Source organism: Pantoea sp. GL120224-02 (assembly GCF_900215395.1).
Taxonomy (GTDB): Bacteria; Pseudomonadota; Gammaproteobacteria; order Enterobacterales; family Enterobacteriaceae; genus Pantoea; species Pantoea communis.
On record NZ_OBEC01000002.1, the window covers coordinates 57,672 to 114,538 of the forward strand.

Sequence of the window (56,867 nt, forward strand, 5' to 3'; positions counted from 1 at the left end):
TTTCCTGGTTAGGATGCGCCAGAAGACCCCAGACATGATTCATAAAATCACTCCTCTGATGCGACGGGCTGCCACTTCAGCGATCAGGCTGTCTCACTCAGGCAGCTTCCCTTCAAGTATAATCGGCGCGGCTGTTTTTGCGGACAGCGGCACAAAAAAAGCCGCTGGCGTATAAACTGTTACCTGAATCACTCGCGACAGGGAGGAAAATTTGCATCTCGATATCAATGGATTAATTACGCAGTACGGCTATCTGGCGTTGCTGATTGGCTGTATCGCGGAAGGGGAAACTTTTACCCTGCTGGGCGGCGTGGCGGCGCATGAAGGCCTGCTGCACTTCACCGGCGTGGTGCTGGCCGCGATGGTGGGAGGAATTATCGGCGATCAGCTGCTGTTTTGGCTGGGCCGTCGCTACGGTACGCGCATTCTGCGCCGTTTCCGTAAACATGAAGATACCATTCGTAAAGCCAATCGCCTGATTCAGAAGCGCCCGAGTCTGTTTGTGATTGGCGTGCGCTTTATGTACGGCTTCCGCATTATTGGCCCGATCATCATCGGTACCAGCCGGTTAAAACCGCTGCGCTTCTTTGTGCTCAACGTGATAGGCGCCGCGCTCTGGTCGCTGATCTTTGTCACCCTGGGTTACTTCGCCGGGGAGATCATTACTCCGTGGCTGCATAAACTCGACCAGCATCTTAAACATTTGCTGTGGCTGGTGGCGGCGATTGTGTTCGGCATCGCGCTGCGTTACGTGATTCGCCGCTGGAACCGCCGCCGGGCGGATTAGTGGTGATAACCTTTAAACTGCGGGTTGGCCAGCATAAAGCCACCGTCAACAATAAACGATTGTCCGGTGGTATAGGTCGCCCATTCCGAACACAACCACGCGACTAAACTTGCCACTTCACGCGTATCGCCGGGCCGTCCAATCGGAATTTCCGGCATACGTGTGCTGTGCGCCTGATCGTCAGTCAGATGGTTCATTGCAGTGGCAATCGCGCCCGGTGCAACCGCATTCACCAGAATGTGATGGGGCAACAAACTCAACGCCATCGATTTGGTCAGACCGCCGAGCGCATGTTTCGCCGCGGTGTAAGCGGTGGCATCCGGCAACGGAGTGTGTTCATGCACTGAAGTGATGTTAATGATGCGCCCGCCATCGCCCTGATCGACCATATGGCGGGCGGCGATCTGTCCGCAGATAAATGAACCATCCACATCGACGCTGAACGTTTTCCGCCAATCTTCAAAGGTGACGTCGAGAAAATCGGCTTTCATCATCACGCCCGCATTGTTGACCAATACGTCAATGCGACCCAGTGAATTGATGAGCTGCGCCAGTTGCTTGCCCCCTTCTTGCGGGTCGGAAAGATCCAGCTGCCGCACCTGTGCGGTTTGCCCTTTGCTTTCGACCAGTCGCGCTGTTTCCTGCGCCCCCGCTTCATCTGAGCGCCAGGTGATCCCTAACGTGTAGCCCGCTTCAGCCAGCATGACGGCACAGCTGCGGCCAATGCCGGAATCGGATGCGGTAACCACGGCCACTTTCTGTTTCCCCAGTGCCATAACATTCTCCTGCGTGATGGGTGTCCTCACAGTATAGAAGTTATCGTTCTGTGCCTCGGATCAGCCGAAAAAACCCTTTCGTCTATAGTTAACAATCAGATGCAGTCAAGGAGGCAGGATGAGCAAAATTAAACGCAGAATTGATGATCACGGCGTGATTGGGGATTTACGGACCTGTGCATTGATCGCCAATGAGGGCACCATTGATTATCTCTGCTGGCCCGAGTTAGACAGCCCATCCGTGTTTGCTGCGTTGCTGGATGGCGATGATGCCGGTCTGTTCTCACTGGCACCCGACTGGAAAAATGCGCGCCAGCAGCAGCTCTATCTGCCGGACACCAATATTTTACAGACGCGCTGGTTAGGCGATGCGGGCGTGGCGGAGATCACCGATTACATGCCGATCTGCGACCAGCCCAATAAAGTGCCGCGACTGGTACGTCGGGTCAAAATGGTGCGCGGCTCGGCCACCTTCAATTTGCTGTGCGCCCCGCGCCATGATTATGCCCGTGCTGAAACCCATACCGAACTGCGCCCCGGTGGCGTGGCCTTTCTTGCTGAAGGCCAGCCCGCGTTACGGCTGAGTGCTACGGTGGTGATGACCCGTGAAAACCACAGTGCAGTTGCCGAATTTACCCTCAAAGCCGGGGAATCTGCTGAGTTTGTATTTGGCAGCGATGACGATCCCTTCGTGGCGGAGATTGCCACTGAACAGTGCTTCAGTGACACACTGGCCTACTGGCGGCGCTGGAGCAGCCACAGTACGTATCGCGGACGCTGGCAGGAAATGGTGACGCGATCCGCACTGGCACTCAAACTACTTACCTCGAAACAGCACGGTTCGATTGCGGCTGCAGCGACCTTTGGTTTGCCGGAAGAGTTAGGCGGCGAGCGCAACTGGGATTATCGCGCCTCGTGGATTCGGGATGCCTCCTTCAGCATGTATGCGCTGATGCGGCTGGGCTATGTGGAAGAAGCGCGAGACTTTACCCATTGGGTGGGGCGTTGCGTCGAGCACAGCCATGACGACACGCCGCACCTGCAGGTGATGTATCGCCTGGACAGCGGCACCGAACTGCATGAAACCGAGTTGCTCAATCTTTCCGGCTATGCCAACTCGCGCCCGGTACGCATCGGCAATGATGCGTGGCGGCAGACCCAGCTGGATATTTACGGCGAACTGATGGATGCCATTTACCTTGCCAATAAATACGGTGAAGCCATTTCACAACGTGGCTGGCGGCATGTGTCCGACATGATTGATTATGTCTGCGGCAACTGGAACCAGCCCGATGCCGGTATCTGGGAGATGCGCGGTGAGCCGGAGCACTTTCTGCATTCGCGCCTGATGTGCTGGGTGGCGTTGGATCGCGCCCTGCGTCTCGGTCTGAAGCGTTCGTTGCCAATGCCGTATGAGCGCTGGGATCGTGTGCGCAGTGAAATTCGCGACGACATCTGGCAAAACTTCTGGAACCCGGAACTGGGCCATTTCACCGCCACACGCGGCGGCAAGTTCCTGGACGCATCCATGCTGTTGATGCCGCTGGTGCGCTTTGTCAGCTCCACCGATCCTGACTGGATCGCCACCCTTGACGCGATTAAAACCCACCTGGTGAGCGACGGTTTAGTGCGCCGCTATAACATTAGCGAAACGCCTGCCGATGCCTTAACCGGGGGTGAAGGTTCCTTTGCCGCCTGTTCCTTCTGGTATGTGGAGTGTCTGGCGCGGGCCGGGCGCGTGCATGAGGCGCATTTTGAGTTTGAAAAGCTGCTGAGCTATGCCAATCCCCAGGGATTGTACGCCGAGGAATTTACTACGCATGGCGAAGCGCTGGGGAATATGCCGCAGGCGCTGTCGCATTTGGCGTTAATCAGTGCCGCTTTTTTCCTCAATCGTAAATTGAGTAATGAAGTGACGCTGTGGCAGCCTTAAGAGAATTCACATTTTGGGCGGTACGGCAACGAGATGGGTCGGGAAATGCCCACTAATTAAGTAAAGTATCATCAGCCATTGAAAATCCTGATTCCCATCACTGCGCCTATGCACATATAATGCGCACCGGGTCATTGAGACCAAGATGGATTCGACACACTGACAAGCCTGAAACACGGCTATAACGACTTGAAAAACATGAAAAAGAGCATTCGCGCGTTCGCTTCACTTGCTTTAGTACTGGCGGCGTTCAGCCAGTCGGCATTCGCAGTAGTGTATCCGCTGCCAGCGGCTAACAGCCGTTTGATCGGCGAAAACCTTGAAATCACCGTGCCTGATGACAGCCGACTTCCGCTGGAAGCCTTCGCTGCTCAGTACCAGATGGGCCTCAGCAACATGCTGGAAGCCAATCCGGGCGTTGATGTTTATCTGCCAAAAGCGGGCACCAAAATGGTGATCCCTCAGCAGTTGATCCTGCCTGACGCCCCGCGTGAAGGCATCGTGATCAACAGCGCGGAAATGCGTCTTTACTACTACCCGAAAGGCACCAAGACCGTGGTTGTGCTGCCAATCGGTATCGGCGAACTGGGCAAAGACACGCCAGTGAACTGGACTACGACGGTTCAGCGTAAAAAAGCCGGTCCAACCTGGACGCCGACCAAAGCGATGCACGCAGAATACGCATCACGTGGCGAAAGCATTCCAGCGGTATTCCCGGCAGGTCCGGATAACCCGATGGGCCTGTATGCGCTGTATATCGGCCGCCTGTATGCAGTTCACGGTACTAACGCCAACTTCGGTATCGGTTTACGCGTGAGCCACGGCTGTGTGCGTCTGCGTGCTGACGACATCAAATGGCTGTTCGACAACGTGCCGGTTGGTACTCGCGTACAGTTTATCGATCAGCCGGTGAAAGCCACCGTTGAGCCAGATGGTTCTCGCTATGTAGAAGTGCACAACCCACTCTCTACTACCGAAGAGCAGTTCAACTCACGTGAAGTGGTGCCGATTACACTGACCGCTGCTGTGACCAAAGTGATTGCCGATGGCAGCACTAACCAGGATGCAGTGAACAACGCTATCCAGGCGCGTAACGGTATGCCAGTTAAGATCAATGGCCCGCAGGGTGAAGTGATGCCTGCGCCGGTGCCGGTACAGGAATCTTCTGACGCCACGCCGAAAGAAGAGCCGATGACTCCGCAAGGTGCCAGCGGCGTTGCACCGCAGAGTGATGTGGCTCCGGCTGCTCAGCCTGCTCCAGCGACCGGCAACAGCCTGTAATCGCTGACTCGCCATGCAGTAAAAAACCAGTCCATTGCGGCTGGTTTTTTTATGGGCGCAAAAACGTATTACCCGACTCGACTGGCCACAAGATTGTGACTTATGTGGTCGTTCTGATCTGTTACCTGTGTGCCCGGTAGTCCCTTGATGCGCGCCTGGATGCCTGGGCATCATTCCCGCCGCCGTCTCAGCGCCAGCCAGCCCGCCACCAGGGTAAACACCAGCACCACAATCACCAACAGTATGAAACCGTGCGGATTATTTGCCAGCGGAATCCCGCCCACGTTCATACCGAAAAAGCCGGCAATGATGTTAATCGGCAGCGCCAGCACGGTGATCACCGTCAGTAAAAACAGCGTGCGGTTACTCTGCTCCATCAAACTCGCGGCAATCTCTTCCTGCAACAAGCGAATGCGTTCCATCAGTCCCGCCAGGTCATTCAATGCCACGCTGAACTCTTCCGTAAAGATGCGCAATTCACTGAGCGGTTCGCGCTTAAGCCACTTTGGTGGCCGATTTAACAAACGAAATAGCGCGGCGGGTTCCGGTGCCAGCAAACGCTGCACACGCAGTAGCATACGGCGTAAATGGCCCAACTCACTGCGGTTGGTTTTAATCGCTGCACTGAGCAAACGCTCTTCAATGGCATCCACCGCCTGACTGGAGCGACGCACCACTTGCTCTAATTGCGCTTCCTGCTCACCCAGCAACCACAACAGCATCGCATCCGGCTCGGCGAACGGGAGACGATCAATTTGCTGATGCATGCGTTCAATCATTCCCACCGGGCGATAACGCGCGGTGACAATGGTGTGCGCACAGCACCAAATCCACAACGTCGCGTTCTGTGTGCTGCGCTCTTCTTTGCTGAACGTCACATCATTGAGCACCGCCAGCAGCGCATCGTTTTGATGGGCCAAACGTGTGCGCGGTGAAGCAGAATGGATCTCGTCGAAAAAATCATCATCTACACTAAAGTGGTCCTGAACCCAGCGTTCGGCACGCGCATGATTCAGGTTGATGTGTAGCCAAAGAAAATAGGATTCCGGCAAATCTTGCTGTGCAAGCTGTGCAGCTTCACGGGCATTGAGCCGCTGTGGCGCCGCTTCCGGCGTGAACAGATAGCCATGAATAAGACCGGCCACTTCATTATTGAAGTCCGGTAACGAGGCAAACGGCAAGACAGGCTGGAGCATGGCAGCGTGATGATCCCGAAGCGGTCAGATCCACATACTGCGACAGCCGTGTTACAGCAAGATGACAGAGCGTGATCGCGATCATCATTCTGTCATACAAACCACGTATCACACTGCGGGTAACGGGTGCCATTCGAGCACCGTCAATCCACACCGGGGTGTGTTATGGCTGAAAACAGTTTACCTGCATCTACATCAACATCATCGTCCCACAACGGACGCCCGAATCTTAACCAGGGCAACGGAAAAATCTCACGCATCATCTTTCTGATCCTGCTGTGCGGCGGCCTGCTGTTCACCGCCATCAATCTGTTCAACGACGTGGAAGAGACCGGCGCGCCGGTCACCAGCTATACGCCGTTCCTGCTGCTGGGCGTGGCTTTAGTGATTGCGCTCGGCTTTGAGTTTGTTAACGGCTTCCACGATACCGCTAATGCTGTCGCCACTGTGATTTATACCCATTCGCTGTCTCCGGGTGTGGCCGTGGTGTGGTCGGGCTTCTGCAACTTCCTCGGCGTATTGCTCTCCAGCGGCGTGGTGGCGTTTGGCATTATCTCGCTGCTGCCGGTGGAGCTGATTCTGCAGGCAGGCAGCGGCAACGGCTTTGCCATGGTGTATGCGCTGTTGTTCTCGGCCATCATCTGGAACCTCGGCACCTGGTATTTCGGCCTGCCAGCCTCCTCTTCGCATACGCTGATCGGTTCGATCATCGGCGTGGGCGTGGCGAATGCCCTGCTGCATGGTCGCAGCGGCACCAGCGGTGTGGATTGGGATCAGGCGATCAAAGTGGGTTACGCCCTGCTGCTGTCACCGATTGTCGGCTTTATCTGTGCTGCGCTGCTGTTGCTGGCGATGAAAGCCTTTATCCGCAACCGTCAGCTGTATGAAGCACCAAAAGGCAATCAGCCCCCACCGGCGTGGATTCGCGGCCTGCTGATTCTGACCTGTACCGGCGTCTCTTTCGCTCACGGCTCAAACGACGGTCAGAAAGGCATGGGCCTCATCATGCTGATTCTGGTCGGCACCATGCCGATTGCCTACGCCCTGAACCGTTCGCTGCCGCCGGATCAAATCCCGCGCGTGGCCGCGTTAACTCAGGTCACCGAACAGCAGTTGCTGACGCTGCAACCGGCACCAGCTGCAATGCCCGCACCGCGTGAAGTACTGACCGAATTTGTGCGTACCAGCCAGAACCGTCCACAGGTATTGCCTGCCCTTGGCATGATGCTGGGCGATATCGGCGACCAGATCCGTCGTTATGGTGCGGTGGAAAATATCCCGGCACAGGCGGTGACCAACACCCGTAACGATATGTACCTCGCCTCCGAGACCATCAAACATCTGCAATCGGCCAAAGTCGCGCTGCCGGAAGAGATTGCCAGCAATCTTACTGCGGTGAAGAAGGAGCTGGATGCCGCCACGCGCTTTATCCCGATGTGGGTGAAAGTGGTGGTGGCAATTGCCCTTGGCCTCGGCACCATGGTGGGCTGGCGCCGCATTGTGGTCACCGTCGGTGAGCGCATCGGTAAAACTCATCTGACCTACGCACAAGGTGCCAGTGCGGAGCTGGTGGCGATGGCGACCATCGGCGCAGCGGATGTTTTCGGCTTGCCGGTCTCCACTACGCACGTGCTGTCATCAGGCGTAGCGGGTTCAATGGCCGCCAACAAATCTGGTCTGCAGCTCTCAACGATTCGTAACCTCGCGCTGGCGTGGGTACTGACGCTGCCGGTCTCAGTCTTACTTTCAGGGCTGCTTTACGCTCTGTTTATTCATCTGTAACGGGGAAAAGTCATGGCGACACACGACAATAGCTTCCACAGCGAGACCTTTAATGCGCGTCTGCTGCAGGAGTTTTACGACAGCTACGACGAAGAGCTGGAAATGGAGCTGGACGATCTACGCTTCAATGATAATGGTGAGCCACAGCAGGAAGGCGATAAGGCCTTTCGCCGCCGCTACTTCCGTGAGCTGCTGCATCTGCAGGGCGAGCTGGTGAAGTTGCAGGATTGGGTGATGCGTACCGGACATCGCGTGGTGATTTTGTTTGAAGGCCGTGATGCCGCCGGGAAAGGCGGGGTGATCAAGCGTATCACCCAGCGTTTAAACCCGCGCACCTGTCGCGTCGCCGCCCTGCCCGCACCGAACGATCGTGAGAAAACACAGTGGTATTTCCAGCGCTACATCGCTCACTTGCCTGCAGCCGGTGAAATTGTGATGTTTGACCGCAGCTGGTACAACCGCGCAGGCGTTGAGCGCGTGATGGGCTTCTGTAACGAAGCCGAAGTGGAAGAGTTTTACCGCAGCGTGCCGGAATTCGAAAAAATGCTGACCCGCAGCGGCATTCAGATCATCAAATACTGGTTCTCGATTACCGATGAAGAGCAGGAGCTGCGCTTCCTGAGCCGCATCCACGATCCGCTGAAACAGTGGAAATTGAGCCCGATGGACCTCGAAAGTCGTCGTCGCTGGGAAGATTACACCGAAGCGAAAGAAGAGATGCTGGAGCGCACCCATATTCCTGAAGCGCCATGGTGGGTAGTGCAAGGTGTGGATAAGAAACGTGCGCGCCTGAACTGCATCAGCCATCTGCTGCAACAGGTGCCCTACGAAGAGAGCGAGAGCAAAACCATTATGTTACCGACGCGCGAACGTCATGAAGATTATCGCCGCGCGCCAGTGCCAGAAAACATGGTGGTACCAGAGAAATATTAATGAACAGTTTGCACGGCTGCCTGGCGGCCGTGCTGCTGTTGCAGACGCAATGTAATGGCAAATGCGCCTAGCACCATCAGGGCCGCCGCCAGATACACCGACTGCATCCCCCAATGACCAATCAGTAACCCCGCCACCGGCCCCGTCAATCCCAGCCCTAAATCGAGAAACGCCGAATACGTCCCTAACGCCGATCCCTGATCCTGTTGCTGCACGCGTTTAACGGCTTCCACACCCAGCGCCGGGAACACCAGCGAGAAACCACCGCCGGTCAGGAACGCGCCGATATCCACCAGCCAGTTGCTGTCGGCCTGCCAGATTAACAGCAGACCGGCACACTCCAGCACAAACGACACCAGCGACACTTTCAACCCGCCAAAACGGGTGATGTAGCGGCCACCGGCCAGTCGCACCAGTACAAAGCCCAGGCTGAACAAGGTCAGGGCAAAGGCGGCACCGCTCCAGTCGCGGCTGGCAAAATAGAGCGTGATAAACGTCGAGATGACGCCAAAGCCGATGGTGCCGAAGCCCAGTGCCAGCCCGAACAGCCAGACGCGGCTGACCACGCGATGAAAAGGAATACGCACGCCCGCAGTGACGCTGACCGCCGCCTTACGACTCGCCATGCAGAAACCGATCACGCCCATCAACGCCACGAGTCCGGCAAACCCGCTGATGCCGAACATTTGATTGAGCAGCACTCCGAGCGGTGCGCCTATCGCCATCGCAAAGTAGGTGGCAACGCCATTCCAGGAGATCACACGCGCCGTCTGCAGCGGTCCGACAAGGTTCATCCCCCACAGTGTCGAACCCGTGCTGCTAAAGCTTTCTCCCACGCCCAAAAACAGCCTACCCAGCGCTAAAAGCGCCAGACTCAGCATGGGTGTTGCGGTAAACAACGCGGCGAGAAGAGAGAGCACGCCGCTCATGCCGCAGCACACCAATCCCATCATCACCACGCGTTTCGGGCCATAGCGATCGGCCAGGCGGCCCGAATGCGGACGACTGAGCAGCGTGGCGAAGTACTGCAGGCTGATGATCAGCCCGGCGATGAACGAGCTGAAACCCAGCTGGTTATGCACAAATCCCGGCAGCACCGCGAGCGGCAGCCCTACTGAGAGATAGCAGAAGAAGGTGAAGACAATAACGGAAATGATGCGTTTATTTAACTGAGCATGACTCAGTACAGCGGCGTCAGACATAAGTGATGGCATTACAAATGAATGTGAAACGCTACTATAGCGCAAACAGTGTTGAGCTTGAACCTGACTTTACGTGGAACGGTGTCATAGCTTAATTCTGAATAATGCTGGTCATGTCAACAATCAAACGTCGCCTCGGTTATTTCGTTTTACATTAATAACAGCTCTTAATTAATCTTCATTTATATATTGGCCTGAAAATTCCGAAAAGAAACCTTTTAGTAAAAAAATTAATCCATAAAATCCTCTAAAAATAGTAACAAAACCCTTTATTAATCTGTTCAGGTCGCGCGTATGCTGAGAAGAACTCCTCCAATCATTCACATTAAGACATAGATCCGCCCTTGCTTGCTTTAGCTTACAGATGGTTAAATCAAACATTAATCATTACTTTTGGTGCGTAACTAATGTAATGGCAATGCTGGCCCAGCGCACCGACTCAAGCAAATTTCAAACCTTTGTTAATTCTGTTTCTTAACGACCAGGAGAAACCATGAAGATTATCACCAGTGGAAGCGGATATCCTGAAAAAAGAAATATTATCACTAACCCTCATAACAAATATATTAATTGCCGAAAAAAGAATATCTATTTCTATTTAAATGCCGTCAAAGCAAAAATCTTACATAAAAATAAACAATTTATTTTTCTCCCGATTCCCGGCTTACTGCCACAGGATGCGGATGTCATTCACCTTTTCAATGAAGTGGCCGACACCAAAAGGAACTGGATCGCCACTTTTGAAACCGAGATCCCACGCGTGCTACCGGTGCCTGGTGTAGCGAAATACGACAATCCAGAATTAAAGTCGCAGCTGCAATTAATAGCGAAAGCGGAATGCCTGGCGTTGATTGCCATCTCGCAAGCGACCCTCGACATCCAATGCAAGCTGCTCGATGCGTTTCCCGCGATCAAAGCCGCCGTCAGACACAAGCTACACGTCCTGCATCCGCCGCAACCGCTGCTGTGCGCTGAACCGCGCCTCGTCTCGCCCGGAGAAATACGTTTCATCTTTATCGGCAATGAGTTCTATCGCAAAGGCGGCGCGGAAGTGGTACTGGCCCTCTCCCAGTTATCTGAAGAGGATGTATTTAACCGCAGCCAGATTCAGGTCACGCTGATCGGTGACATCACGCAGCGGCATAATATCGCGCATCGGCAATTTCAGGATGATGAGGCGTTTTACACACGTATTGAGCACTTAGTCAAAACCTCGCCCCATATTCAGCATTTTACCTCTCTGCCCAACAATCAGGTGTTGACCTTGCTGCAGCATTCTCACGTGGGATTGCTGCCCAGCTGGCAGGATACTTACGGCTTCTCGGTGCTGGAGATGCAAGGCAGTGGCTGTCCAGTGATCACCACCAACATCCGCGCTTTGCCAGAGATCAATCCACCCGGTGCGGGATGGCTTATCCAGCAGCCGGTCAATGACGAATATGAGTATGTGGTGGATTCTGAGGAGAGCAAACTGCAAATACGCCAGCAAATCGTGCAGCAGCTTAAGGCGCATATCATTGATATTTTGCGTAATCCGGGCGTGATCACGCAATACTCTGCGCAATCACTGAAGCGAATTGCTGAGCAGCACGATCCGGGGAAATTCAGCGAGCAACTTGCCCACTTCTATTCAGCCAGCAAGCAGATGCACTACACAACGGCGTTTAAATGAGGAAGGGTTAAACCGGTGCGGTTAACTGAAGGGCGTGGCGTTCAATTGCGGTGGCAATCTCAGCAGATGCGCGCAGAGTGCGGATCTCACTGAACAGCCCATCGGCTTCGTTATAGGCTTTACGCAGATAACCGAGCCACTGTTTGATACGTGCAACGTGATACATGCCGGTATCGCCCTGCTTCTCAAGCTGCGTGTACTTCAGCAGCAGTTCGACCACATCCGGCCACGGCATCGGCGCTTCGTTGTATTTCACCACACGACCGAGGTTCGGGATGTTGAGCGCACCGCGCCCCAGCATTACCGCATCGCAACCGGTGATGCGCAGACAGTCTTGCGCATCCTGCCAGCTCCAGATCTCACCGTTGGCGATCACCGGAATCGACAGACGCTGGCGAATTTCACCAATCGCCTGCCAGTTGATGCTCTCAGCGCGGTAGCCATCTTCTTTGGTGCGGCCGTGCACCACCAGTTCGCTGGCCCCGGCCTGCTGCACCGCGTCGGCAATTTCAAAGCGGCGCTCTCCCGAATCCCATCCCAGACGCACTTTCACCGTGACGGGAAGATGATCGGGCACGGCTTCGCGCATCGCTTTCGCGCCGCGATAAATCAGCTCAGGATCCTTGAGTAAGGTGGCGCCGCCGCCGCTGCCGTTCACCAGTTTTGATGGACAGCCGCAGTTGAGATCGACGCCCCAGGAGCCGAGTTCTACCGCACGCGCGGCGTTTTCTGCCAGCCACTCAGGATATTGCCCGAGTAGCTGCATACGCACGCGCGTACCGGAAGCCGTTCGGCTGCTGTTGTGCAGCTCGGGACACAAACGGTAGAAGGATTTTACTGGCAGCAGCTGATCGACCACGCGTAAAAACTCAGTAACGCACAGATCATAATCATTTACCCCGGAGAGCAGTTCGCGTACCAGCGAATCCAGCACGCCCTCCATCGGCGCCAGTAATACCCTCATCGCGTTAGATGTTCCCGCTCTTTTTTGCTGCCGGACGACGACGACCGCTGTTGGCGGCTGGCGCGTTTTGAGCGGCACTGCTGCCCTGACGACGTGCAGGACGCGCTTCGCCCTGTGGACGTGCACCATTGCCACCCTGTGGACGCTGACCGTTGCCACTGTGCGGACGAGAGACGTTACCGCCCTGCCCACGTCCCTGGCCACCCTGACCACGGCCCTGGCCGCGACCCTGCTGCTGGCGACCGTTCTGGATCGGTTCCGCTTTGATGCTAGGGTCCACTTCGAAACCTTCCAGCTCAATGCGCGGAATTTCACGCTTCAGCAGGCGTTCGATATCACGCAGCAGTTTGTGTTCATCGACACACACCAGTGACAGCGCAGCGCCGGTTGCCGCAGCACGGCCGGTACGACCAATACGGTGGACGTAATCTTCCGCCACGTTTGGCAGCTCGTAGTTCACCACGTGTGGTAATTCTTCGATATCCAGACCACGCGCGGCGATATCCGTTGCCACCAGCACACGAATGCCACCGGATTTGAAGTCAGCTAACGCGCGGGTACGCGCGCCCTGGCTTTTGTTACCGTGGATTGCCGCTGCGGTGATGCCATCTTTGTTCAGCTGTTCAGCCAGATGGTTGGCGCCGTGTTTGGTACGGGTGAACACCAGCACTTGCTGCCAGTTGTCGCGACCAATCATCAGCGACAGCAGTTCCCGCTTACGCTTCTTATCAACGAAGTGTACTTGCTGTGAAACTTGCTCAGAGGCGGTGTTACGACGCGCCACTTCAACCTGCTCTGGGTTGGTCAGCAGTTTTTCCGCCAGGGTTTTGATCTCATCAGAGAAGGTGGCAGAGAACAGCAGGTTCTGACGTTTTGCCGGCAGACGCGCCAGTACACGGCGAATGTCGTGGATGAAGCCCATATCGAGCATGCGATCCGCTTCATCCAGCACCAGAATTTCAACCTGTGACAGATCGACCGCATTTTGATGCGCCAGATCCAGCAGACGGCCTGGCGTCGCCACCAGCACATCCACACCCCCGCGCAGTTTCATCATCTGCGGGTTGATGCTCACGCCACCGAAGACCACCAGTGAGCGGATATTAAGATACTGACTGTATTCACGAACGTTCTCGCCCACCTGCGCCGCCAGTTCACGGGTTGGGGTGAGGATCAACGCACGCACCGGACGACGGCCGCGCGCGTTAGAGGGATTCGCAGTGAGACGCTGCAACAGTGGCAGCGTGAAACCGGCGGTTTTACCGGTACCGGTTTGGGCGCTTGCCAACAGGTCACGACCTGCCAGCACCACGGGAATAGCCTGACGCTGAATCGGCGTCGGTTCCTGGTAGCCTTGTTCCGCTACCGCACGCAAAATATCGGCACTTAAGCCGAGAGAGTCAAATGACATGCAGGTGTATTACTCCGAACCGCCCTGTTCGCCGTCAGCGATGTAGTTTTCAGGGGGTATATGACGCAAGCCTGGTGGGCTCACGTGTGAAAAGGGCACAAACTACCATGCGTAAGGGCGGGAGTTTAGCAGGTTTCCGCTGCCACCGCGACTGACAATAGTCACGGCGCTGTAACATGATGCTGGTAGTCTTCCCGTCGTGGCACGAGTTGCGCCGTTGCTCTCTGTGACCGTTATTGCGCTGCTCATAACAAAAGGAGCCGCATGGGGCTCCTTTCGGTTCGCAACTGAGCTTTCGCTTAGCTGCGCTTTTTCTCCACGCGATGCGCGGGTTCTTTAGCCAGCAAGGATACCAGCGCCGGACCCACCAACATCACCACGCCCAGGCAACCGATCAACAGGTTGTTGTGGATGAAACGGGAGATCAGGAACAGCGTCAGCATCGCTGCGCCGAAGTAGTACGTTGTTGTGACTTCTTCCAGCGCGTCACCCATGCGACGCAAACGGGCACTACGCTGCAGAGCCAGCATGGCGATAAACACCACCGCATAAGCTGCTACCAGGGTACTGCTCACTTCAACCAGCGCCTTGTGCTTCCAGCCCCAAACCAGCGCGGCGATCACCAACAGGTGCATCGCAATATGCAAACAGGTTTGACCGGTAACGATCTGAACACGATTAGACCATTTCATTCTCTTCTCCTGGCAGACCCAACACGTCGCCCAAGTGTATCTGGCTGCGGCCAGACGGATTTCCTCAATGTAAAGCAAATTTCGGATAACGCCCTAATTTTCTGCGTCCATCACCATCCATTTGTGACAAAGACTACACTTTGTGCTGTTGATGATGAAAAGGAGCGCGTCGAAGTATGCCACAAAACACGCAAGGATTTTCATTTAAAGTCCTGACGATCAATACCCACAAGGGGTTCACCAGCTTTAACCGTCGCTTTATCCTGCCGGAATTGCGTGACGCAGTCCGCGCCACCTCGGCGGATATTGTCTTCCTGCAAGAGGTGATGGGCACCCACGCTATCCATTCACTGCACATTGAGAACTGGCCGGAAAACTCTCATTACGAGTATCTGGCCGATACCATGTGGCATGATTTTGCCTATGGCCGTAACGCAGTTTATCCCGAGGGACATCACGGGAACGCGATATTGTCACGTTTCCCCATTATTGAATATGAAAATCTCGATATTTCTGTGGCGGGAAGCGAAAAGCGCGGCATGTTGCACTGCCAGATTCGCCTGCCGGATCGCCCCGATCCGCTGCATGTCATCTGTGTGCATTTAGGGCTTAAAGCACAGCATCGCCAGGCGCAGATGAAGATGATGAGCGATCGCATCAATGCCCTGCCGCATGATGCGCCGCTGGTGGTGGCGGGAGATTTCAACGACTGGCAAGTGCACGCCAATCGCTTCCTGAAGCGCAGCGCGGGATTGCAGGAAGTGTTTAGCATGAAAAACGGCCGCCCGGCACGTACCTTCCCGGCACGTTTTCCGCTACTGCGACTGGATCGTATTTATATCCGCAACGCCACCGTGAGCCAGCCCTGGGCGCTGCCGGTCAAACCCTGGTCACACCTTTCCGATCACGCCCCCCTGGCCGTGGAGATCTTCCTATGAATTTCAGCTGGCGTGAGGGCAATCAGTTGCGGTTGCTGGAGAACGGCGAGCAGTTCTTCCCCTGCGTTTCAGCAGCCATTCAGCGTGCCGAGCGTTCGCTGCTGCTGGAGACGTTTATTCTGTTTGAAGACGACGTCGGCAACGCGCTGCATAGCGATCTGCTTGCAGCAGCGCAGCGTGGCGTGAAAGTCGAAGTGATGGTGGATGGCTATGGTTCACACGATCTCTCCGACGCCTTTGTGAACACGCTTACGGAAGCCGGGGTGCGTTTTCTCTATTACGATCCGCGCCCGCTGGTGCTGGGCATGCGCACCAACGTGTTCCGTCGTCTGCATCGTAAAATCGTGGTGGTCGATGATGCCCTCGCCTTTGTGGGCGGCATCAACTTCTCTGCAGAGCACAATACCGATTACGGCCCGGAGGCGAAGCAGGATTATGCGGTCGAGGTGACGGGGCCGGTAGTGCTGGATATTGCTCGCTATGTACAGCAGGCCATCGGTAGCAAGCAGGCCACGCGACGCTGGTGGGGAGGACGTTCACAGCGGCTGGCGGTTAATGCGATGCCCGGTGAGGCGCAGGTGTTGTTTGTTTACCGCGACAATGACGACCATCGCGACGACATTGAGCAGCACTATCTCGATATGCTGCGCAAGGCCAAACAGGACGTCATCATCGCTAATGCCTATTTCTTCCCTGGCTATCGCCTGTTACGTGAAATGCGCAGTGCCGCACAGCGTGGCGTGCGTGTACGGCTGATCGTGCAGGGTGAACCGGATATGCCGATTGTTAAAGTGGGCGCCGAGATGCTCTATAACTATCTGGTGGATGCCGGGGTTGAGGTTTATGAATATTGCCGCCGTCCACTGCACGGCAAAATTGCGGTGCAGGATCAGCACTGGGCCACCGTGGGCTCCAGCAATCTTGATCCGTTGAGCTTATCGCTCAATCTGGAAGCCAATCTCATCGTGCACGATCGCACTTTCAATCAGACGCTGCGTGACAATCTGAAAGCCTTGCTTCAGCACGATTGTGTGCGTGTGCAGGATGACAAATTGCCGCCGCGCACCTGGTGGCATCTCACTAAAAGCGTGATTGTGTTCCATTTCCTGCGTCACTTCCCGGCCATTGCCGGTTGGTTGCCCGCGCATACGCCTTTACTGGCGCAGGTTGATCCCCCCGTGCAACCGGAAATGGAAACCCAGGATCGGGTCGAAACCGGCAACGAAGGAGCGAAACACTGATGAGCAAAAAACATTCTCGCTGGCAATGGACAAAGAAAATCCTCACCTGGCTGTTCTTTATTGCGGTGATCGTACTGCTGGTGATCTACGCGCGCAAAGTGAACTGGCAGGACGTGTATCAGGTGATCGTCGGCTACAACCGCTATGTGGTGCTGGGCGCAGCGGCGCTGGTGGTGGTCAGCTATCTCACCTATGGCGTGTATGACTTAATCGGTCGCGCCTACTGTGGACACAAACTGGCGAAGCGTCAGGTGATGCTGGTGTCGTTTATCTGCTACGCCTTTAACCTGACGCTCAGCACCTGGGTCGGCGGCGTGGCGATGCGCTATCGCCTCTATTCCCGCCTCGGCCTGCCCGGTGGCACCATTACACGCATCTTTTCCATGAGCATCGCCACCAACTGGCTGGGCTATCTCCTGCTGGCGGGCGTGGTGTTTGTCGCCGGCATGGTGCCGATTCCGCCGCGCTGGTTTATTGGCGAAAACACCTTGCGCATTATAGGTGCCGTGCTGTTAGTGCTGGTGGCGATTTATTTGTGGGCCTGTGCCTTTGCGAAAAAACGTCGCTGGACGATAAAGGGGCAACATCTACAGCTGCCGTCGCTGCGGATGGCGCTAATTCAGTTTGCCGTTTCAAGTGCAAACTGGCTGGTGATGGGCACCATTATCTGGCTGCTGCTGGCGCGTCAGGTGGATTATCCGCAAGTACTGGGGGTGCTGCTGATCAGCAGTATTGCAGGGGTGATCATTCATATTCCTGCGGGCATCGGGGTGCTGGAAGCGGTATTTCTGGCGCTGCTGGCTGGCGAGCATGTTTCGCACGGCACCATCATTGCCGCCCTGCTGGCCTATCGCGTGCTGTACTTTATTTTGCCGCTGCTGCTGGCGCTGGTGTTGTATCTGATGCTGGAGAGTCGCGCTAAACATCTGCGGCAGAAGAATGAACAGAAGATGGCCAAATCAGACGCGGGATAATCGGGGAGAAATCACTCGCGCGCGGTGGGCGCCATCAATAGCGCACCCGACAAAATTCTGTGCAGATTTACATTGATGCATGTTGCCTGTCTTGAATTGCGCCCCCTAAAAGCATCCTGTTCGGATGTTGCAGGGGGCGCATTGATACCAGCCAGAAGCGGTGCTGCAGAGTTAACGACGGTTGCCGAAAATACGCAGCAGCATCAGGAACAGGTTGATGAAGTCGAGATACAGCGTCAATGCCCCCATGATTGAGTAGCGACGCAGATTCTCTTTGTCATTGACGTTGATGGTCTCGCCAATCGATTTCAGTTTCTGGGTGTCATAAGCGGTCAGACCGACAAACACCACTACGCCGATATAGGTGATCGCCCACATCAGCGCCGGGCTTTTCAGCCAGAAGTTCACCAGTGACGCCAGTACGATACCAATCAATGCCATAAACAGCAGGCTGCCAAAGCGGCTGAGATCGCGCTTGGTGGTGTAACCGTAGAAGCTCATGGCACCGAACATGCCCGCCGTCACGAAGAAGGTGCTGGCGATAGAGGAATAGGTGTAGACGAGGAAAATACTCGCCAGCGTCAGGCCCGTTAGCGCTGAATAGAGCATAAACAGCCCGGTGGCTAAGGTACTGCTCAGACGATGCACCATGCCCGACAGCACAAAGACTACCGCCAGCTGCACAATGATCAGCCCGAAGAAGGTGATGCGATTTGCAAACACCAGCTCCATCACCGCCGGCGTGCGCGCTGCAAACCAGGAGACAAACGCGGTCAGCAGCAAGCCGCAGGTCATCCAGCCATAGACCTGCGCCATATATGTCTGCAGCCCGGTTGACGCCTGCTGCACGATTGAATCATTACGTGGATATCGGTCCATGATGCACCTCTTTAAGTTAGACAAACGCTCTAAGTGTGGAGTCTACACCGCATTGCGTCAACGGCGCGTCAAGCACTGCTGATATCGGCCATTTACGCGCTGGGCAAACCAGGCGGTGGTCAGATTGCGGGTGATTTTCGGGCTCTCCAGTTTAATGCCCGGCAGCATCTCGCGCGGCAGGCGTTTACCGGCCATTTTATCAGCCAGAATAAACGTCTGCTTCCAGAGCGTGCTGCTGCTGAAGCTTTCCGTATCGCCCTTCTCCAGGTCGCGACGGATTTCCCGATTGCTCATATCCAGTTGCTTGCTCAGCGTGCGCACCGCTAATTCGGTGGAACCCGCTTGCTCGCTGCCGTACATAATTAAGTCACCATCCAGCGCCAGTTTAATGCCGCTGGCGCGCGCTACGGCTGCCTGAAAAGCGGCGTTGCGGCTGGCATACCAACCGGCATTGAAATCGGCAAAACGGTACAGCATCTGGCTGTAATCCGCCGGATAGCCGAGCAGATGCATTGTGCCAAAGTAGATGCCGCCGCGACGCGTGAAGACTTCACGGCGAATCGAGCCATCAATCGAATACGGATAACCTTTGGCATGCGCTTCGGCAAATTCAATGCTGACCTGCATCGGGCCGCCGGTGTGAATCGGATTGAGATTGCCAAACAGCTTCTGCCCCATCGGCACCATATCGATGAAATCATCGAAAATTGCGCTCAGCTCTTTCTCACTGCGCACTTTATCCAGTCGCGCGGCGTAGCTTTGGCCGGTGGGCGATTTAATCAGTAAGGCGGTGCGCACCAGGAACGCCGGAACGTGGACTTTGGCGGCGCGGCGGTCAATTTCACCCCAGGCGATTTTGGGTAAACCGGGCACAGGCGCATCGGCACTGAAATTGGACTCCTGATCGGTGACCGCGATCACCGCACAGACGTTACTGGCGCTGGGATCGATCTGCTGGACGCGAAACGCGGTGTAGATGTCGTCCGCCCAGGCGCTTTTTTGGCTGACATCGCTCGGCAGTAACTTTTGAATCTGAGATTTGACGTCGGCAGGTTGCCGCGCGGGGGCCTGCGGTTCTTTTTTGGTACTACATCCGGCCAGTACCAGCGCGGTGAGCAGCGCCGCGCCTTTGAGCATTTTAGTGGTATTCATCTTGTTCCCTGACAGGCCAGCAAAACCCGTACCTTAACGTTTTCAACTCGCTACGGCTATCAGAGCAGGTCGGTTTTACGCGCTACTTCCAGCGTTCGGCGGCTTGATGGTCGCTGTCGCGCGCATCGACCCAACGATCGCCCTGTTCGGTGGCTTCACGCTTCCAGAACGGCGCACGGGTTTTCAGGTAATCCATGATGAACTCGGTAGCAGCAAATGCGCTACTGCGATGGGCGCTGCTGACGCCAACAAACACAATTTCATCACCAGGGAACAGTTCGCCCACGCGATGGATCACCGTCACCTGCTGCAACGCCCAGCGCTGACGCGCCTCTTCGACTATTTCCGCCAGCGCTTTTTCCGTCATACCCGGATAGTGTTCCAGGGTTAAAGCGGCCACGCTGTCACCGAGATTGTGATTGCGCACTTTGCCGGTAAAGGTGGCCACCGCGCCATCACTGTCATGCGCGGCGAGTTGGCGATACTCCTCGCCGACATCAAAAGGCTCAACGCCAACGCGAATACGAGTGGCCATGCTCATCCTCCGGTGACCGGCGGGAAGAACGCCACTTCATCACCCGCACGCAGCGGATGGCTCATCGGCACCAGCGTCTGATTGACCGCTGCCAGCAATTTGCCGGACTCCAGCGCCAGCGCCCAGCGATCGTTCCTCTCCGCCAGCGCTGCACGCAAGGTTGCTACATCCTGATATTCCGGTTTCAGCTCTAACGCGCTGATGCCGGTCAATTCACGCACCTGGGCAAAAAACAGCACCTTAATCATGTGCCACCGCCTGAAAATCGCCGGATTTGCCGCCGCTTTTGCTGAGCAAACGCAACTGATCGATCACGATATCTTTCTGCACCGCTTTGCACATGTCGTAAATGGTCAGCGCGGCCACCGATGCGGCGGTCAGCGCTTCCATTTCCACGCCGGTTTTTCCGGTCAGACGGCAACGAGAGGTGACGCGCACGCGGTTGTGCTCAGGCTCGGCCACCAGCGTCACTTCCACCTTGCTCAACATCAGCGGATGGCACAGCGGGATCAACTCCCAGGTGCGTTTCGCGGCCTGGATACCGGCGATGCGTGCCGTGGCGAACACATCGCCTTTATGATGGCTGCCGTCGATGATCATCTGCAGCGTTTCCGCGCTCATCAGCACCAGTGCTTCAGCCTGGGCTTCACGCACCGTTTCAGTTTTGCCGGAGACATCCACCATATGGGCTTCACCAGCGGCATTGATATGAGTTAATGATGACATGCTTACAACTTCTTCAAATGAGAGACAAAATTACAGGGACGCGTGCGCGCATCCAACTGTTCTTCAATAATGCGTTCCCAACCGCTACGGCAGGCATTGGTTGATCCCGGCACGGCGAAAATCAGCGTCTGGTTCGCCAGCCCGGCCACCGCGCGTGATTGCAGCGTGGAACTGCCAATCTCTTCGTATGAGATCATCCGGAACAGTTCGCCAAAGCCGTCAATTTCACGGTCGAACAGCGGCAGCAGCGCTTCCGGCGTACTGTTTTTGCTGTTAAATCCGGTGCCGCCATTGACGATCACCACCTGCACATCATCACTGGCAATCCAGCGCGACACGGTGGCGCGAATACGGTAACGGTTGTCAGGCACAATCGCGCGATCCACCACCTGATGCCCGGCTTCTGTCAGTGCCTCACGCAAGTAGTCGCCCGAGCTATCATTGCTGGCATCACGGCTGTCCGAGACGGTCATCACCGCCACATTCAAGGCGACAAACTCGCCGGTAGGTTTACCCATGGCTGTAACTCCTGTGTTTAGCCGCCAATGAATGAGAGGTTTTGTGTGATGCCGGTGTTGCCCTGATGCAGGAAATGCGTCTGCTTTTTCTGCCCGAGACTGTGGGCGATGCGGGCCTGTAGCTCGCCCTGCTGATCATCGGATGCCAGTAAATCGCGCAGCGAGACGCCGCCGTCGCCGAACAGGCACAGATGAAGATTGCCCATGGCTGACACGCGCAGACGGTTGCAACTGGCGCAGAAATCTTTTTCGTAGGGCATGATCAAACCGACTTCGCCCTGATAGTCAGGATGGCGGAACACCTGCGCCGGACCGTCACTGCGTCCACGCGGCTGAAGCTGCCAACCCTGCATGATCAGCTGATCGCGAATCACCTCACCCGAGATGTGATGACGACGGAACAGATCACCGCCCTCGCCGGTTTCCATCAGTTCGATAAAGCGCAGCTGAATTGGACGGATGCGGATCCAGTCGAGGAAGGTCGCCAGGCTGTGGCTGTTGAGATCGCGCATCAGCACGCTGTTGACTTTGACCTTCTCGAACCCGGCGTCAAACGCGGCATCAATTCCGGCCATCACTTCCGCGAATTTGTCCTGGCCGGTGATGGCGTGAAACTGGCGCGCATCAAGGCTATCGACACTAACGTTAATGTGAGTGAGCCCGGCATCACGCCACGCGCGCACGTCTCGCGCCATTCGGTAACCGTTGGTGGTCATGGCGATCTGGCGAATGGCGGCGTTTTCACGCACTGCTGCGATGATATCGGTGAAGTCGCGGCGCATAGAGGGTTCGCCGCCGGTGAGACGCACTTTTTCCGTGCCCGCGGCCGCAAAGGCACGCGTCACGCGGCGAATCTCGTCCAGCGAGAGGAAACTTTTGTTGTGATTACCGTTCGGTTTATAACCATCGGGTAAACAGTAGGTACAACGGAAGTTGCAGACATCCGTGACCGACAGGCGCAGATAGTAGAAGCTGCGCGCATAGGCATCTGTAAATTGTGGCACCTGAACACCTTTCCAAATACGGGAGATGCAGTCATTTCTTTCTGCACCCTGGCAGCGATGCTGCGGCCAGGCATCCATATCGTTATGACTTAGGCATGCAAGGCTTGGGAGTCTGTTGTCATTATGGACAACACGGTTAATTCGAATGGTAGCGCGATTTCTCTCTCGCATCCATCAGTGAATTTCGCTATATATATTGATACATAACGTTTTTTCACCGCATTTTCGCCGCAGGATACGGTAAAATGCGCGACAGATATTGATACACATCACTTCAACTGCATGACAACCTGCAGTTGTCCGTTAAAAGGAACAGCATGAATCGTACCCTGGCAGATTTGGATCGCGTGGTAGCACTGGGCGGCGGGCACGGCCTGGGTCGTGTGATGTCGGCGCTGGCACCGCTGGGCTCACGCCTGACCGGCATCGTGACCACCACCGATAACGGCGGATCCACCGGACGCATTCGTCGTTCGGAAGGCGGTATTGCCTGGGGAGATATGCGTAATTGCCTGAACCAGTTGATCATGGAACCGAGCGTAGCCTCGGCAATGTTTGAATACCGTTTTGCCGGTAACGGCGAACTGGCCGGTCACAACCTCGGTAATCTGATGCTCAAAGCGCTCGATCACCTTAGCGTGCGGCCGCTGGAAGCCATCAACATCATTCGCAATCTGCTCAAAGTCGATGCCTTCTTGATTCCGATGTCGGAGCAACCGGTAGACCTGGTGGCGCAGGATTGCGAAGGCAATATGGTGTATGGCGAAACGGCAATTGATGAAATGAAGCTACCGCCGCAAGAGTTGATGCTGCATCCCAATGTCACTCCCACTAAAGAAGCACTGGATGCGATTGCGGAAGCGGATTTGATCCTGATTGGCCCAGGCAGTTTTTACACCAGCCTGATGCCAATTCTGCTGATGGAGGAGATGGCACGCGCGCTGCGCCGTACGCCCGCCACCATGGTGTTTATTGGCAATCTTGGACGTGAGTTAAGCCCGGCCGCCAGCCTGACGGTGGCGGATAAACTGGCGATGATGGAAAAAGCCATCGGCAGGCGAGTGATAGATGCCGTGGTGGTCAGCCCGTCAGCGGACGTCAGCGGCGTGGAAGATCGCCTGATTGTACGCGAACCGCTGGAGGCCGCCGATATCAAGTATCGTCACGATCGCCAGCTGCTGCGAATTGCGCTAGAACACGCGATTCAGGCAGTTTAACCTCGCGCAGGCAGTACGCATAAATGCGCACCCTACGAGGGCGAATTTTAAGGATCTTACGTAGGGTCGCAATTCAGGTACGACCTGGCACATGGGTAGCAGATCAGACCGGGCACATAGTTAACACGTATGTGCTCAGTCGATCCGAATGATACGTCTTTCTGCACCGTCAGGAGGCGGCGATAAACAACTCGCGCAGCTGGTGCAACTGGTCGCGCACACTGGCGGCCTCTTCGAACTCCAGATTCTGCGCGTGCTGCTGCATCTGCACTTCCAGCTCGTGAATTTTCTTCTGCATGGCTTGTGGCGTCAGCGCCAGATAATTGGCCTCTTCTTCTGCCGCCACACGTGAGGCGGTTTTGCCCTTACCGCGCGTTTTCACCACGTTTTTGCCCAGCTCAAGAATATCGGTGATTTTCTTGTTGAGGCCCTGCGGCACAATGCCATTCTCTTCGTTGTAACGCTGCTGCTTCTCTCGACGACGTTCGGTTTCGCCCATCGCGCGTTCCATCGAAGGGGTGATCTTATCAGCGTACAGAATCGCCTTACCGTTGATGTTACGCGCCGCACGGCCAATAGTCTGAATCAGTGAGCGTTCGGAACGCAGGAAGCCCTCTTTATCCGCATCGAGGATCGCCACCAGCGACACTTCCGGCATGTCGAGACCTTCGCGCAGTAAGTTGATGCCCACCAGCACATCGAACTCACCGAGACGCAAATCACGAATGATCTCCATACGTTCAACCGTATCGATATCGGAGTGCAGATAGCGCACCTTCTCGCCGTGCTCCACCAGATATTCGGTAAGATCTTCCGCCATGCGTTTGGTCAGCGTAGTGACCAGCACACGTTCATTGATCGCCACGCGTTTGCGAATTTCTGATAGTAAGTCATCCACCTGAGTGGCGACCGGACGCACTTCCAGAATCGGATCCAGTAGCCCGGTGGGACGTACCACCTGATCAATCACTTCGTCACCGGATTTTTCCAGCTCATAGTTACCTGGCGTGGCCGAAACATAGATGGTTTGCGGTGCCAGCGCTTCAAACTCTTCAAAACGCATCGGACGGTTATCCAGCGCCGAAGGCAAGCGGAAGCCATATTCTACCAGCGTCTCTTTACGTGCGCGGTCGCCGCGATACATGCCGCCAATCTGGGGGATGGTAACGTGCGATTCGTCCACCACCAGCAATCCATCGGCGGGCAGGTAGTCAAATAAGGTCGGCGGTGGCTCGCCCGGACCGCGACCCGAGAGATAGCGCGAGTAGTTTTCAATGCCAGAGCAGTAGCCGAGTTCGTTCATCATTTCGAGATCGAACTGGGTACGCTGGCTGATGCGCTGCTCTTCCAGCAGTTTATTGTTCTCCAGCAGCACCTTGCGACGATCCACCAGCTCGACTTTGATCTCTTCCATCGCCTGCAGAATACGTTCGCGTGGCGTCACGTAGTGCGTTTTCGGATAGATAGTGAAACGCGGGATCACGGACTCAATCTGCCCGGTCAACGGATCGAACAGCGACAGACGCTCAACTTCTTCGTCAAACAGTTCGACACGCAAGCCGATGTCGTCGGATTCAGCCGGAAAGATGTCGATCACTTCGCCACGCACGCGGAAGGTGCCACGCTGGAACACCTGATCGTTGCGGGTATACTGCAGTTCCGCCAGACGGCGCAGAATGCTGCGCTGGTCGATAATCATGCCGCGCGTAAGGTGCAGCATCATTTTCAGATAGAGATCGGGATCGCCCAGGCCGTAAATCGCCGAGACCGAGGCCACCACAATCACATCACGGCGCTCCAGCATCGCTTTGGTGGCTGAGAGACGCATCTGTTCAATGTGCTCGTTCACCGCCGCATCCTTCTCAATGAAGGTGTCAGAACTCGGCACATAGGCTTCAGGCTGGTAGTAATCGTAATAAGAGACAAAAAACTCCACGGCGTTATCCGGGAAGAACTCTTTCATCTCACCGTATAACTGCGCCGCCAGCGTTTTGTTTGGTGCCATCACCATCGTCGGGCGATTGAGATCGGCAATCACGTTGGCGATGGTAAAGGTTTTACCCGATCCGGTTACCCCCAGTAGGGTTTGATGTGCGAGACCATCCTCCAGCCCCTCTTCAAGACGACGAATGGCCTCGGGCTGGTCGCCTGAAGGTTTGAAATCAGAGTTGAGTTTGAAGGCTTTACTCATGGTTTTGCGGTTCCTGCAGAAGATGTCAGCGAGCAGGCTGATAATTCTACTCTGCTATGACGAATTTGCCAGAAAAAAATACTGGATATATTTACAGATATCTTGCACGATAACGGGGAAAGCAGCTGTCTCGCTTCAGTGCAATTTAAGCGGCAAAAGGCAAAAGCTTGTTGCGCAAGGTTATCCCCAGAGCCGTGACGCTTTTAACATTTGTCAAGAGAGCGTCATTAAATTGCAGTCCGATGACAAGGCAGAAAAATCTCAGGCTTGCTTTTAATTAACCTGCTGATTTTATTGGTAATGAGTTCAAAGTCCAGTTTCGCAGCATAATGTATGCAGGCCGCGTATTTCCTCGCTTTCACGCGGTTTTCAGTCGCTAATGCACAAGGTTATCCACAGGAATAGTGGATAACTGAATCCAGCCCCGAGCCCATCAGCTGTGTATAATTTTCCCCGCTCTTATCCTGGCGTGCGAAATATTTTTTTTTTCGTTTTTTTTCCGCCTGCCTTAAACCGCTTTAACTATCCTTTTGGCAAGTCAAGCACCATTGTTCTCGTAAATACCGTGCCTTAAGACCACTTATTTCTTCAGTGATTGCCTTATCAATGAACAGATGCACCAGAAACGTTAAGCATTCAGCACCGTCAAAGTGCAGTCAGGTTATTACTCAGCGGGATTATTAAGTATTTCTCACCTTTTAAGCCCGCTTTCGCTGGATTCTGACTCAGAATATCCCGTTCCATTAACCTGGCCTGGTAATTGCAGTAGTTTAACGATGGAGTGACGAGTCCATACGGCTTGCCTTGCAGGCCATCAACAGCAGTGTCCACCTTAATCGTGCACGACTGTATGCCAGACGACACAGAGCGGAAGCATTCAGGCAAATAATCTGGAAGGAGTATGTCAGATGCTGAGTTTACGTTCGGTGAATCAGTTTTACGGTCACAACCATATCCTGTGGGATGTGGATCTCGATCTGCCGCCCGGCACCTGTACGGGTGTGCTGGGCAGTCCAGGCATGGGCAAAACCACGCTGGTGAACTGCATTATGGGTCGCTTGCCCATTAACAGTGGCTCAATGATCTGGCAGGAAGATGGCTCGCCACCCGAGAATTTGTTGCTGCAGCCCGCCGAACAGCGTGCGCGCATGGGAATTGGCTATGTGCCGCAAGGTCGCCATATCTTTTCGCAGATGAGCGTGGAAGATAATTTAATGATCGCGCTGATGGCCGCTCAGGACGATCGCAGCCGTGCCATTCCTGAAATGGTGTTTGACCTGTTCCCGGCACTCTATTCCTTGCGTCATCAGCGCAGTGGGGAATTGCCGATGGATCAACAGCAGCAGCTGGCACTGGCGCGAGCATTGGTGCTGCAACCTAAACTGCTGATTCTGGATGAGCCGACCGAAGGAATGTCGCCGTGGCTGGAAGAGGAGATGGGCAACCTGATACGCCGTCTTAATCGCGATTACGGCCTGACCATTTTACTGCTGGAGCAGCATGTCTCCTTCATCCGCCGCGTGGCAGACTATTTCCTGCTGCTTCACCGTGGTCGCAATGTGGCGCAGGGTAAAGTCGCTTTGCTGGATGATGTGACGGTGAATAAGTGGCTGACAGCGACATGATGATGTGGTCGCCATCGATGAACTGCAGCCAAAATGTTGCATCACATTCTGACATTGAAGGTGCTGGTCTATGGCGGCCCTACGGACGAAATGATGTCAGGTGCGCACTGTTGCGTACCTGACATCGAATCGCCATCCATAACTATCCTACGGGCGATATGAAGTAGAGTGCGCATGAATGCGCATCTGAAACAGGCTCATGACTGCGGCAACGTTAAATACTGACCGCACTCGGCCTGTTGTGCTTCGCTGTCCAGATAGGGAATTTCACCGAGGAACGGTGCATCAATACGTTGACGCAGCGTGGCCATGTACTCGGCATGTCGTTTACCTGGCGGCTGAATATCATTGGCAATCCAACCGGCTAACCGCAACCCTCGCGCCTTCACCGCTTCCGCTGTCAGCATCGCGTGGTTAATACAACCTAGCTTCACCCCCACCACCAGAATCACCGGCAGTTGTTCCGCTTCGACCCAGTCAGCATAGGTCTGCGTCTCGGATAATGGCGTAAACCAGCCGCCCGCACCTTCAACCAATACCCATTCGGCCTGCTGCTCCAGCGCACGCAATCCGGCTGACAGCGCAGAAAACTCAATCGGCCTGCCCTCTTCCGCGCTGACAATATGCGGTGACGTCGGCTCGACAAATGCCAGTGGATTCACCTGCTCATAGCTGAGCGCCAGGCTGCTGTAGCGCTGCAACGCCAGCGCATCACTGTTACGCACGCCCTCTGGGGTGATCTCGCAGCCCGAGGCTACGGGCTTGTATCCTGCGGTGCGTAAACCTGCTGCGCTTGCCGCCTGCAACAGTGCGCCACTGGCGACCGTTTTGCCCACTTCGGTATCCGTTCCGGTAATAAACCAGCGTGTCATTTGCTCAAAACTCCGTACATCAAGTGATAACTAAGACGATAACCCTGCGTATCCTGCGGCCAGTGCTGCTCCAGTTGCGTGAGCTGCGAGCGTGTGAGCGGCTGTGCGCCACGGCCGTCGTGCAGATGCGTAGCACCAATGCCTTTCAAAGAACGCATGGCACTCAGCGCGCTGGGGAAATGCAACGTGATAGTCTGCGGCTGGCACTGCGCCGGTAAGCCTGTGAGAGCGGCAGAGAACTGCGCTGCGCTGAGAAAACGATTGGCGTGCTGACGGCCATCTAACCGAGCCCAGGCTTCATGCACTTCATGCAGGGAGCCATCGAGCAAGGTTGAGAACAGCACGCTGCCACCCGGCCGTGTGACGCGCAAAAACTGCTGCAACGCCAGGCGCAGATCGCTGCTCCACTGCACCGCCAGATTGCACCACACGCCATCGACGCACGCATCCGGCAGCGGCAGATGATCGATATCGCCTTGCAGATAGTGCTGCGCCGAGCGCTGCTCACGCGCGGCGTCCAGCATCGCACTGGAGAGATCCAGCGCCGTCAGTTCGCGCCCACGATCGCGCCAGTAGCGGCTGTACCAACCGGTGCCACAGCCCGCATCCAGCAGATGCGGCCCGAAGCCCGCGGGTGCCAGCGCCAGTAGCGCATCGCCGCTCTGCCGTTGCAGCTCGGCATGCTGCTCGTAATGCTGTGCGGCACGGCCAAACGCTTTGGCGACCGCCTGCTTGTTAACCTGCAGCGTCATACAGCGCCTCCAGCAGACGATCAATATCGTCGTTATGATGGGCAGCAGTGAGCGTAATGCGCAGCCGCGCCGTGCCCGGCGGCACCGTTGGCGGCCGAATGGCGCTAACCCAGCATCCCGCTTGTGCCAGTCGTTGTGACAACGCCAGCGCCGCGCTGTTTTCCCCGACGATCAACGGCTGAATAGCACTGGCTGATGGCATCAGTTGCCAGGGCAAATCAGCGGCACCCGCCCGGAATCGCGCAATATGACTATTCAGCCGCTCACGCAGTTCATCGCCCTGCTGGATCTGGTGCAGCGCCGCCAGCAGCGCACAACACTGTGCCGGTGGCATCGCGGTGGAGTAGATCAGATGGCGTGAAAACTGCTCGACGTAATCCGCTGTGGCATCGTCACTCAGCAGCGCTGCACCGCTGACGCCAAAGCCCTTGCCAAACGTGACAATCAGCAATTCCGGCTTCACACCCTGCTGCCAGCAACTGCCGCGCCCCTGCTCACCGTGCACGCCAATGCCGTGCGCATCATCCACCAGCAGCCAGCCGTTGGCACGGCGCGTCTCTTCAGCAAGGGAAGCGAGCGGTGCGCTGTCGCCATCCATGCTGAATACGCCTTCGGTCACCACCAGCGTACCGCCTTCCGACGGGCTAGCCAGCAGTTTTGCCAGACTCTCCGGCTGGTTGTGCGCAAAGCGGCGTAGTGTGGCCGGGCTGTGGCTGGCAGCATCCAGTAATGAAGCATGCGCCAGCTTATCAGCAAGAATGCGATCCTGCTTTTCAGCCAGCAGGTGGATCACCGCCTGGTTAGCGGCAAAGCCAGAGATAAACAGCAGCGCACGCTTGTAACCCAGCCAGTCAGCCAGTTGCTCTTCTAACTGCGCATGATGACGGCTATAGCCCGTCACATGACCCGACGCGCCCGCTCCCGCACCCGCTTCTGCTGCGCCCTGTTGCCAGGCCGCAATCACCGCTGGATGCTGGCTCAGCCCGAGATAATCATTGCTGGAGAAGTGACGGTATGAACGCCCCTCCAGCGTTATCTCACGCACGCTGTTGTGTTCAACCCGGCGTCGCAGACGCCAGCCATCGGCATCACGTCGCGCCGCCAGCGCCTGTTCGATGCGAGATGACCAGCCCATCACACCGCCGCGTTGTAGAACTGCTCGGTATCAGCGTGCACCAGCTGCTCACTGAGCTGATACTGCTGTTCGTTATCACCGGCGGTAGTGGCGGTATGTTCTGGATTCAGGCCCAGCTTGCGGAACAGGATCAGATCTTTGTCCTCTTCCGGGTTTGGCGTGGTCAGCAGCTTGCAGCCGTAGAAAATCGAGTTAGCACCGGCCATAAAGCACATCGCCTGCGTCTGTTCGCTCATCTGTTCACGACCTGCGGACAGGCGGACGTGCGACGATGGCATCATGATGCGCGCCACGGCGATGGTGCGGATAAAGTCGAACGGCTCAACGTCATCGTTATCGGCCAGAGGCGTGCCTTTGACTTTCACCAGCATGTTGATTGGCACGCTTTCTGGCGGTGTCGGCAGGTTCGCCAGCTGCACCAGCAAGCCAGCACGATCTTTCACGGTTTCACCCAGGCCGACGATGCCGCCAGAGCAGACTTTGATACCTGCGCCGCGCACTTTATCCAGCGTATCCAGACGTTCCTGATAGCTGCGCGTGGTGATGATGCTGCCGTAGAATTCCGGCGAGGTATCGAGGTTGTGGTTGTAGAAATCCAGCCCGGCGCTGGCCAAACGCTCCGCCTGGGTGTTATCCAGCGTGCCCAGCGTCATGCAGGTTTCCATGCCCATGGCTTTAACGCCCTGCACCATCTGCTCCAGATACGGCATGTCGCGTTCGTGCGGGTTTTTCCACGCAGCGCCCATGCAGAAGCGGCTCGATCCTGCCGCTTTGGCTTTACGCGCCGACTCCAGCACCGCTTCCACTTCCATCAGCCGCTCGGACTCCAGCCCGGTTTTGTAGCGCGCACTCTGCGGGCAGTATTTACAATCTTCCGGGCAGGCACCGGTTTTGATCGACAGCAGCGTACTGACCTGCACCTGACGCGGGTCAAAATGCTGACGGTGAACTTGCTGCGCTTCGAACATCAGCTCAAGGAAAGGTTTATCGAACAGAGCCTGGGCTTGTGTCAGTGTCCAGCGGTTTGCCATTGCTTACTCCAAAAAAAAGGGGTTCATCCCGACGATTAACGTGGTTATACTTGTAAACTAAATCTTTTCAAAATGGTTTACAAGATTGATGTTCACCCAAGACGACCTCAACTTTGACCGCCAGCATATCTGGCATCCTTATACGTCAATGCGCGATCCCCTGCCCTGTTATCCGGTGGTGGCAGCGCACGGTTGCCAGCTTCAATTGGCCGATGGACGTGAACTGGTCGACGGTATGTCGTCATGGTGGGCAGCGATTCATGGCTATAACCATCCGCGCCTCAATCAGGCGATGCAGCAACAAATGGCACAGATGTCGCACGTGATGTTTGGCGGCATTACCCATCCGTCGGCAGTGGCATTGAGCCGTCAACTGGTCGAGATGACCCCTGAAGCGCTGGAGTGCGTGTTCCTCGCCGATTCGGGGTCGATTGCCGTTGAAGTATCGATGAAAATGGCGTTGCAGTACTGGCTGGGGCGCGGTGAAACGCGACAGAAATTCCTGACGTTAAAACGTGGCTATCACGGCGATACTTTTGCCGCGATGTCGGTGTGCGATCCGGAAAATTCGATGCACAGTCTGTGGCGCGGCTATCTGCCCGAGCATCTGTTTGCCGCTGCGCCGCAGTGCGGTTTTGATGACGAGTGGAACGATGCGGACTTCGCTGATTTCGCCCGGTTAGCCGAGACGCACCATCGCGACATTGCCGCGGTGATCCTTGAACCGATTGTGCAAGGCGCAGGCGGTATGCGTTTCTATCACCCGCGCTACCTGCAACAGGTGCGTGAGCTGTGCGACCGCTACGGTATCCTGCTGATTGCCGATGAAATCGCCACCGGCTTTGGCCGCAGCGGCAAGCTGTTTGCCTGTGAACACGCCGGGATTACGCCAGATATTCTCTGCCTCGGTAAAGCGCTGACCGGCGGCACCATGACGCTCTCCGCCACGTTGACCACGCGCGAAGTGGCCGACACCATTAGCCGCAGTGCGGCAGGTTGCTTTATGCATGGCCCGACCTTTATGGGCAATCCGCTGGCTTCTGCGGTGGCCGTTGAAAGCCTGACGATGATCAACGAGGGACTTTGGCCTGCGCAGGTGGCGGCGATTGAACAGCAACTGCGTCGTGAGCTGCTGCCGTTGCGTGAACATCACGCGGTGGCCGATGCGCGTGTGCTGGGCGCGATTGGTGTGATTGAAACGCGTTCACCGGTCAATATGGCGGCGCTGCAGCAGTTCTTTGTCGAACGTGGCGTGTGGATCCGTCCGTTCGGCAAGCTGATCTATCTGATGCCACCTTATCTGATTTCTGCCGCAGAGTTGGCGCAGTTAACCCAGGCGGTGCGCGCGGCATTGGACGTTGAGGCACATTTCCTGGCCTAAGCGAACTGGAAGTGGAGCGCGTTTTCCACCATGATGGAGAGCACACTGCACAACGGAAAAAGGAGAAGTCATGCGCGTAGTTAGCCAGGATTTTAAAGACGGCGATAAAATGCCCGAACGTCACGTTTTCAATGGGATGGGACGTCAGGGTGACAATCTGTCTCCCCATTTGGCGTGGGATGAGGTGCCTGCAGGGACAAAGAGCTTTGTCGTGACCTGCTTCGATCCGGATGCCCCCACCGGTTCTGGCTGGTGGCACTGGGTCGTGGCAAATATTCCGGCTGACGTCACCGAGCTGCCACAAGGTTCCGGTTCAGGCGTGGTCGAGCTGCCGCAGGGTGCGATTCAAACCCGTACCGACTTCGGTCAAACCGGTTACGGTGGCGCAGCACCACCACAGGGTGATCCGCATCGCTATATCTTTACTGTGCACGCGATGGACACCGATAAGATTGATGTCGACGCCGGCGCGAGCGGCGCCATGGTCGGCTTTAATGTGCACTTCCATGCACTGGCAAGCGCGTCGATCACAGTTCTGTATTCTTAAAATGAGAACGGCGCCGAATGGCGCCGTTTTATCATCAATCCAGTGCGTGAATCACCACCCACATCGGGCCTTGTCCCACCGCGTAACGCGCCAGCGGTTGCAACAGACCGCGATCGGCAATCTTGTAGACTTCGATATGGTGCGACTTCTGTCCTGCCGCCACCAGATACTGACCGCTGTTATCAATATTGAAGCCGCGCGGCTGGGTTTCGGTTGGCTGATAACCTTCAATCGCCAGCACTGAACCATCTTCGCTGATGCTAAATGCGGTAATGGTGCTGCTGGTTCGGTCACAGGCGTAGAGGAAACGGCCGTCTGGCGTGATATGGATATCAGCCGCCCAGCGCGTGTCGCTGAAATCTTTTGGCATCATATCCAGACTCTGCACACGCTCAACCTGACCATGCACGTTGTTCAGTGCCCACACATCCACGGTGCTATCAAGTTCATTCACCACATAGCCGTACGCGCCATTTGGATGGAATGCCATATGGCGCGGACCCGCACCTTCAACTGTGGTGACCTGTGCTTGCTCGCGCGGTGCCAGAGTGCCATCGGCGTTAAGCTGGAACAGGCAAATACGATCCTGCTTCAGTGCTGGCACAAACAGCGTTTGGTTGCTGAGATCGATATTGGCTGAATGGCAGCCATCCATGCCGCCAATCACCTGGCTTGGGGCTTGCGGCAAACCATCGCTGTCGATCGGGCTGATGCTGACGCATGCATCATTGTAAGAACCGCAGAACAGGAATTTACCCTGGCGATCGGTCGAAATATGCGTTGGGCTGCCCGGCAGTGGCGCTTCACCCGCCAGACTCAGAGAACCGTCGGCCGCAATGCGATACGCTAATACGCGAAAATTCGGACGAACACCGACATAGAGGAAATCTTTCTTCGGGCTCACCACCATCGGCTGCACCTGACCGGCCACATCCGTGACCTGCAATAACGTCAGTGCGCCATCTTCCTGCAACTGCCACGCATGGATCTGCTGGCTCTCGGGACTGGCGGTATACACGACTTGTTTCATGCGTTTTTCCTTATTCGCTGCCTGATGAAAGGGATAACTGTAGCGCGTTTCATTCTGCCGCGCTGGATTCATTTGTGCCCTGTTTTTTGTCTCAGGGCCGCTGCCGGGTGTAGACTCAATGCTTTGCTAACTCCCGGACGGAAAGTGTAATGAGCTACCGCGTAATCGCCCTTGACCTTGACGGCACCCTGCTGACCCCCACAAAAACCATTTTGCCTGAATCGATCGAAGCTTTAGCCCGCGCACAACAGGCGGGAGTCAAAGTGCTGATTGTGACCGGTCGCCACCACTGCGCCATTCATCCTTTTTATCAGGCGCTGCAGTTGGATACACCCGCAATCTGCTGTAACGGCACCTACTTGTACGATTATCAGGCGAAAAAGGTATTGGCTTCCGATCCGCTGGAAAAAAGCCAGGCGAGCCGCGTGATTGAGATGCTCGATCAGGAGAACATTCACGGCCTGCTGTATGTCGATGATGCCATGCTGTACCAGGAGCCGACAGGTCATGTGACCCGCACCCTGAACTGGGCACAATCCCTGCCGGAAGCGCAGCGTCCTCTGTTCCTGCAGGTGCCAAGCCTGGCGCAGGCGGCGCTGGATGCGCAATCCATCTGGAAGTTCGCTCTTTCCCACCCTGACACCCGTGCATTGCAGCAGTTTGCTGAACGCACTGAAGCCGAACTCGGCCTGGCGTGTGAGTGGTCATGGCACGATCAGGTTGATATCGCTCAGGCGGGCAACAGCAAAGGCAAGCGTCTGGCACAGTGGGTAGAGAGCCAGGGCTTCAGCATGCAGGATGTGCTGGCGTTCGGCGATAACTACAACGATCTCAGCATGCTGGAACAGGTCGGTTTAGGCGTGGCGATGGGCAATGCTGATGAGGCGATTAAAGCGCGCAGCAAAAAGGTGATTGGCACCAATCTGGAGCCAGGTATTGCCGAAGTGATTTATCAGGAAGTCCTGTAAGTACAGGATGTTCGCGGTGCGCATCAGGGCGCACCTTGCGAATGCTTAAGGTGTGGCCGCTGCTGCACCTGATTGTTAATAATGAGGGTCACACCGGGTGCTTTCATCCGCACATCGCACACATTTTGTCTGATCGCCCTTGATGACCCTAAGGTCAAGCCGTGATCGCCACACTCTTAATTTGCGCATACAGCCATTGATCGGGCCGGATCCCCAGCTCATCTCGCGCCCACGGCGAAATTCGCGCCCACAGTTCGCTAATGCCAATGCGCAACTTCACTTCCACCTGATCGTCAATCTCCAATAACTCGACCACCTGAGCCGGCAGGATATTGCGCACCGAGGTGTTTTGCGGCGGCTGCAAGGCCAGTGACACATCACCGGACGCGATACGAATACGCAGTGCCGTTTTCAGCGGCTGGTTCACACGGCTTACCCAGATATGCTGATCCCCTAAAGAGAGTGCCGTCATCGGGTAATCGGGATGCTGTTCCAGCACCTGCACTCTGAGCACGCTGCTGCGATCGGCTATCGGCAGCCACGGGCGCATGGCTGCACTGCTCCACACCTTCTCCAGCGAACCAAAGGCTTTGACTTTGCCGTTGTCGAGCACCAGCACGTTGTCCGCCAGTTGCAGAATTTCATCCAGGCTGTGCGAGACATAAAGAATCGGAATATCGACCTGTTTCGCCAGCTTTTGCAAATATGGCATCAATTCGCGCTTGCGTGGTAAATCCAGCGACGCCAGCGGCTCATCCATCAACAAAATATCTGGCGCGGTGAGCAGCGCGCGGCCAATCGCCACACGTTGTTTCTCGCCGCCTGACAACGAGGCCGGAAAACGGCTCAGCAGAGGCTCAAGGCCCAGTAATGCCACCAGCGCGTTAAACTGCGGCTTCATGGCCGCAGCCATGCCATATTGCAAATTGCCGCGCACCCGATAGTGCGGAAACAGCCGAGCGTCCTGGAACACATAGCCAACGCGGCGTTTTTCCGGCGGCAGATTGACCTGCGTCGCCGAATCAAACAGCAGACGATCGTTGAGCTGAATCTGGCCGCTTTGTGGCTGTGTCAAACCGCCAATCGCGTTGATCAGCGACGTTTTGCCCGCACCGGATACACCAAAAACAGCCGTAATGCCGCTGCCGGGAACCTGCACGTTGACGTCCAGTTGGTGATCGCCCAGCAACTGGGAAATATTGAGATTAAGCATCAGGCTGCCCCCAGCCGCTTACGGCCCCAACGTGCCAACAGCTCAGAGGCCACCAAAGATAACAGCGCCAGCGCAATGGCCACCGCACACAAGCGTGCGGCAGTGCCTTCTGCGCCGGGGGTTTCAATCAGGGTGAACATCGCCGAGGGAATGGTGCGTGTCTCGCCGGGGATATTCGAAACGAAAGTGATGGTGGCGCCAAACTCACCCAGTGAACGGGCGAAAGCGAGAACGGTGCCGACAATGATGCCCGGTAGCGTAAGCGGCAAGGTGATAGTGAAGAACACGCGCCAGCGACCGGCACCGAGCGTGCGTGCTGCCTGTTCCAGTTTGGTATCCACCGCTTCCAGTGCCAGACGAATCGCCCGCACCATCAGCGGAAAAGCCATCACGGCCGAAGCCAGTACCGCCCCACGCCAGCTAAAGGCCAGGGTGAAACCGAACCAGTCGTAAAGCCACTCGCCGATGAATCCACGTCGGCCCAGTGCAATCAGCAACAGATATCCCACCACCACCGGTGGCAATACCAGCGGCAAATGGATAAGACTGTCGAGTAAGGTTTTACCTGGAAACCGGCAACGTGCCAGAATCCAGGCCATCATGATGCCAAACGGCAAACTAAACAGCACCGCTACGCTGGAGACTTTTAAGCTGAGAAAAACGGCCTGCCATTCGGGATCACTGAGTATCATTTCTTCGGCGCAAATCCATACTGTTTAAACACAGCAGCGGCGTCCGGCCCCTGCAAATATTTGTAGAAGGCTTCAACCGTTGCGTTCTGATGATCTTTTACCACCGCCATCGGATATTCCACTGGCTTGTGGCTATCGTCCGGGAAGCGTCCTACTACCTGCACTTTGTCACTGGCAACCGCATCAGAACCGTACACGATGCCATACGGTGATTCATTGCGTTCGACCAGCGCCAATGCGGCACGGACGTTGTTAGCCGGTGCAAGCTGCGGCGACACCGTATCCCACGCGCCCAGCTTTTGCAGCGCTTCTTTGGCATAAATCCCGGCCGGGACATGATCCGGATCGCCCACCGCCAGACGTTCGCCTTTCAGCAAACTTTTCCAGTCAGTTTTTGCATTGATAGTGACCGCTTTTGCGCTGTCGCTTTTCGGTGCCACTAATACTAAATCATTGCCCAACAAGGTGTAGCGGGTGTTTTCCACCACACTCTTTTTATCCACCGCATAGTCCATCCACTGCTGATCAGCAGAGATAAACAGATCGGCCGGCGCGCCCTGTTCAATCTGGCGTGCCAAAGTGGATGAAGAGGCGAAGGACGATACCACTTCAACGCCGCTCTTTTTCTGATATTGCGTGGCAATATCCTGCATCGCATTGGTTAACGATGCCGCAGCAAACACGGTGATCTTCTCTGCCGCCACGGCGTGACCGGCCATGGAAACAGTCAGTACGGTAACAGCAGCCCAGCGGTAATTGATTTTCAGCATTTTTTACTCCTTGTTACGTTATATATTCGATAATACAACGCAGGGACAAATGCTGTCATGAACTTAATATCGGCAGGATTGAGGGGAAGTTAAAGAAAAAACGCCCGCTGAGTGCGGGCGCTTGTAAAATCAGTGTTGCGAGCTGTTGGCAGGACGATCGTCGCGGCGGCCAAATTTGGAGATGACGTTGAACACTTCACCCAAGCCGTAAATCAGACCGAGCATAATGGCCATCACAATTGGCACCATGATGACAGCCACAGCCAGGCTTTTAAGCAGTTCCAGCATGGAAACCTCACGCAGAAAATAAAAAAGTGATTGTAACGGTTAGGGAAAAAAACGCACTGCCCTTTTCGTGCTTTTACTTTTGGCCTTACACTTGTCGTACTCACTTAAGGAGCTGACATGCAGGCAGAACTTTCTCTTCACATTCGTCTTCAGCAGAAGCTGTTTGCCGACCCACGCCGCATCGAACTGCTGAAACGCGTGCAGGAAACCGGCTCCATCAGCCAGGGCGCTAAATTGGCTGGCATCAGCTACAAAAGTGCCTGGGACGCCATCAACGATATGAACCAAATGGCTGATCAAACCTTAGTCGACCGCGCCACCGGAGGCAAAGGCGGCGGAGGTGCGCAGCTGACACGCTATGGCGAGCGTCTGATTCAGCTGTTTCACCTGATGGAGCAGATCCAGCAGAAAGCCTTTGATGCGCTGCAAAACGACAGCCTGCCGCTCGACAGCCTGCTGGCAGCGATTGCGCGTTTCTCCCTGCAAACCAGCGCACGTAATCAGCTATTTGGCACGGTGATGGCGCGCGATCACCATCAGGTGCAGCAGCACATTGAGGTTCAGCTGGCCGACGGCGTCACGCGTTTGCAGGTGGCAATCACCGAACGCAGTGCCGAACGTCTGCAGCTCGACAGTGGCAAAGAGGTGCTGGTGCTGATCAAAGCACCGTGGATTCAGGTGAGCCGGGATGCGGTAAACAGCGATAATCAATTGCAGGTAACGATCAGCGCCATCGAGCCAGGTGAACAGGTGAGCGAAGTGTTGATGACATTGCCGAGCGGTGAAACCCTGTGCGCGACGGTGAACAACGCGCAGGTGCAACAGCAGAATCTGCAGCCGGGCGACAGAGTAACCGCCAGTTTTAATGCGGAACACGCCATCATCGCCACACTGCTCTGAAAACCAGGCCATGATTTGACTTCGTCTGCGTCGCTCGCTACAACTGAGTAACACGATGCATAAAACGGAATGAATCATGGCTTCATTGCAAATTTCGCAAGGCATATTTCACCTTAGCGACACCCGAGCACTGTCCCTCAACGATCTGACTCTCAAAAGCGGCGAAAGCTGGGCCTTTGTCGGCGCCAACGGCAGCGGTAAATCCTCCCTGGCGCGCGCACTTTCTGGTGAACTCTCGCCGGGTAAAGGCGCGGTTACTCAGGACTTTCAGCGTCGCACGCGCCTCTCGCTGGAGCAGCTGCAAAAGCTGGTGGCGCAGGAGTGGGAACGCAATAACACCGATCTGTTGAGTGAAGGCGAAGACGATACCGGTCGCACTGCCGCACAGATCATTCAGGATGAAGTGAAAGATGAGGCGCGCTGTCAGGCGCTGGCCCAGCAGTTTGGTATCACTTATCTGCTCGATCGCCGCTTCAAATACCTCTCCACCGGCGAGACGCGCAAAACCTTGCTGTGCCAGGCGCTGATGGCGCAGCCCGATTTATTGATTCTCGATGAGCCTTTCGATGGGTTAGATGTCGCCTCGCGCGCCAGCCTGGCGGAGACGCTGAGCGATCTGCACCAGCATGGCTTTACCGTGGTGCTGGTGCTCAACCGCTTTGACGATATTCCTGACTTTGTGCAGCAGGTCGGAGTACTCGCCGAGTGCACCCTGACCCACGTGGGCGAACGCCAGGCGATACTGGCAGAAGCACTGGTGGCGCAACTGGCACACAGTGAGAAACTCGACGGCATGGCGTTGCCAGAAGCGGATGCACCGGATCAGTTGCCGCAGCTGGCAGAAGACGCGCCACGCGTGATTCTGCGGAATGGCGTGGTGTCGTATAACGATAAAGCGGTGATCGATGGGCTGAGCTGGCAGGTGAATCCCGGCGAGCACTGGCAAATTGTGGGGCCCAACGGCGCGGGTAAATCCACTCTGTTAAGCCTGGTGACTGGCGATCATCCGCAAGGCTACAGCAACGATTTAACTCTGTTTGGTATTCGTCGCGGCAGCGGTGAAACCATTTGGGACATCAAACAGCACATTGGTTACGTCAGCAGCAGTTTGCATCTCGATTATCGCGTCAGCTGTAACGTGCGCACCGTGGTGCTGTCCGGCTTTTTCGATTCGATCGGCTTGTATCAACCCGCTTCGGATCGGCAGAAAGCGCTGGCGCGCCAGTGGCTGGCCTTATTGGGTATGGACAATCATCTGGCCGATGCGCCGTTCCACGGTTTGTCATGGGGCCAGCAGCGCCTGGTGCTGATTGCACGTGCGCTGGTCAAACACCCTACCTTGTTGATTCTGGATGAGCCGCTGCAGGGATTGGATCCGATTAACCGCCAGCTGGTGCGCCGCTTTGTTGATGTGCTGATTGGTGAAGGACGAACGCAGTTACTGTTTGTCTCACACCATGCCGAAGATGCGCCGCAGTGTATTACTCATCGCCTGAGCTTTGTGAAGCAGGATGAAGGGTACGGATTCCAGCAGGATGATTTGCGCTAACCTCGTTGTCATCCACACCGCCCCTGCATCGTAGGGGCATATTTATGCTTCAATCCGGTCGCCAGCTAAACCCTTTTACATTGTCGTGTGTGCATTGGTATGCACCTCATTGAATAGCTGATGTAACCGCTACCATTTACTCGCCTGGTATTTCAGCAAACGCGCGCTTTAACCCCACAAAATGAGAATCGTCACCTTGTGTAAACGATACCATTTATCCAGACTGGATCACGCTTTGGGGCTGGCCTTTGTGCTACCTTGATCGCAGTGATTTTGATCCGTTTGCCGTTTACCAGGACTCGTTATGGAAAAATTTAATCCGGTTGATCATCCGCATCGCCGTTATAACCCATTGATCGATCAGTGGGTGTTGGTCTCACCGCATCGTGCCAAGCGTCCGTGGCAGGGTGCACAGGAAACGCCTGCGCTGGAACAACTGCCTGCGCATGATCCTGATTGCTTCCTGTGTGCCGGCAACACCCGCATCACCGGGGATAAAAACCCCGATTATAAAACCACCTATGTTTTCACCAACGACTTTGCCGCGCTGATGACCGATACACCCGATGCGCCGCAAAGCGACGATCTGCTGATGCGCTGTGAGAGCGCACGCGGCACCAGCCGAGTAATTTGCTTCTCACCTGACCACAGTAAAACGCTGCCGGAACTGCCGCTCAGTGGACTGGAAGATATTGTGCGCACCTGGCAAGAGCAGACCGCCGATCTCGGTCAGCACTATCCATGGGTGCAGGTGTTTGAGAACAAAGGCGCAGCGATGGGCTGCTCAAATCCCCATCCGCACGGCCAGATCTGGGCTAACAGTTTTCTGCCTAATGAAGTGCAAAAAGAAGATGATAATCAGCGCCGCTACTTTGACGAAAAAGGTTCGCCGATGCTGGTGGATTACGCCGCACGCGAGCTGAAAGATGGCAGCCGCACCGTGGTAGAAACCGAACACTGGCTGGCCGTGGTGCCATGGTGGGCGGCGTGGCCGTTTGAAACCCTGCTGCTGCCAAAAGCCCACATCAAACGCATCACAGACTTGACCGCTGCTCAGCGCAGCGATCTGGCGCTAGCGCTTAAACAGCTCACCAGCCGCTATGACAACCTGTTCCAGTGCTCCTTCCCCTACTCAATGGGCTGGCACGGCGCGCCGTTTAACGGCGAAGCCAACGATCACTGGCAGCTGCATGCCCACTTCTATCCACCGCTGCTGCGTTCAGCCACGGTGCGCAAATTTATGGTTGGCTATGAAATGCTGGCCGAAACCCAACGTGATTTAACGGCGGAACAGGCAGCAGAACGTCTGCGTTCTGTCAGCGATATCCATTTCCGCGAGGCGCAATAAATGTCATTAAAGTCCACTACTCAACAGGTTTTCGCTGACACCTTTGGCTATCAACCGACGCACAGCATTCAGGCGCCGGGCCGCGTGAATCTGATTGGTGAGCACACCGATTACAACGACGGCTTCGTGCTGCCGTGCGCCATTGATTACCAGACGGTGATTGCCTGCGCCAAACGTGACGACCGCCAGGTGCGCGTGGTTGCTGTTGATTATGACAATCAACAGGACAGCTTCTCACTGGATGCGCCGATTGAAGCGTTAAAAGAGCCGATGTGGGCCAACTACGTACGCGGCGTGGTGAAACACCTGCAGCAGCGTGATGCGAGTTTCGGCGGCGCGGATCTGGTGATCAGCGGCAACGTGCCACAGGGTGCAGGTCTGAGTTCATCGGCGTCGCTGGAAGTGGCAGTCGGCACCGTATTCCAGCAGCTGTATCAGCTGAAGCTGGATGGTGCAGCCATCGCGGTTAACGGTCAGGAAGCGGAAAACCAGTTCGTCGGCTGCAACTGCGGCATCATGGACCAGCTGATTTCCGCGCTGGGTCAGCCCGATCACGCCATGCTGCTGGACTGCCGCACACTCGGCACACGCGCCGTCTCGATGCCGGAAGATGTCGCGGTGGTGATCATCAACTCCAACTTCCGCCGCAGCCTGGTGGGCAGCGAGTACAACACCCGCCGTGAGCAGTGCGAAACCGGTGCACGCTTCTTCAACAAACCGGCGCTGCGCGATGTCACGCTGGAAGAGTTTGCCGCGTCGGAATCGCAGCTGGATGCGCTGGTGGCAAAACGTGTACGCCATGTCATCACCGAAAATGCCCGTACGCTGGAAGCCGCCGATGCGCTGAGCAGTGGCGATCTGAAGCGCATGGGTGAACTGATGGCTGAATCCCACGCCTCAATGCGTGATGATTTTGAAATCACCGTTCCGCCTATCGATCAGCTGGTTGAGATCGTTAAGGCTGAAATCGGTCCGCGTGGCGGCGTGCGCATGACCGGCGGCGGTTTTGGCGGCTGCATCGTGGCACTGATGCCAACCGAACTGGTGGATCAGGTGAAAGCCGCGGTTGCCGAAAAATACGAAGCGCAGACCGGCATCAAAGAAACCTTCTACGTGTGCAAAGCGTCAGCAGGAGCAGGCCAATGGTAAGCGACGTCAACTCTCATGCGCCAGACGGGCAACCGTGGCGCATGACCGTGCTGCGCAATCGCAACGGCATGGTGGTCACTTTTATGGATTGGGGCGCGACCTGGCTCTCCGCGCGCGTGCCGATGCAGGATGGCAGCGTACGTGAAGCGCTGCTCGGCTGCGCCACACCATCGGATTATCTGCATCAGGATGCTTACCTGGGTGCGACCGTTGGCCGCTACGCCAACCGCATCGCTTCGGCTGAGCTTAAGCCGCTAAATCTGCTGCTGGCCGCTAATCAGGGTGCGCATCAACTGCACGGCGGACCGGAAGGCTTCGATAAGCGCCGCTGGCAAATTGTCAGCCAGAGCGAGACCGAAGTGCACTATCGTATCGATTCACCCGATGGCGATCAGGGTTTTCCCGGCAACCTGATTGCCGATGTGATTTACCATCTTGACGATGATAACTGCCTGTCGATCACCTATGACGCGCAGACCGACAAGCCCTGCCCGGTGAACCTCACCAACCATGCTTACTTCAATCTTGACGCGCATCATGGCGATGCACGCCAGCATCGCTTACAACTGCACGCGGATCGTTACTTACCGGTCGATAGCGAAGGCATCCCTAACGCGCCACTGAAAGCCGTGGCCGGCACCAGCTTCGATTTCAATCAACCGAAGTGTGTGATGGATGACTTCCTCGCCGATGACGATCAAAAAGCGGTGAAAGGCTATGACCACGCGTTTCTGCTCAGCACCGCTGGCGACAGCACTCAGCCCGCCGCCGAACTGTGGTCGGCCGATGGCAAACTGGCGCTGACCGTGTTTACCGCCGCACCGGCGCTGCAGTTCTACTCCGGCAACTATCTGGATGGAACACGCGCCCGTGAACAGGGCAGCTATACTGCTTTCCAGGGCATCGCGTTGGAGAGTGAATTTTTACCGGATTCGCCCAACCATACCGAGTGGCCGCAGCCTGATTGCTGGCTGCAACCCGGCGATCGCTGGCAGTCTGTGACGCGTTATCGCTTCACACCGCAGTAAGCCAGCGGATGAAAAACGCGCACTGCGTTAGCGACAGGCTTACGCCGTGCGTTGTTTTCCGCTATGGTATGGCGCTATCAGTGTGCCGCTTTTCAGGTGGCCGCAGCCGGTTTCTATAATCATCGAAACATCAAGCATTAAGGAGTTAAGCTATGGCCGTAACTAAGCTGGTTCTGGTGCGACACGGCGAAAGCCAGTGGAACCAGGAAAACCGCTTCACCGGATGGTATGACGTGGATCTGTCAGACAAAGGTCGCACCGAAGCCAAAGCAGCCGGTCAGCTGCTGAAGAAAGAAGGTTTCGTGTTTGATTTCGCTTATACCTCAGTGCTGAAACGCGCCATCCACACCCTGTGGAACGTGCTGGATGAGCTGGATCAGGCGTGGCTGCCGGTTGAGAAAACCTGGCGTCTGAACGAGCGTCACTACGGTGCGCTGCAGGGTCTGGATAAAGCTGAAACCGCCGCCAAATACGGCGACGATCAGGTAAAACAGTGGCGTCGTGGCTTTGCCATCACCCCACCAGAACTGGATCGTGCGGATGAGCGTTTCCCGGGCCATGACCCACGTTACGCATCACTGACCGACGCACAGCTGCCAACCACCGAGAGCCTGGCACTGACCATCGAACGTGTTATTCCTTACTGGAATGAAAGCATTCTGCCGCGCATCAAAAGCGGTGAGAAAGTGATCATTGCAGCACACGGTAACTCACTGCGTGCGTTGGTAAAATACCTCGATAACCTTAGCGAAGATGAAATCCTCGAACTGAACATCCCAACTGGCGTGCCGTTGGTGTATGAGTTCGATGAGAACTTCAAACCGCTGAAGCGTTACTACCTGGGTGATGCCGACGAGATTGCCGCGAAAGCTGCAGCCGTGGCTAACCAGGGTAAAGCCAAGTAATTCCCGGCTTAAAAACAAAAAGGCCAGACGCGAGTCTGGCCTTTTTTATTGCGCGTTAAGCAATTAGCCGCGGCGTTGTTTGATCGCCTGCGCCAGTTGACGCAAGGCTTTCTCGGTGTCTTCCCAGCCGATGCAGGCATCTGTGACGCTCTGGCCGTAAACCAGCTCTTTACCGCTGTCGAGGCTCTGATTCCCTTCCACCAGATGGCTCTCGATCATCACGCCAGTAATCGCCTGCTCACCGCCCGCGATCTGCTGTGCCACGTCATCAGCTACAACCATCTGACGCTGGAACTGCTTGCTGCTGTTGGCATGGCTAAAGTCGATCATCACCTGCGGACGCAAGCCGGCTTTCTCCAGTCCGGTTTTCACCGCAGCCACGTGCTCTGCACTGTAGTTCGGCTCTTTACCGCCGCGCAAAATGATATGGCAATCTTCGTTACCGCTGGTTTCGACAATCGCCGAATGACCGAATTTGGTAACAGAGAGGAAGCAGTGCGGCGCGCTGGCGGCACCAATCGCGTCGATGGCCACTTTGATGGTGCCATCGGTGCCGTTTTTGAAGCCGACCGGGCAAGATAAACCGGAAGAGAGTTCACGATGCACCTGGGATTCAGTGGTACGCGCACCAATCGCGCCCCAGCTCATCAGATCCGCCATATATTGTGGGGTGATCATATCAAGGAACTCGCCTGCCGCTGGCAGACCGATGTCGTTGATGTCCACCAGCAGCTTACGCGCCAGACGCAGGCCATCGTTGATCTGGAAGCTGCCATCCATAAACGGATCGTTGATCAGCCCTTTCCAGCCCACCGTGGTACGCGGTTTTTCGAAATAAACACGCATGACCACTTCCAGCTCGCCTTTCAACTCGTCACGCAGCGTCAGCAGACGGCTCGCATACTCTTTAGCGGCTTCGGTATCGTGGATTGAGCAAGGACCGATCACCACCAGCAGACGATCGTCCTGACCGTGCAGAATGCGGTGAATCGCCTGACGTGCCTGAGCAACGGTTTCAGCGGCTTTATCGGTAGCGGGGAATTTTTCGAGCAAAGCAACAGGCGGTAATAATTCTTTGATTTCTCTGATGCGTAAATCGTCGTTCTGATAATCCATACATAATTCCATTCAAATTTCTGGCCCCGCGTACGCCGGGCGCAACCCGTTAAATGTATCCCTTCAGGCTGCGAGTGTAAATTCCACGCTCGCGTAAATGCTTCTGTGAAATTTGCATTTATACGCTCATGAACTAAGCTTTTTAAACGTAAGCACTGAGGAATGAGGTTCTTGCGATATTTAATTTTTAAGCGAAGCGTTAACGATGGAATTATATTCCGTCACGGTACGTTATTTTCGTCACTCAACACCCGTGGTGTTTGACGGCAACTCTCCATCGATTAAAGGAGCATAATGATGAATAAGTTTGCAATTATCTTTCTGACGGCAGCGATGACCCTGGGCAGCGGTGCAGCAATGGCTGCAGCGAATAATAATGGTGAAGCGAATGCCTCAGCGGAAGCTGGCGCGGCTGCAGGTGGCGCTAAACAGAATCTGCCACCGAATAATGTTGATAACAGCAAAATCAATAATGGCAGCACTAATACTAACAGTGCGGCGACTTCCGGCACTGATTCCAGCAATATGTCCGCTGAAGAAGTTCACAAAAATACCATGTGTAAAGATGGTAAATGCCCGGATGTGAATAAAAAAGTTGAAACGAAGGAAGGTGGCGGAGACGTCAACAAGAAAACTGACGGCACTTCACAGTAATCTTTTTTTAGTCACGCAAAGGGAGGGCTTCGGCTCTCCCTTTGTATTTCCGCTGGTGCTTTTCCGCTATGCTGAATCCATGAATTTCAGAGGAACTGTTTCATGGCTTCACTGCTGCTTATTGATGACCATCCGTTAGTTGAAGTCGCGCTGGAAGCGGCCTGTGTTCACTCCCCTATCCCGGTAAAACTGCACGCCGCCGCGACTGAAGCTGAAGCACGCCAGCTTTTACAGCAGCATCAATTTGATCTCATCGTGCTCGATATCGGCTTGCCGGATAGCGATGGCCTCGAATTATTGCGCCGTTTGCGCGCCCGTGATCCAAATTGCCCGGTGTTGATCTATTCCGCACAGCAGAGTCGCCACACTTTGCTGAGTGCCGTGTCGCTCGGTGCGGCGGGCTATGTGGTAAAGAGCCAGAGCATGGCGCAATTGCTGAGTGCGATTCTGGCGGTGCTTGGCGGTCAGCAAGCGTTTCCACCGCTGCCCGAGCGAATCGAGCTGCCGCTCACCGAGAAAGAACAGCAAATTGTCGCGCTGCTGGTGCGCGGGCTGTCTAATTTGCAGATTGGCGAGCAGCTGCATATCAGCAATAAAACCGTCAGCACCCACAAGAAAAACATTCTGGAGAAAACCGGCGTGCAGTCGGTGGTGGAGCTGGCCGAACTGTGGAAAGCCCAACAGTGAAAGTCATCTTGTGGCTGTGTCTGCTGTTGATCAGCTTAACGGCTCGCGCCGACTTACAGCCCGCCAGCAGCGTCATGCTCCCCGCCATGATGCCCGCACCGCATGTCGAGCCATGGCCGCAACCGACCTTACGCGTTGCCGTCCCGGCGCAAAACAGCGCGCCCTGGGCGATGCGCATTGGCGATCGTATCTGGGGGATTGATGCCGATTACCTTAGCGCGCTGAGCCAACTCACCGGCACGCGCTTTAGCCTGCAAAGTTACGCCGCTCGTTCGCAGCAGCTGGCGGCACTGGAGCGTGGTGAGGTCGATTTCGTATTGAGCAACGAACATGCACAGCTGCCGGAAAACATCCTGGTCAGCGACAGCTGGGTTAACAGCCCGATCCGCATTTACCGCAATCGTGATAATCAACGCGCGGTGATGTTCAACAGTGAAAACGCCCAGCTCACCATCGCGCAAGCCACACTGGCGCAGCTGCCTGATGCCTTTGTGCAAAACCATCGCTGGCACAGCCTGCCGGGCGATTTGCAGGCGCTGTATGCGCTGCTCAATCAGCAGAGTGACTATCTGGTGGCGGATGAAACCAGCGCTGGCTTTCTGCTGAATCAGCTGCAGCAGGGACAGATTTATCAGATCACCGCCGATCCGGGGGCGGGTGAACTGTCGCTACGCGCACTGGCACGCGATCCCACGCTGATCCACTGGCTCAATACCCAGCTGCGCCTGCTGCCCGCGGAGTTCAGTAATCGCGTGCAACAGCGCTGGAGCCCGCCTTTGCTGCGTTATCAGGATACGCAAACGCTGATGCTGTCGGCTGCTGAGAAGCAATGGCTGGCCGCACAGAGCGAGATTCCTTATGCCGCAGAAGTGGATAATGCCCCCTGGAGCTATCGCGATGGCAACGGCAATGCGCGCGGCTTTGGTATTGATCTGCTTAATGCGTTAAGCCAAAGCACCGGGCTGCGTTTCACACCGCGCTGGGTGAGCAATCCCCAACAGGCGCAGACGCTGATGCAGCAACATAAGGTGATGCTGAATTTGCTACAACCCCTGAACGGCGACGATACCAGCAGCAACACATTGCCAGTGTGGCGCGCGATTTGGGGGATTTACACGCTTAATACGCAGCAGCCGATGAGCTGGCAATCCCTGCAACATCAGCGAGTGGGCGTACTGCGCGCCGATCTGGCGCAACGGCTGCTGCCTGAGAACATCACGCCCCAACTGTTCGATGACCGTGCCCAGCTCTGGCAAGCCCTGAACAGCGGTCAGATTGATGCACTGGTAGATAATGTCCTGTCTGCACGCTGGCGCATGGCCAGCCACGCGGATAATCGTATCCATTTAGCCTTTGCCGCCAGCGATGTTGCCTGGCCGCTGGCACCTCAGGTAAGCCAGGATCAGCCGCAACTCCAGGGGTTGCTGGATCATGCACTGCAGCAAATCCCAGCGGATACGCTTAATCAGATGCGCATTAACTGGTCGCAGCCGCCCCAGCCAGGCACCACTATGGCGATGCGCAATGTGCCGCTGATGATTTTGATGGCGGCCGGGATGATCATTTTGCTGCTGTTAGTGCTGCTGCTGCGCCGCTACCTGCAACAGCGGCGCGATCGCCTGCAGCGTGAACAAGCAGAGCGCGCTAACGCCGCCAAAAGCCAGTTCCTTGCCACTGCCAGCCACGAATTGCGCACGCCAATGCAGGCGATTCTCGGCCTGCTGGAACTCGAACAGCAGCAGCATCCTAGCGAGCGTTTGACACTGATGCACAGCAGTGCGCGCTCGCTGATGGCGCTACTGAACGATCTGCAAGACCATGCACGCATTGAAAATCAGAGTTTTCGCCTGGCACCGCATCCGCTCCATCTGGCAGATTGGCTGCAGCAACAGCTGCAGTTCTATCACCCTTTGATGCGCGAATCCGGTCCGGTGTTGTTGGTTGAGGAGCTCACGCCCTTGCCGACGCGCGTGATGCTGGATGGCGATCGCCTGCAGCAGGTGGTGAACAATCTGGTGGCCAACGCGCTGAAATTCACGCGCCAGGGTGAAGTCAGGCTGTCGCTCGCCGTCACCGATCAGATTCAGTTAACGGTCGCCGACAGCGGCAGCGGTATTCCACTCAGCGAACAAGCGCAGCTGTTTGAACCCTGGTATCAGGCACCGTCGGGCAAAAGCCACGCCGTGCAGGGCAGCGGCCTGGGGTTGTTTATCTGCCGTGAGATAGTGCAACGTATGGGCGGTGAGCTGACGCTGACATCCGAACCGGATAAAGGCACTACGGTGGAGGTGCGATTACCGCTCGATATCTGTGAAGATGCGCCCACCGAGCGCCCTGCTGACTGGCCACGCTATCCGCATCTGCGCGTGGCGATTGTTGATGACCATCCCACCAATCTGTTGGTCTTGCAGCAGCAGCTGGCTCGATTCGCTATCACGGCGCAGGTATTCGAAGAGGGGCGCAGCCTGTTGCGCGCCGATGCGCTTCAGCCGTTTGATGTGCTGTTGATTGACCAGATGATGCCGCGTCCGGATGGATTAACACTGCTGCGCATTTTACGCCGCCGCCAGCAGCGACGCAGCAAACCGGCACTGCGCGTACTCTGCTCCGCCGACGTGCAATTGCTGAAGGTAGCGTTGCAAGAAGACGAAGCGCTGTTGTTGAAACCGATTGAGCTGGATGATCTCGCGGCTCTGCTGGCACGCACGGTGCGCGATCCTCTCCGACAGCTGCCCGACAGTTTAATGATTCTGGCCCAGCACAATGAGGCCTTTATCCCGCGCATTTGCCAGACACTGCAACGCACGCTGCAGCAGGATCGCGATGCGCTACTGGCGGCCAGCGTCGAGCATGACTGGCCCGCTGTCGAGCGTGCCGCACACCGCATGAAAGGCAGCTGGCTGTTGCTCGGCATGGATGAGATTGCCGAATACTGTCAGCAGCTCACCGATCAGGCAAAACAGCAGCGTCTGGACGATGATGCCCTCAATTTACTGATATCATTAATGAACAGGTTACTGGAACAACTGGAAAGTTATGGCACACACTCATTCTCACGGCGCGCATAACGGCAATCGTACGCGTCTGGCGGCGGCGTTTGGCGTCACCGCGCTGTTTATGATTGCCGAAGTGATTGGTGGCGTGGTATCGGGTTCGCTGGCGCTGCTGGCGGATGCCGGACATATGCTCACTGACGCCGCCGCGCTGTTGATGGCGCTGCTGGCCGTGCAGTTTGCTCAGCGCAAACCCAGCGCCCGCCACACCTTTGGCTTACTGCGCCTCACCACACTTGCCGCCTTTGTGAATGCCATCGCGCTGCTGGTGATTACGGCACTGATTGTCTGGGAAGCGCTGCGCCGTTTCTATCAACCTCAGCCGGTTGCTGGCGGATTAATGCTGGGGATTGCGATTGCCGGTTTGCTGGCTAATTTGCTCTCTTTCTGGCTGTTACATCGTGGCAGTGAAGAAAAAAATCTCAACGTACGTGCGGCAGCACTGCATGTGTTGGGCGATCTGCTCGGCTCCGTTGGCGCGATTGTTGCCGCTATCATTATCATGCTGACCGGCTGGACGCCGATCGATCCGATTCTCTCACTGCTGGTTTCGCTATTGGTGGTACGCAGTGCGTGGTCGTTGCTGCGGGAAAGTCTGCATGAGCTGCTGGAAGGCGCGCCGAGCGGGATTAACGTGGATAAACTGGCACGCGAGCTGACACGCAACATCGCGGAAGTGCGCAATGTGCATCATGTGCATGTGTGGCAGGTGGGAGAGAAGCCGGTGCTGACATTACATGTGCAGGTGATCCCACCTTACGATCACGACGGGCTGCTGGTGCGTATTCATCAGTATTTGCATGAGCACTATCAGATTGCGCACGCCACTGTGCAGATGGAGTACCAGCCATGTACCGGTCATGATTGCGAACTCTGCGCGGAGCAGAGCTCGCATCATCACTCACATGAACATCTCACGCTGGATGGTCACGCCCATCACCATCACTGATTCGACAGCGCGCGCGACCCGTGTTCGCGCGCACTTTGCATCCACAAGCGGGAACCGTTAAGCGCGATCAACGTCAGAATCGCGTATTCCAGCGACATCGCATACACGCCCTGACGCGCAAAGATCATCACACTAATTACGTTGATCACCCCCCACAGCAGCCAGTTCTCGACATATTTCCGCGTCATCAGAATCATCGCCACAATCGACAGCACCATCATGCAGGAATCCCAGAACGGGAAGGCATCCGGCTGCAGTTGCGGCATCGTCACGTTCAGGCCAAGGCCCTGCATGATGCCCACGGCGGTTTGAGTCAGAAACGCGAACACCGGATCGATATATAGCGTCATCAGCGCAATGGCGATGACGCACGCTGCGCCCCAACCAAGCGCCTTCGGCAACGGCAACCAGCGAATTTTCAGTGCGGCTTCATTGGCGGTGTTTTGTCGACTCCACGCGTACCAGCCGTAAACATTGGCGACAAAGAAGAACAGCTGCAGCAGTAAGCTGGCATACAGCTGAATCTGGAAGAAGATCACCGCAAACAAGGTGACGTTAATCAGCCCGAAGAAGTAGTTGATGATCTTTTCCTGGCTGGCGAGCCAGATACACAGCAGACCCGCAATGGTGCCCACCGCCTCGATCCATGACAGGTCGTAGCCACCCACGCCAATAGGAATGTGAACCAAAATATTTTGTGTGCTGAAGAAGTCCATGATCTGCACCTGTATGAAAGCCGCCTTACGCGTTCCCTTTCACCTTGAGTTTGAGTTGTGCTGCAAAGTCTAGCATGCGGTTAAGCGGTATCAATGCGGCTTCGCGCAGCGCATCATCGACATGGATTTCATGCTCGCTGCCGCCGTGCTCCAGCCCTTCGGCAATGGCTTTCAGGCCATTCATCGCCATCCACGGACAGTGCGCGCAGCTGCGACAGGTCGCGCCCTCACCTGCCGTCGGCGCTTCCAGCAGTTCTTTGTCCGGCACCGCCTGCTGCATCTTGTAGAAGATGCCGCGATCGGTGGCAACGATCATTTGCGGATGCGGCAGGTTTTTCGCCGCCTGAATCAGCTGGCTGGTGGAGCCGACAGCATCCGCCAGATCGACGATCGCCTGTGGGGATTCCGGATGTACGAGGATCGCGGCCTCCGGATAGAGCGTTTTCATGCGCTGCAGGGCCTGAGTTTTGAACTCGTCATGCACGATGCACGCGCCCTGCCAGCACAGCACGTCCGCTTTGGTCTGTTGGGTGACGTAACGGCCCAGATGGCGATCCGGTGCCCAGATAATTTTCTCACCAAGGCTGTCGAGATGTTCAATCAGCTCAACCGCAATACTGGAGGTGACAACCCAATCTGCGCGCGCTTTCACCGCGGCTGAGGTGTTGGCGTACACCACCACCGTACGGTCCGGATGTTCATCACAGAAGCGATTGAACTCCTCAATGGGGCAGCCAAGATCGAGTGAACACTCTGCATGCAGCGTCGGCATCAACACGGTTTTTTCCGGGCTGAGAATTTTGGCGGTTTCGCCCATAAAACGCACGCCCGCCACCAGCAGCGTTTTTGCCGGATGGGTGCTGCCGAAGCGCGCCATTTCCAGTGAGTCCGAGACGCAGCCGCCGGTCTCTTCCGCCAGCGCCTGAATTTCAGGATCGGTGTAGTAATGCGCGACCAGCACCGCATCGCGCTCTTTTAATAAGCGTTTGATTTCAGAGATGTAGTGGGATTTTTCATCCTGGCTGAGACGCGCCGGTTTCGGCGGAAAGGGATAAATCGCGCTTTCAGGATCGAACATCAGACTCATGACACGGCTCTCGTTTTCTCAATTTAACAAAATCGCCTGTTACAGCGATGATGCGGCATCAAAACCGCTATCGTGTTTTATATGCTAAACACGATAGCGGAATTGCGCGAGAGTGTCGTCTCTTTTTTATGCGGTTTACAAGCCACCTAACGATTTCTGCGGGTTTTCCAGTTCCAGCAAGAACGCTTTGACCGCCAGACCGCCTGCGAAGCCAGTGAGCTTACCGTTGCTGCCAACAACCCGATGGCAGGGCGCCATGATCGACAGAGGATTTTTACCGTTGGCCGCCCCCACCGCGCGCATGGCTTTCGGGTTGCCGATCTGTTCCGCGATTTGCTGATAGCTACGGGTTTCACCAAACGGAATGGTGAGCAGCGCTTGCCAGACTTTTTTCTGGAATTCAGTGCCGACCGTGTCGTAAGGCATGTCGAACTGCTGACGCTCTCCGGCGAAGTATTCACGCAGCTGGCGCTCCGCCTCACACAGAATCGGATGCTGATCGTTACGGCTGATGGGTTTCAGCGGCACGCGTTGCGAGCCTTCGTTTTCCCACAGAATAGCTGATAACCCGTTATCGGTCGCAATCAACGTCAGCTCACCAACTGGCGTGGGAATGATTTTGGCATGATACATAAGGCACCTCCGGCATAAATCAGTGTGTCATTATCGCACTTCTGCCGCGATAAACTGGCTGTTTTCGGTCATGAGCATAAACTGGTTAGCTGTCCGAAAGCAGCGAGTTTTGCTTTGCCACTTGCGCGACGATACCCAAAATAATGCAAGGCGCAAGAAGGCGGCAAACGAGAGACTCATCGAACAGTCGATTTGAACCGCGCTTGTGCTGCTCCGAAGGGGGAACCTTCTTCAGGAAGTTCATCCTCTCTCTGAGCTGACTTAAGTCAGTGATTCAGGGGAACGAGCGCAACCAACGCTTCTGAGCTTTGAATTCTGGAAGGTATATGCGGTTTATTAGCTGGAGACGATGATGTTTGATCCCGAGATTGCATACCAGGCGCTGACCTCGCGCGACAGTCGCTTCGACGGCGTGTTCTTTGTCGGCGTGACCTCAACCGGCATTTACTGTCGGCCCATTTGCCCGGTGAAAGCGCCGATGCAGAAGAACTGCCTGTTTTTTGGCAGCGCTGAAGCCGCCGAAAAAGCACATTTCAGGCCCTGCCTGCGCTGCCGTCCTGAGTTAGCGCCGGGCTTCGCACCGGTCGATAGTCATCACCGCATCGCCGATCGCTTGATTCGTCGCATCGAAGAGGGCTTGCTGGAAGAGCAAGAGACACTGGCCGACATCGCCGGCGAGTTTAACCTGAGTGAGCGCCAGCTTCGCCGCGTGATCCAGCAGGAGTTGGGCGTGTCACCATTGGAGTTGCGCCAAACGCGGCGCATGCTGCTGGCGAAGCAACTCTTGACGGAGACTTCGTTGCCCGTTACCGAAATCGCCTACGCCAGCGGCTTTCGCAGTTTGCGCCGCTTTAATGATGTATTTCAGACTCGTTACCGTATGACGCCTTCGCGCCTGCGCAAGCAGAGTCAGCCGGAGAGCGTGACCACCGTACAAGAGAGCGCGGAATTGCGTCTGAGTTATCGCCCCCCTTATGACTGGGATGCCATTCTGGATTTTCTTCAGCAGCGCGTGATGAAAGAGGCCGAGTGGGTCAGTGAAGGTGCTTATCATCGCACCGTGGCGCTGGGGAACTGTCGGGGCTGGGTACGCGTCAGCCATTTGCCGGAGAAGCATGCGCTCAAGGTGCAGTTCACTACCACCTTAACGCCGGTTTTGCCTGCCCTTCTGCGTCGCCTGCGCGACCTGTTTGATCTCGATGCCCAACCACAGCGCATCAGCGAGCAGCTAAGCCAGGATCCGTTGTTAGCTGAGAGTCTGGCACGTTATCCTGGGTTACGCGTTCCTGGGGCGTTTGACGGCTTTGAGTTGGGGGTGCGCGCAATTCTTGGTCAGCAGGTGACGGTTAAGGCTGCGACCACCTTGAGCAGTCGTGTGGCGCAGCGGTTTGGCGAGCCATTAGTGACACCATGGCCGGAACTTTCTCGCCTGCCACCGACAGCGGAATCCCTCGCTAGCGCAACCATTGATGATATTGCCAGCCTCGGTATTGTGAGCGCTCGCTCGCAGGCGATTCAGGCGCTGGCACAGGCGTGTGCCTCCGGTGCGCTGCGCTTTAATGGCGCAGTGAATCCTGACGTGGTTCAGCAGCAGCTGCTGGCATTGAAAGGTGTAGGGCCATGGACGGCGAGTTATATCGCCATGCGCGCCCTGCGCTGGCCGGATGCGTTCCCTAAGGAGGATATTGCGATTCGTAATAACCTCGGTGGGGTGAGTGCCAAAGTGGCAGAGCAGTTATCGCAGGTTTGGCGCCCGTGGCGCAGCTATGCGGTGCTGCATATCTGGAAGAGTTTGACGCCTGATAAATCGGCTGAGAAAGAGAAAAAGGCATGACTGGGCCTTCTTTTCGGCAATGGGATCATCGCTTGTACACTCCAGTCACCTGCAAAACAAAGACAGTGCGTTTCAGTCAGCAATAAGGGGCGGTTGCGTAAAGACGCCGTGAATACATCCCTGTAGGCTCTGGTGGCGCATCCCTGCGCCACAAGCTTTACTCCATCGCCCCTTATTGCCGCCTTCATGGCACATCTCTGCGGTTTTTAAAAAGCATTAACCAAAGCCACATAAGTCCGGCAAGGCGGGAACGGAAGAGCGAAGCGTCCGAGCCATGGTTCGGGCTATTGATTTCACACTCAAGCCACAAGCAAAACAACGACAGTGCGTTTCAGTCAGCAATAAGGGGCGGTTACGTAAAGACGCCGTGAATACATCCCTGTAGGCTCTGGTGGCGCATCCCTGCGCCACAAGCTTTACTCCACAGCCCCTTATTGCCGCCTTCATGGCACATCTCTGCGTTTTTTAAAAGCATAACCTAAGCCACACAAGTCCGGCAAGGCGGGAGCGGAAGAGCGAAGCGTCCGAGCCATGGATGGCGAGGCCGATCCACAGGGATGTGAGATTCCTTCGCGATCCGTCCCGCCTTGACGGGCTGACGCACAGGCTCACAGCAATCCCACCAAATTTTAGTTCTGAATGAGACTCCTTTACCATCCGCCCACACGGAAAGAAAGACTGACACTTCGGACTCATAGCAAGTTCAGCTAAAATTTTTGAGAAGTGAAGATTTGAGAAACGCAGAAAAGCAAAAAGGCGCCTTTAGGGCGCCTTTCTACATAGTGGTGGGTCGTGCAGGATTCGAACCTGCGACCAATTGATTAAAAGTCAACTGCTCTACCAACTGAGCTAACGACCCGCTCGAGGAGCGGCTTACAACTTTAAACTTGATGGTGGGTCGTGCAGGATTCGAACCTGCGACCAATTGATTAAAAGTCAACTGCTCTACCA

Annotated in this window: 53 protein-coding genes, 2 tRNA genes and 1 riboswitch (2 of these 56 cut by a window edge); of the genes, 25 read left to right on the forward strand and 30 right to left on the reverse strand. The window is 55.8% G+C overall.

Features of this window, described 5'->3' with window-relative positions:
• A protein-coding gene (locus CRO33_RS05120) for a Yip1 family protein (protein ID WP_038648059.1) crosses the window boundary here: on the reverse strand, positions 1-43 show its beginning. It extends 545 nt beyond the left edge of the window; the window shows 43 of its 588 coding nt (coding positions 1-43); its start codon is at positions 41-43; the stop codon falls past the left edge of the window.
• A gap of 168 nt (positions 44-211) precedes the next feature.
• Here CRO33_RS05120 and CRO33_RS05125 point away from each other — a divergent pair, with 168 nt between their 5' ends.
• Positions 212-787, forward strand: a complete 576-nt coding sequence (locus CRO33_RS05125) for a DedA family protein (protein WP_034821056.1) — start codon at positions 212-214, stop codon at positions 785-787.
• Here the strand turns inward: CRO33_RS05125 and CRO33_RS05130 are convergent.
• Positions 784-1,563: an SDR family oxidoreductase gene (locus CRO33_RS05130; protein ID WP_097117360.1), complete on the reverse strand. Its 780-nt coding sequence runs from the start codon at positions 1,561-1,563 to the stop codon at positions 784-786. The genes CRO33_RS05125 and CRO33_RS05130 overlap by 4 nt on opposite strands.
• 118 nt (positions 1,564-1,681) lie before the next feature.
• On the opposite strand from CRO33_RS05130, the gene CRO33_RS05135 reads away from it, so the two are divergent.
• Both CRO33_RS05135 and CRO33_RS05140 read left to right on the forward strand, forming a co-directional pair.
• On the forward strand, positions 1,682-3,496 hold the full coding sequence (locus CRO33_RS05135; protein WP_097117362.1) for a glycoside hydrolase family 15 protein: 1,815 nt from the start codon (positions 1,682-1,684) through the stop codon (positions 3,494-3,496).
• Positions 3,497-3,694: 198 nt separating this feature from the next.
• Positions 3,695-4,777 (forward strand): L,D-transpeptidase family protein, encoded by a 1,083-nt coding sequence (locus CRO33_RS05140; protein WP_058961597.1) that lies wholly within the window; start codon positions 3,695-3,697, stop codon positions 4,775-4,777.
• Between the two features lie 170 nt (positions 4,778-4,947).
• On the opposite strand, the gene CRO33_RS05145 is transcribed toward CRO33_RS05140, so the two are convergent.
• Entirely contained in the window at positions 4,948-5,973 is a 1,026-nt protein-coding gene (locus CRO33_RS05145; protein WP_097117364.1) for a transporter, read from the reverse strand.
• A 165-nt stretch (positions 5,974-6,138) separates the two neighbouring features.
• Between CRO33_RS05145 and CRO33_RS05150 the strand changes: the two genes are divergently transcribed.
• Entirely contained in the window at positions 6,139-7,755 is a 1,617-nt protein-coding gene (locus tag CRO33_RS05150; protein WP_097117367.1) for an inorganic phosphate transporter, read from the forward strand.
• Positions 7,756-7,767: 12 nt separating this feature from the next.
• Positions 7,768-8,688: a polyphosphate kinase 2 gene (gene ppk2 / locus CRO33_RS05155; protein WP_045833553.1), complete on the forward strand. Its 921-nt coding sequence runs from the start codon at positions 7,768-7,770 to the stop codon at positions 8,686-8,688.
• Here ppk2 and CRO33_RS05160 read toward each other — a convergent pair.
• Positions 8,685-9,890, reverse strand: a complete 1,206-nt coding sequence (locus CRO33_RS05160; protein WP_097117370.1) for an MFS transporter — start codon at positions 9,888-9,890, stop codon at positions 8,685-8,687. The genes ppk2 and CRO33_RS05160 overlap by 4 nt on opposite strands.
• Before the next feature lie 493 nt (positions 9,891-10,383).
• Here CRO33_RS05160 and CRO33_RS05165 point away from each other — a divergent pair, with 493 nt between their 5' ends.
• On the forward strand, positions 10,384-11,562 hold the full coding sequence (locus CRO33_RS05165) for a glycosyltransferase family 4 protein (protein WP_097117372.1): 1,179 nt from the start codon (positions 10,384-10,386) through the stop codon (positions 11,560-11,562).
• 7 nt (positions 11,563-11,569) lie between these two features.
• On the opposite strand, the gene dusC is transcribed toward CRO33_RS05165, so the two are convergent.
• The 3 genes from dusC to CRO33_RS05180 all read right to left on the reverse strand — a co-directional run bounded on the left by dusC (position 11,570) and on the right by CRO33_RS05180 (position 14,629).
• On the reverse strand, positions 11,570-12,526 hold the full coding sequence (gene dusC / locus CRO33_RS05170) for a tRNA dihydrouridine(16) synthase DusC (RefSeq protein ID WP_097117374.1): 957 nt from the start codon (positions 12,524-12,526) through the stop codon (positions 11,570-11,572).
• Between the two features lie 4 nt (positions 12,527-12,530).
• A complete protein-coding gene (gene rhlE, locus CRO33_RS05175; RefSeq protein WP_097117376.1) occupies positions 12,531-13,937 on the reverse strand; it encodes an ATP-dependent RNA helicase RhlE in 1,407 nt (468 codons plus the stop codon).
• 299 nt (positions 13,938-14,236) lie between these two features.
• Positions 14,237-14,629: a YbhQ family protein gene (locus CRO33_RS05180; RefSeq protein ID WP_034821088.1), complete on the reverse strand. Its 393-nt coding sequence runs from the start codon at positions 14,627-14,629 to the stop codon at positions 14,237-14,239.
• Positions 14,630-14,805: 176 nt separating this feature from the next.
• On the opposite strand from CRO33_RS05180, the gene CRO33_RS05185 reads away from it, so the two are divergent.
• From CRO33_RS05185 to CRO33_RS05195, 3 genes are read left to right on the forward strand one after another with little or no spacing between them, the layout of a single operon-like run.
• Positions 14,806-15,567 (forward strand): endonuclease/exonuclease/phosphatase family protein, encoded by a 762-nt coding sequence (locus CRO33_RS05185; RefSeq protein ID WP_058961602.1) that lies wholly within the window; start codon positions 14,806-14,808, stop codon positions 15,565-15,567.
• Positions 15,564-16,808, forward strand: coding sequence for a cardiolipin synthase ClsB (clsB, locus tag CRO33_RS05190; protein ID WP_097117378.1), 1,245 nt, complete (start codon positions 15,564-15,566; stop codon positions 16,806-16,808). Before CRO33_RS05185 ends, clsB begins: the two co-directional genes overlap by 4 nt.
• A complete protein-coding gene (locus CRO33_RS05195) occupies positions 16,808-17,782 on the forward strand; it encodes a lysylphosphatidylglycerol synthase domain-containing protein (protein ID WP_058961604.1) in 975 nt (324 codons plus the stop codon). Before clsB ends, CRO33_RS05195 begins: the two co-directional genes overlap by 1 nt.
• A gap of 171 nt (positions 17,783-17,953) precedes the next feature.
• Here the strand turns inward: CRO33_RS05195 and CRO33_RS05200 are convergent, their stop codons facing one another.
• The 7 genes from CRO33_RS05200 to moaA form a co-directional block, all read right to left on the reverse strand.
• Complete coding sequence (locus tag CRO33_RS05200; protein WP_034821101.1) at positions 17,954-18,661, reverse strand: Bax inhibitor-1/YccA family protein; 708 nt, start codon at positions 18,659-18,661, stop codon at positions 17,954-17,956.
• A 57-nt stretch (positions 18,662-18,718) separates the two neighbouring features.
• Positions 18,719-19,813: a DUF1615 domain-containing protein gene (locus CRO33_RS05205; RefSeq protein WP_097117379.1), complete on the reverse strand. Its 1,095-nt coding sequence runs from the start codon at positions 19,811-19,813 to the stop codon at positions 18,719-18,721.
• A gap of 82 nt (positions 19,814-19,895) precedes the next feature.
• The gene (gene moaE, locus CRO33_RS05210) at positions 19,896-20,348 is read right to left on the reverse strand and encodes a molybdopterin synthase catalytic subunit MoaE (RefSeq protein ID WP_097117382.1); all 453 of its coding nucleotides are present in this window, start codon (positions 20,346-20,348) and stop codon (positions 19,896-19,898) included.
• A gap of 2 nt (positions 20,349-20,350) precedes the next feature.
• Positions 20,351-20,596, reverse strand: coding sequence for a molybdopterin synthase sulfur carrier subunit (gene moaD, locus CRO33_RS05215; protein WP_097117384.1), 246 nt, complete (start codon positions 20,594-20,596; stop codon positions 20,351-20,353).
• Positions 20,589-21,074 (reverse strand): cyclic pyranopterin monophosphate synthase MoaC, encoded by a 486-nt coding sequence (gene moaC / locus CRO33_RS05220; RefSeq protein WP_097117386.1) that lies wholly within the window; start codon positions 21,072-21,074, stop codon positions 20,589-20,591. The genes moaD and moaC overlap by 8 nt, the downstream gene beginning before the upstream one ends.
• A 2-nt stretch (positions 21,075-21,076) precedes the next feature.
• Entirely contained in the window at positions 21,077-21,592 is a 516-nt protein-coding gene (moaB, locus tag CRO33_RS05225) for a molybdenum cofactor biosynthesis protein B (RefSeq protein WP_034821116.1), read from the reverse strand.
• Positions 21,593-21,609: 17 nt separating this feature from the next.
• On the reverse strand, positions 21,610-22,596 hold the full coding sequence (moaA, locus tag CRO33_RS05230) for a GTP 3',8-cyclase MoaA (RefSeq protein ID WP_097117587.1): 987 nt from the start codon (positions 22,594-22,596) through the stop codon (positions 21,610-21,612).
• A riboswitch (molybdenum cofactor riboswitch) is annotated at positions 22,585-22,719 on the reverse strand. It overlaps the preceding gene by 12 nt.
• 194 nt (positions 22,720-22,913) lie before the next feature.
• Here moaA and CRO33_RS05235 point away from each other — a divergent pair.
• A complete protein-coding gene (locus CRO33_RS05235; protein WP_034821119.1) occupies positions 22,914-23,813 on the forward strand; it encodes a gluconeogenesis factor YvcK family protein in 900 nt (299 codons plus the stop codon).
• Between the two features lie 169 nt (positions 23,814-23,982).
• Here the strand turns inward: CRO33_RS05235 and uvrB are convergent, their stop codons facing one another.
• Positions 23,983-26,004, reverse strand: coding sequence for an excinuclease ABC subunit UvrB (gene uvrB, locus CRO33_RS05240; RefSeq protein WP_034821123.1), 2,022 nt, complete (start codon positions 26,002-26,004; stop codon positions 23,983-23,985).
• A gap of 908 nt (positions 26,005-26,912) precedes the next feature.
• Here uvrB and CRO33_RS05250 point away from each other — a divergent pair.
• Positions 26,913-27,629, forward strand: coding sequence for an ABC transporter ATP-binding protein (locus tag CRO33_RS05250; RefSeq protein WP_034821129.1), 717 nt, complete (start codon positions 26,913-26,915; stop codon positions 27,627-27,629).
• Positions 27,630-27,826: 197 nt separating this feature from the next.
• Here the strand turns inward: CRO33_RS05250 and bioD are convergent, their stop codons facing one another.
• Genes bioD through bioB form a run of 4 tightly spaced genes read right to left on the reverse strand, consistent with a single transcriptional unit; the run spans position 27,827 to position 31,419 of the window.
• Positions 27,827-28,501, reverse strand: a complete 675-nt coding sequence (gene bioD, locus CRO33_RS05255) for a dethiobiotin synthase (protein ID WP_097117388.1) — start codon at positions 28,499-28,501, stop codon at positions 27,827-27,829.
• A complete protein-coding gene (gene bioC, locus CRO33_RS05260) occupies positions 28,498-29,253 on the reverse strand; it encodes a malonyl-ACP O-methyltransferase BioC (RefSeq protein ID WP_097117391.1) in 756 nt (251 codons plus the stop codon). Before bioC ends, bioD begins: the two co-directional genes overlap by 4 nt.
• Complete coding sequence (gene bioF / locus CRO33_RS05265; RefSeq protein WP_097117393.1) at positions 29,237-30,388, reverse strand: 8-amino-7-oxononanoate synthase; 1,152 nt, start codon at positions 30,386-30,388, stop codon at positions 29,237-29,239. The genes bioC and bioF overlap by 17 nt, the downstream gene beginning before the upstream one ends.
• Positions 30,388-31,419, reverse strand: a complete 1,032-nt coding sequence (gene bioB, locus CRO33_RS05270) for a biotin synthase BioB (RefSeq protein WP_034821141.1) — start codon at positions 31,417-31,419, stop codon at positions 30,388-30,390. Before bioB ends, bioF begins: the two co-directional genes overlap by 1 nt.
• 88 nt (positions 31,420-31,507) lie before the next feature.
• On the opposite strand from bioB, the gene bioA reads away from it, so the two are divergent.
• Together bioA and CRO33_RS05280 are read left to right on the forward strand one after the other, a co-directional pair.
• Positions 31,508-32,800: an adenosylmethionine--8-amino-7-oxononanoate transaminase gene (gene bioA, locus CRO33_RS05275; protein WP_097117394.1), complete on the forward strand. Its 1,293-nt coding sequence runs from the start codon at positions 31,508-31,510 to the stop codon at positions 32,798-32,800.
• A 70-nt stretch (positions 32,801-32,870) separates the two neighbouring features.
• Positions 32,871-33,347 (forward strand): kinase inhibitor, encoded by a 477-nt coding sequence (locus CRO33_RS05280; protein WP_034821147.1) that lies wholly within the window; start codon positions 32,871-32,873, stop codon positions 33,345-33,347.
• 34 nt (positions 33,348-33,381) lie between these two features.
• Here CRO33_RS05280 and pgl read toward each other — a convergent pair whose 3' ends face one another.
• Positions 33,382-34,377, reverse strand: a complete 996-nt coding sequence (pgl, locus tag CRO33_RS05285; RefSeq protein ID WP_097117588.1) for a 6-phosphogluconolactonase — start codon at positions 34,375-34,377, stop codon at positions 33,382-33,384.
• Positions 34,378-34,526: 149 nt separating this feature from the next.
• Between pgl and CRO33_RS05290 the strand changes: the two genes are divergently transcribed.
• Complete coding sequence (locus tag CRO33_RS05290) at positions 34,527-35,345, forward strand: pyridoxal phosphatase (RefSeq protein WP_097117395.1); 819 nt, start codon at positions 34,527-34,529, stop codon at positions 35,343-35,345.
• 154 nt (positions 35,346-35,499) lie between these two features.
• Here CRO33_RS05290 and modC read toward each other — a convergent pair whose 3' ends face one another.
• The 4 genes from modC to CRO33_RS05310 form a co-directional block, all read right to left on the reverse strand.
• Positions 35,500-36,558, reverse strand: coding sequence for a molybdenum ABC transporter ATP-binding protein ModC (gene modC / locus CRO33_RS05295; protein WP_097117396.1), 1,059 nt, complete (start codon positions 36,556-36,558; stop codon positions 35,500-35,502).
• Positions 36,558-37,250, reverse strand: coding sequence for a molybdate ABC transporter permease subunit (modB, locus tag CRO33_RS05300; RefSeq protein WP_097117397.1), 693 nt, complete (start codon positions 37,248-37,250; stop codon positions 36,558-36,560). The genes modC and modB overlap by 1 nt, the downstream gene beginning before the upstream one ends.
• Positions 37,247-38,020: a molybdate ABC transporter substrate-binding protein gene (gene modA, locus CRO33_RS05305; protein WP_097117398.1), complete on the reverse strand. Its 774-nt coding sequence runs from the start codon at positions 38,018-38,020 to the stop codon at positions 37,247-37,249. Before modA ends, modB begins: the two co-directional genes overlap by 4 nt.
• A gap of 129 nt (positions 38,021-38,149) precedes the next feature.
• Positions 38,150-38,308 carry an AcrZ family multidrug efflux pump-associated protein gene (locus tag CRO33_RS05310; protein WP_013508338.1) on the reverse strand — a complete coding sequence of 53 codons (159 nt, stop codon included), beginning with the start codon at positions 38,306-38,308 and terminating at the stop codon, positions 38,150-38,152.
• Positions 38,309-38,425: 117 nt separating this feature from the next.
• On the opposite strand from CRO33_RS05310, the gene modE reads away from it, so the two are divergent.
• The 6 genes from modE (at position 38,426) to gpmA (ending at position 45,187) form a co-directional block, all read left to right on the forward strand.
• Positions 38,426-39,208 (forward strand): molybdenum-dependent transcriptional regulator, encoded by a 783-nt coding sequence (gene modE / locus CRO33_RS05315; protein WP_097117399.1) that lies wholly within the window; start codon positions 38,426-38,428, stop codon positions 39,206-39,208.
• A gap of 76 nt (positions 39,209-39,284) precedes the next feature.
• Positions 39,285-40,757 carry a molybdate ABC transporter ATP-binding protein ModF gene (modF, locus tag CRO33_RS05320; protein WP_058961619.1) on the forward strand — a complete coding sequence of 491 codons (1,473 nt, stop codon included), beginning with the start codon at positions 39,285-39,287 and terminating at the stop codon, positions 40,755-40,757.
• A gap of 304 nt (positions 40,758-41,061) precedes the next feature.
• Complete coding sequence (gene galT / locus CRO33_RS05325; protein ID WP_097117400.1) at positions 41,062-42,105, forward strand: galactose-1-phosphate uridylyltransferase; 1,044 nt, start codon at positions 41,062-41,064, stop codon at positions 42,103-42,105.
• Positions 42,106-43,254: a galactokinase gene (galK, locus tag CRO33_RS05330; protein ID WP_097117401.1), complete on the forward strand. Its 1,149-nt coding sequence runs from the start codon at positions 42,106-42,108 to the stop codon at positions 43,252-43,254.
• Positions 43,248-44,282, forward strand: a complete 1,035-nt coding sequence (galM, locus tag CRO33_RS05335; RefSeq protein ID WP_097117402.1) for a galactose-1-epimerase — start codon at positions 43,248-43,250, stop codon at positions 44,280-44,282. Before galK ends, galM begins: the two co-directional genes overlap by 7 nt.
• Before the next feature lie 152 nt (positions 44,283-44,434).
• Positions 44,435-45,187: a 2,3-diphosphoglycerate-dependent phosphoglycerate mutase gene (gene gpmA / locus CRO33_RS05340; protein WP_034821185.1), complete on the forward strand. Its 753-nt coding sequence runs from the start codon at positions 44,435-44,437 to the stop codon at positions 45,185-45,187.
• Positions 45,188-45,250: 63 nt separating this feature from the next.
• Here gpmA and aroG read toward each other — a convergent pair whose 3' ends face one another.
• Positions 45,251-46,303, reverse strand: a complete 1,053-nt coding sequence (aroG, locus tag CRO33_RS05345; protein WP_034821187.1) for a 3-deoxy-7-phosphoheptulonate synthase AroG — start codon at positions 46,301-46,303, stop codon at positions 45,251-45,253.
• A gap of 294 nt (positions 46,304-46,597) precedes the next feature.
• Here aroG and CRO33_RS05350 point away from each other — a divergent pair, with 294 nt between their 5' ends.
• The 4 genes from CRO33_RS05350 to zitB all read left to right on the forward strand — a co-directional run bounded on the left by CRO33_RS05350 (position 46,598) and on the right by zitB (position 51,646).
• Positions 46,598-46,957 carry a YbgS-like family protein gene (locus CRO33_RS05350; protein WP_097117403.1) on the forward strand — a complete coding sequence of 120 codons (360 nt, stop codon included), beginning with the start codon at positions 46,598-46,600 and terminating at the stop codon, positions 46,955-46,957.
• A gap of 102 nt (positions 46,958-47,059) precedes the next feature.
• Positions 47,060-47,644, forward strand: coding sequence for a response regulator transcription factor (locus tag CRO33_RS05355; protein WP_097117404.1), 585 nt, complete (start codon positions 47,060-47,062; stop codon positions 47,642-47,644).
• Complete coding sequence (locus CRO33_RS05360) at positions 47,626-50,712, forward strand: ATP-binding protein (RefSeq protein WP_097117405.1); 3,087 nt, start codon at positions 47,626-47,628, stop codon at positions 50,710-50,712. Before CRO33_RS05355 ends, CRO33_RS05360 begins: the two co-directional genes overlap by 19 nt.
• Positions 50,681-51,646 (forward strand): CDF family zinc transporter ZitB, encoded by a 966-nt coding sequence (gene zitB / locus CRO33_RS05365; RefSeq protein WP_097117406.1) that lies wholly within the window; start codon positions 50,681-50,683, stop codon positions 51,644-51,646. The genes CRO33_RS05360 and zitB overlap by 32 nt, the downstream gene beginning before the upstream one ends.
• Here the strand turns inward: zitB and pnuC are convergent.
• The 3 genes from pnuC to CRO33_RS05380 form a co-directional block, all read right to left on the reverse strand.
• The gene (gene pnuC / locus CRO33_RS05370) at positions 51,640-52,362 is read right to left on the reverse strand and encodes a nicotinamide riboside transporter PnuC (protein WP_097117407.1); all 723 of its coding nucleotides are present in this window, start codon (positions 52,360-52,362) and stop codon (positions 51,640-51,642) included. The genes zitB and pnuC overlap by 7 nt on opposite strands.
• Before the next feature lie 25 nt (positions 52,363-52,387).
• Entirely contained in the window at positions 52,388-53,449 is a 1,062-nt protein-coding gene (gene nadA / locus CRO33_RS05375; RefSeq protein ID WP_097117408.1) for a quinolinate synthase NadA, read from the reverse strand.
• Positions 53,450-53,584: 135 nt separating this feature from the next.
• A complete protein-coding gene (locus CRO33_RS05380; RefSeq protein WP_097117409.1) occupies positions 53,585-54,082 on the reverse strand; it encodes a methylated-DNA--[protein]-cysteine S-methyltransferase in 498 nt (165 codons plus the stop codon).
• A 352-nt stretch (positions 54,083-54,434) separates the two neighbouring features.
• Between CRO33_RS05380 and CRO33_RS05385 the strand changes: the two genes are divergently transcribed.
• A complete protein-coding gene (locus CRO33_RS05385; protein ID WP_097117410.1) occupies positions 54,435-55,916 on the forward strand; it encodes an AlkA N-terminal domain-containing protein in 1,482 nt (493 codons plus the stop codon).
• Positions 55,917-56,699: 783 nt separating this feature from the next.
• On the opposite strand, the gene CRO33_RS05390 is transcribed toward CRO33_RS05385, so the two are convergent.
• Positions 56,700-56,775, reverse strand: a tRNA-Lys gene (locus CRO33_RS05390).
• Positions 56,776-56,807: 32 nt separating this feature from the next.
• Positions 56,808-56,867, reverse strand: a tRNA-Lys gene (locus CRO33_RS05395) (it continues 16 nt past the right edge of the window).

What these genes read in the sequence shown, in the direction of transcription:
- CRO33_RS05165 (WP_097117372.1), top strand. Translation starts at nt 10,384, where the DNA reads ATGAAGATTATCACCAGTGGAAGCGGATATCCTGAAAAAAGAAATATT.
- moaC (WP_097117386.1), bottom strand. Translation starts at nt 21,074, where the DNA reads ATGTCATCATTAACTCATATCAATGCCGCTGGTGAAGCCCATATGGTG.
- CRO33_RS05160 (WP_097117370.1), bottom strand. Translation starts at nt 9,890, where the DNA reads ATGTCTGACGCCGCTGTACTGAGTCATGCTCAGTTAAATAAACGCATC.
- CRO33_RS05290 (WP_097117395.1), top strand. Translation starts at nt 34,527, where the DNA reads ATGAGCTACCGCGTAATCGCCCTTGACCTTGACGGCACCCTGCTGACC.
- moaB (WP_034821116.1), bottom strand. Translation starts at nt 21,592, where the DNA reads ATGGGTAAACCTACCGGCGAGTTTGTCGCCTTGAATGTGGCGGTGATG.
- CRO33_RS05205 (WP_097117379.1), bottom strand. Translation starts at nt 19,813, where the DNA reads ATGAATACCACTAAAATGCTCAAAGGCGCGGCGCTGCTCACCGCGCTG.
- CRO33_RS05350 (WP_097117403.1), top strand. Translation starts at nt 46,598, where the DNA reads ATGATGAATAAGTTTGCAATTATCTTTCTGACGGCAGCGATGACCCTG.
- galT (WP_097117400.1), top strand. Translation starts at nt 41,062, where the DNA reads ATGGAAAAATTTAATCCGGTTGATCATCCGCATCGCCGTTATAACCCA.
- bioB (WP_034821141.1), bottom strand. Translation starts at nt 31,419, where the DNA reads ATGGCAAACCGCTGGACACTGACACAAGCCCAGGCTCTGTTCGATAAA.
- moaE (WP_097117382.1), bottom strand. Translation starts at nt 20,348, where the DNA reads ATGGCCACTCGTATTCGCGTTGGCGTTGAGCCTTTTGATGTCGGCGAG.
- clsB (WP_097117378.1), top strand. Translation starts at nt 15,564, where the DNA reads ATGAATTTCAGCTGGCGTGAGGGCAATCAGTTGCGGTTGCTGGAGAAC.
- pnuC (WP_097117407.1), bottom strand. Translation starts at nt 52,362, where the DNA reads ATGGACTTCTTCAGCACACAAAATATTTTGGTTCACATTCCTATTGGC.
- CRO33_RS05185 (WP_058961602.1), top strand. Translation starts at nt 14,806, where the DNA reads ATGCCACAAAACACGCAAGGATTTTCATTTAAAGTCCTGACGATCAAT.
- CRO33_RS05355 (WP_097117404.1), top strand. Translation starts at nt 47,060, where the DNA reads ATGGCTTCACTGCTGCTTATTGATGACCATCCGTTAGTTGAAGTCGCG.
- galK (WP_097117401.1), top strand. Translation starts at nt 42,106, where the DNA reads ATGTCATTAAAGTCCACTACTCAACAGGTTTTCGCTGACACCTTTGGC.
- CRO33_RS05130 (WP_097117360.1), bottom strand. Translation starts at nt 1,563, where the DNA reads ATGGCACTGGGGAAACAGAAAGTGGCCGTGGTTACCGCATCCGATTCC.
- aroG (WP_034821187.1), bottom strand. Translation starts at nt 46,303, where the DNA reads ATGGATTATCAGAACGACGATTTACGCATCAGAGAAATCAAAGAATTA.
- bioD (WP_097117388.1), bottom strand. Translation starts at nt 28,501, where the DNA reads ATGACACGCTGGTTTATTACCGGAACGGATACCGAAGTGGGCAAAACG.
- modF (WP_058961619.1), top strand. Translation starts at nt 39,285, where the DNA reads ATGGCTTCATTGCAAATTTCGCAAGGCATATTTCACCTTAGCGACACC.
- pgl (WP_097117588.1), bottom strand. Translation starts at nt 34,377, where the DNA reads ATGAAACAAGTCGTGTATACCGCCAGTCCCGAGAGCCAGCAGATCCAT.
- modA (WP_097117398.1), bottom strand. Translation starts at nt 38,020, where the DNA reads ATGCTGAAAATCAATTACCGCTGGGCTGCTGTTACCGTACTGACTGTT.
- rhlE (WP_097117376.1), bottom strand. Translation starts at nt 13,937, where the DNA reads ATGTCATTTGACTCTCTCGGCTTAAGTGCCGATATTTTGCGTGCGGTA.
- dusC (WP_097117374.1), bottom strand. Translation starts at nt 12,526, where the DNA reads ATGAGGGTATTACTGGCGCCGATGGAGGGCGTGCTGGATTCGCTGGTA.
- galM (WP_097117402.1), top strand. Translation starts at nt 43,248, where the DNA reads ATGGTAAGCGACGTCAACTCTCATGCGCCAGACGGGCAACCGTGGCGC.
- CRO33_RS05150 (WP_097117367.1), top strand. Translation starts at nt 6,139, where the DNA reads ATGGCTGAAAACAGTTTACCTGCATCTACATCAACATCATCGTCCCAC.
- ppk2 (WP_045833553.1), top strand. Translation starts at nt 7,768, where the DNA reads ATGGCGACACACGACAATAGCTTCCACAGCGAGACCTTTAATGCGCGT.
- CRO33_RS05385 (WP_097117410.1), top strand. Translation starts at nt 54,435, where the DNA reads ATGTTTGATCCCGAGATTGCATACCAGGCGCTGACCTCGCGCGACAGT.
- zitB (WP_097117406.1), top strand. Translation starts at nt 50,681, where the DNA reads ATGGCACACACTCATTCTCACGGCGCGCATAACGGCAATCGTACGCGT.
- CRO33_RS05135 (WP_097117362.1), top strand. Translation starts at nt 1,682, where the DNA reads ATGAGCAAAATTAAACGCAGAATTGATGATCACGGCGTGATTGGGGAT.
- CRO33_RS05280 (WP_034821147.1), top strand. Translation starts at nt 32,871, where the DNA reads ATGCGCGTAGTTAGCCAGGATTTTAAAGACGGCGATAAAATGCCCGAA.
- modE (WP_097117399.1), top strand. Translation starts at nt 38,426, where the DNA reads ATGCAGGCAGAACTTTCTCTTCACATTCGTCTTCAGCAGAAGCTGTTT.
- bioC (WP_097117391.1), bottom strand. Translation starts at nt 29,253, where the DNA reads ATGACGCTGCAGGTTAACAAGCAGGCGGTCGCCAAAGCGTTTGGCCGT.
- CRO33_RS05200 (WP_034821101.1), bottom strand. Translation starts at nt 18,661, where the DNA reads ATGGACCGATATCCACGTAATGATTCAATCGTGCAGCAGGCGTCAACC.
- CRO33_RS05380 (WP_097117409.1), bottom strand. Translation starts at nt 54,082, where the DNA reads ATGTATCATGCCAAAATCATTCCCACGCCAGTTGGTGAGCTGACGTTG.
- gpmA (WP_034821185.1), top strand. Translation starts at nt 44,435, where the DNA reads ATGGCCGTAACTAAGCTGGTTCTGGTGCGACACGGCGAAAGCCAGTGG.
- CRO33_RS05310 (WP_013508338.1), bottom strand. Translation starts at nt 38,308, where the DNA reads ATGCTGGAACTGCTTAAAAGCCTGGCTGTGGCTGTCATCATGGTGCCA.
- nadA (WP_097117408.1), bottom strand. Translation starts at nt 53,449, where the DNA reads ATGAGTCTGATGTTCGATCCTGAAAGCGCGATTTATCCCTTTCCGCCG.
- CRO33_RS05235 (WP_034821119.1), top strand. Translation starts at nt 22,914, where the DNA reads ATGAATCGTACCCTGGCAGATTTGGATCGCGTGGTAGCACTGGGCGGC.
- uvrB (WP_034821123.1), bottom strand. Translation starts at nt 26,004, where the DNA reads ATGAGTAAAGCCTTCAAACTCAACTCTGATTTCAAACCTTCAGGCGAC.
- modB (WP_097117397.1), bottom strand. Translation starts at nt 37,250, where the DNA reads ATGATACTCAGTGATCCCGAATGGCAGGCCGTTTTTCTCAGCTTAAAA.
- bioA (WP_097117394.1), top strand. Translation starts at nt 31,508, where the DNA reads ATGTTCACCCAAGACGACCTCAACTTTGACCGCCAGCATATCTGGCAT.
- CRO33_RS05250 (WP_034821129.1), top strand. Translation starts at nt 26,913, where the DNA reads ATGCTGAGTTTACGTTCGGTGAATCAGTTTTACGGTCACAACCATATC.
- CRO33_RS05195 (WP_058961604.1), top strand. Translation starts at nt 16,808, where the DNA reads ATGAGCAAAAAACATTCTCGCTGGCAATGGACAAAGAAAATCCTCACC.
- modC (WP_097117396.1), bottom strand. Translation starts at nt 36,558, where the DNA reads ATGCTTAATCTCAATATTTCCCAGTTGCTGGGCGATCACCAACTGGAC.
- bioF (WP_097117393.1), bottom strand. Translation starts at nt 30,388, where the DNA reads ATGGGCTGGTCATCTCGCATCGAACAGGCGCTGGCGGCGCGACGTGAT.
- CRO33_RS05145 (WP_097117364.1), bottom strand. Translation starts at nt 5,973, where the DNA reads ATGCTCCAGCCTGTCTTGCCGTTTGCCTCGTTACCGGACTTCAATAAT.
- CRO33_RS05140 (WP_058961597.1), top strand. Translation starts at nt 3,695, where the DNA reads ATGAAAAAGAGCATTCGCGCGTTCGCTTCACTTGCTTTAGTACTGGCG.
- moaD (WP_097117384.1), bottom strand. Translation starts at nt 20,596, where the DNA reads ATGATTAAGGTGCTGTTTTTTGCCCAGGTGCGTGAATTGACCGGCATC.
- CRO33_RS05180 (WP_034821088.1), bottom strand. Translation starts at nt 14,629, where the DNA reads ATGAAATGGTCTAATCGTGTTCAGATCGTTACCGGTCAAACCTGTTTG.